The organism is Sphingomonas sp. PvP056 (assembly GCF_040549155.1).
GTDB lineage: Bacteria > Pseudomonadota > Alphaproteobacteria > Sphingomonadales > Sphingomonadaceae > Sphingomonas.
On sequence record NZ_JBEPST010000003.1, the window covers coordinates 284,469 to 336,394 of the forward strand.

General features: G+C 63.6%; 72 protein-coding genes and 1 tRNA gene (2 of these 73 cut by a window edge). 46 read left to right on the forward strand and 27 right to left on the reverse strand.

Annotated elements, in window-relative coordinates; all coding sequences use genetic code 11:
- The 6 genes from zwf to ABIC17_RS08930 form a co-directional block, all read left to right on the forward strand.
- Positions 1-1,344, forward strand: partial view of a glucose-6-phosphate dehydrogenase gene (gene zwf / locus ABIC17_RS08905; protein WP_354281065.1) — the 3' portion only. Its footprint begins 123 nt before the window's first position; 1,344 of the gene's 1,467 nt are visible here — the last part of the coding sequence; the start codon falls outside the window, past its left edge; the stop codon is at positions 1,342-1,344.
- A 96-nt stretch (positions 1,345-1,440) separates the two neighbouring features.
- Complete coding sequence (gene pgl / locus ABIC17_RS08910; protein ID WP_502958435.1) at positions 1,441-2,157, forward strand: 6-phosphogluconolactonase; 717 nt, start codon at positions 1,441-1,443, stop codon at positions 2,155-2,157.
- A gap of 115 nt (positions 2,158-2,272) precedes the next feature.
- The gene (edd, locus tag ABIC17_RS08915; protein ID WP_354281068.1) at positions 2,273-4,090 is read left to right on the forward strand and encodes a phosphogluconate dehydratase; all 1,818 of its coding nucleotides are present in this window, start codon (positions 2,273-2,275) and stop codon (positions 4,088-4,090) included.
- A 105-nt stretch (positions 4,091-4,195) separates the two neighbouring features.
- Positions 4,196-5,164 (forward strand): glucokinase, encoded by a 969-nt coding sequence (gene glk / locus ABIC17_RS08920; protein WP_354281070.1) that lies wholly within the window; start codon positions 4,196-4,198, stop codon positions 5,162-5,164.
- Entirely contained in the window at positions 5,161-5,775 is a 615-nt protein-coding gene (gene eda, locus ABIC17_RS08925; RefSeq protein WP_354281072.1) for a bifunctional 4-hydroxy-2-oxoglutarate aldolase/2-dehydro-3-deoxy-phosphogluconate aldolase, read from the forward strand. The genes glk and eda overlap by 4 nt, the downstream gene beginning before the upstream one ends.
- Before the next feature lie 182 nt (positions 5,776-5,957).
- Positions 5,958-6,191 (forward strand): hypothetical protein, encoded by a 234-nt coding sequence (locus tag ABIC17_RS08930; protein ID WP_354281076.1) that lies wholly within the window; start codon positions 5,958-5,960, stop codon positions 6,189-6,191.
- A gap of 96 nt (positions 6,192-6,287) precedes the next feature.
- Here ABIC17_RS08930 and mltG read toward each other — a convergent pair whose 3' ends face one another.
- From mltG to fabD, 5 genes are all read right to left on the reverse strand, one after another.
- Positions 6,288-7,253, reverse strand: coding sequence for an endolytic transglycosylase MltG (gene mltG, locus ABIC17_RS08935; RefSeq protein WP_354281078.1), 966 nt, complete (start codon positions 7,251-7,253; stop codon positions 6,288-6,290).
- 7 nt (positions 7,254-7,260) lie between these two features.
- A complete protein-coding gene (fabF, locus tag ABIC17_RS08940) occupies positions 7,261-8,520 on the reverse strand; it encodes a beta-ketoacyl-ACP synthase II (RefSeq protein WP_354281079.1) in 1,260 nt (419 codons plus the stop codon).
- Positions 8,521-8,643: 123 nt separating this feature from the next.
- Positions 8,644-8,880, reverse strand: a complete 237-nt coding sequence (locus ABIC17_RS08945) for an acyl carrier protein (protein WP_354281080.1) — start codon at positions 8,878-8,880, stop codon at positions 8,644-8,646.
- 126 nt (positions 8,881-9,006) lie between these two features.
- Entirely contained in the window at positions 9,007-9,747 is a 741-nt protein-coding gene (gene fabG, locus ABIC17_RS08950; protein WP_354281662.1) for a 3-oxoacyl-[acyl-carrier-protein] reductase, read from the reverse strand.
- Between the two features lie 12 nt (positions 9,748-9,759).
- Positions 9,760-10,695 carry an ACP S-malonyltransferase gene (fabD, locus tag ABIC17_RS08955; protein WP_354281082.1) on the reverse strand — a complete coding sequence of 312 codons (936 nt, stop codon included), beginning with the start codon at positions 10,693-10,695 and terminating at the stop codon, positions 9,760-9,762.
- A gap of 184 nt (positions 10,696-10,879) precedes the next feature.
- On the opposite strand from fabD, the gene ABIC17_RS08960 reads away from it, so the two are divergent.
- Positions 10,880-11,257 carry an RcnB family protein gene (locus ABIC17_RS08960; RefSeq protein WP_354281084.1) on the forward strand — a complete coding sequence of 126 codons (378 nt, stop codon included), beginning with the start codon at positions 10,880-10,882 and terminating at the stop codon, positions 11,255-11,257.
- Between the two features lie 38 nt (positions 11,258-11,295).
- On the opposite strand, the gene ABIC17_RS08965 is transcribed toward ABIC17_RS08960, so the two are convergent.
- A complete protein-coding gene (locus ABIC17_RS08965) occupies positions 11,296-11,859 on the reverse strand; it encodes a helix-turn-helix transcriptional regulator (RefSeq protein ID WP_354281086.1) in 564 nt (187 codons plus the stop codon).
- Between the two features lie 681 nt (positions 11,860-12,540).
- Here ABIC17_RS08965 and rpsF point away from each other — a divergent pair.
- Genes rpsF through rplI form a run of 3 tightly spaced genes read left to right on the forward strand, consistent with a single transcriptional unit; the run spans position 12,541 to position 13,822 of the window.
- Positions 12,541-12,966, forward strand: a complete 426-nt coding sequence (gene rpsF, locus ABIC17_RS08970) for a 30S ribosomal protein S6 (RefSeq protein ID WP_026046601.1) — start codon at positions 12,541-12,543, stop codon at positions 12,964-12,966.
- A gap of 13 nt (positions 12,967-12,979) precedes the next feature.
- The gene (gene rpsR, locus ABIC17_RS08975) at positions 12,980-13,204 is read left to right on the forward strand and encodes a 30S ribosomal protein S18 (RefSeq protein WP_010163758.1); all 225 of its coding nucleotides are present in this window, start codon (positions 12,980-12,982) and stop codon (positions 13,202-13,204) included.
- Positions 13,205-13,216: 12 nt separating this feature from the next.
- Entirely contained in the window at positions 13,217-13,822 is a 606-nt protein-coding gene (gene rplI, locus ABIC17_RS08980; RefSeq protein WP_354281088.1) for a 50S ribosomal protein L9, read from the forward strand.
- A 97-nt stretch (positions 13,823-13,919) separates the two neighbouring features.
- Here rplI and ABIC17_RS08985 read toward each other — a convergent pair whose 3' ends face one another.
- Together ABIC17_RS08985 and mutL are read right to left on the reverse strand one after the other, a co-directional pair.
- Positions 13,920-14,180, reverse strand: a complete 261-nt coding sequence (locus ABIC17_RS08985) for a hypothetical protein (RefSeq protein WP_354281090.1) — start codon at positions 14,178-14,180, stop codon at positions 13,920-13,922.
- A complete protein-coding gene (gene mutL, locus ABIC17_RS08990; protein WP_354281092.1) occupies positions 14,146-15,972 on the reverse strand; it encodes a DNA mismatch repair endonuclease MutL in 1,827 nt (608 codons plus the stop codon). The genes ABIC17_RS08985 and mutL overlap by 35 nt, the downstream gene beginning before the upstream one ends.
- Before the next feature lie 158 nt (positions 15,973-16,130).
- On the opposite strand from mutL, the gene ABIC17_RS08995 reads away from it, so the two are divergent.
- The 6 genes from ABIC17_RS08995 (at position 16,131) to ABIC17_RS09020 (ending at position 22,149) form a co-directional block, all read left to right on the forward strand.
- Complete coding sequence (locus ABIC17_RS08995) at positions 16,131-17,177, forward strand: rod shape-determining protein (protein ID WP_010163754.1); 1,047 nt, start codon at positions 16,131-16,133, stop codon at positions 17,175-17,177.
- A 139-nt stretch (positions 17,178-17,316) separates the two neighbouring features.
- Positions 17,317-18,249, forward strand: a complete 933-nt coding sequence (locus ABIC17_RS09000) for a rod shape-determining protein MreC (RefSeq protein ID WP_354281094.1) — start codon at positions 17,317-17,319, stop codon at positions 18,247-18,249.
- Positions 18,246-18,755: a rod shape-determining protein MreD gene (gene mreD / locus ABIC17_RS09005; protein WP_354281096.1), complete on the forward strand. Its 510-nt coding sequence runs from the start codon at positions 18,246-18,248 to the stop codon at positions 18,753-18,755. The genes ABIC17_RS09000 and mreD overlap by 4 nt, the downstream gene beginning before the upstream one ends.
- A 29-nt stretch (positions 18,756-18,784) precedes the next feature.
- Positions 18,785-20,851, forward strand: a complete 2,067-nt coding sequence (gene mrdA / locus ABIC17_RS09010; protein WP_354281664.1) for a penicillin-binding protein 2 — start codon at positions 18,785-18,787, stop codon at positions 20,849-20,851.
- A complete protein-coding gene (rodA, locus tag ABIC17_RS09015; protein ID WP_354281098.1) occupies positions 20,848-21,963 on the forward strand; it encodes a rod shape-determining protein RodA in 1,116 nt (371 codons plus the stop codon). Before mrdA ends, rodA begins: the two co-directional genes overlap by 4 nt.
- A 110-nt stretch (positions 21,964-22,073) precedes the next feature.
- Positions 22,074-22,149, forward strand: a tRNA-Lys gene (locus tag ABIC17_RS09020).
- A gap of 81 nt (positions 22,150-22,230) precedes the next feature.
- Here the strand turns inward: ABIC17_RS09020 and ABIC17_RS09025 are convergent.
- Genes ABIC17_RS09025 through ABIC17_RS09040 form a run of 4 tightly spaced genes read right to left on the reverse strand, consistent with a single transcriptional unit; the run spans position 22,231 to position 24,882 of the window.
- Positions 22,231-23,502, reverse strand: a complete 1,272-nt coding sequence (locus ABIC17_RS09025) for a site-specific integrase (protein ID WP_354281099.1) — start codon at positions 23,500-23,502, stop codon at positions 22,231-22,233.
- On the reverse strand, positions 23,502-23,741 hold the full coding sequence (locus tag ABIC17_RS09030) for a hypothetical protein (RefSeq protein WP_354281101.1): 240 nt from the start codon (positions 23,739-23,741) through the stop codon (positions 23,502-23,504). Before ABIC17_RS09030 ends, ABIC17_RS09025 begins: the two co-directional genes overlap by 1 nt.
- Entirely contained in the window at positions 23,738-23,998 is a 261-nt protein-coding gene (locus tag ABIC17_RS09035) for a hypothetical protein (protein WP_354281103.1), read from the reverse strand. Before ABIC17_RS09035 ends, ABIC17_RS09030 begins: the two co-directional genes overlap by 4 nt.
- A complete protein-coding gene (locus tag ABIC17_RS09040) occupies positions 23,995-24,882 on the reverse strand; it encodes a phosphoadenosine phosphosulfate reductase domain-containing protein (RefSeq protein ID WP_354281104.1) in 888 nt (295 codons plus the stop codon). The genes ABIC17_RS09035 and ABIC17_RS09040 overlap by 4 nt, the downstream gene beginning before the upstream one ends.
- 122 nt (positions 24,883-25,004) lie before the next feature.
- Here ABIC17_RS09040 and ABIC17_RS09045 point away from each other — a divergent pair, with 122 nt between their 5' ends.
- Positions 25,005-25,193, forward strand: coding sequence for a hypothetical protein (locus tag ABIC17_RS09045; protein ID WP_354281106.1), 189 nt, complete (start codon positions 25,005-25,007; stop codon positions 25,191-25,193).
- Positions 25,194-25,573: 380 nt separating this feature from the next.
- Here ABIC17_RS09045 and ABIC17_RS09050 read toward each other — a convergent pair whose 3' ends face one another.
- The 3 genes from ABIC17_RS09050 to ABIC17_RS09060 are packed head-to-tail and all read right to left on the reverse strand — an operon-like array spanning position 25,574 to position 27,044.
- Positions 25,574-26,119, reverse strand: a complete 546-nt coding sequence (locus tag ABIC17_RS09050; RefSeq protein WP_354281107.1) for a hypothetical protein — start codon at positions 26,117-26,119, stop codon at positions 25,574-25,576.
- A complete protein-coding gene (locus ABIC17_RS09055) occupies positions 26,116-26,466 on the reverse strand; it encodes a hypothetical protein (protein ID WP_354281109.1) in 351 nt (116 codons plus the stop codon). The genes ABIC17_RS09050 and ABIC17_RS09055 overlap by 4 nt, the downstream gene beginning before the upstream one ends.
- Positions 26,463-27,044, reverse strand: coding sequence for a hypothetical protein (locus ABIC17_RS09060; protein WP_354281111.1), 582 nt, complete (start codon positions 27,042-27,044; stop codon positions 26,463-26,465). Before ABIC17_RS09060 ends, ABIC17_RS09055 begins: the two co-directional genes overlap by 4 nt.
- Here ABIC17_RS09060 and ABIC17_RS09065 point away from each other — a divergent pair.
- The gene (locus tag ABIC17_RS09065) at positions 27,043-27,303 is read left to right on the forward strand and encodes a hypothetical protein (protein ID WP_354281112.1); all 261 of its coding nucleotides are present in this window, start codon (positions 27,043-27,045) and stop codon (positions 27,301-27,303) included. The genes ABIC17_RS09060 and ABIC17_RS09065 overlap by 2 nt on opposite strands.
- 175 nt (positions 27,304-27,478) lie before the next feature.
- Here ABIC17_RS09065 and ABIC17_RS09070 read toward each other — a convergent pair whose 3' ends face one another.
- The 7 genes from ABIC17_RS09070 to ABIC17_RS09100 all read right to left on the reverse strand — a co-directional run bounded on the left by ABIC17_RS09070 (position 27,479) and on the right by ABIC17_RS09100 (position 30,235).
- Positions 27,479-27,844 carry a hypothetical protein gene (locus ABIC17_RS09070; protein WP_354281114.1) on the reverse strand — a complete coding sequence of 122 codons (366 nt, stop codon included), beginning with the start codon at positions 27,842-27,844 and terminating at the stop codon, positions 27,479-27,481.
- The gene (locus tag ABIC17_RS09075) at positions 27,844-28,278 is read right to left on the reverse strand and encodes a hypothetical protein (RefSeq protein ID WP_354281115.1); all 435 of its coding nucleotides are present in this window, start codon (positions 28,276-28,278) and stop codon (positions 27,844-27,846) included. The genes ABIC17_RS09070 and ABIC17_RS09075 overlap by 1 nt, the downstream gene beginning before the upstream one ends.
- Positions 28,275-28,643, reverse strand: a complete 369-nt coding sequence (locus tag ABIC17_RS09080) for a hypothetical protein (RefSeq protein ID WP_354281117.1) — start codon at positions 28,641-28,643, stop codon at positions 28,275-28,277. Before ABIC17_RS09080 ends, ABIC17_RS09075 begins: the two co-directional genes overlap by 4 nt.
- Positions 28,643-28,816 (reverse strand): hypothetical protein, encoded by a 174-nt coding sequence (locus ABIC17_RS09085; RefSeq protein ID WP_354281118.1) that lies wholly within the window; start codon positions 28,814-28,816, stop codon positions 28,643-28,645. Before ABIC17_RS09085 ends, ABIC17_RS09080 begins: the two co-directional genes overlap by 1 nt.
- Positions 28,813-29,070, reverse strand: a complete 258-nt coding sequence (locus tag ABIC17_RS09090; protein WP_354281120.1) for a hypothetical protein — start codon at positions 29,068-29,070, stop codon at positions 28,813-28,815. Before ABIC17_RS09090 ends, ABIC17_RS09085 begins: the two co-directional genes overlap by 4 nt.
- 67 nt (positions 29,071-29,137) lie before the next feature.
- Positions 29,138-29,557, reverse strand: coding sequence for an HIRAN domain-containing protein (locus ABIC17_RS09095; RefSeq protein WP_354281122.1), 420 nt, complete (start codon positions 29,555-29,557; stop codon positions 29,138-29,140).
- A gap of 9 nt (positions 29,558-29,566) precedes the next feature.
- A complete protein-coding gene (locus ABIC17_RS09100) occupies positions 29,567-30,235 on the reverse strand; it encodes a S24 family peptidase (protein WP_354281124.1) in 669 nt (222 codons plus the stop codon).
- Between the two features lie 88 nt (positions 30,236-30,323).
- Here ABIC17_RS09100 and ABIC17_RS09105 point away from each other — a divergent pair, with 88 nt between their 5' ends.
- The 4 genes from ABIC17_RS09105 to ABIC17_RS09120 are packed head-to-tail and all read left to right on the forward strand — an operon-like array spanning position 30,324 to position 31,401.
- A complete protein-coding gene (locus ABIC17_RS09105; RefSeq protein ID WP_354281126.1) occupies positions 30,324-30,554 on the forward strand; it encodes a transcriptional regulator in 231 nt (76 codons plus the stop codon).
- Complete coding sequence (locus ABIC17_RS09110; RefSeq protein ID WP_354281127.1) at positions 30,551-30,691, forward strand: hypothetical protein; 141 nt, start codon at positions 30,551-30,553, stop codon at positions 30,689-30,691. The genes ABIC17_RS09105 and ABIC17_RS09110 overlap by 4 nt, the downstream gene beginning before the upstream one ends.
- A 3-nt stretch (positions 30,692-30,694) precedes the next feature.
- On the forward strand, positions 30,695-30,877 hold the full coding sequence (locus tag ABIC17_RS09115) for a hypothetical protein (protein WP_354281129.1): 183 nt from the start codon (positions 30,695-30,697) through the stop codon (positions 30,875-30,877).
- Positions 30,877-31,401 (forward strand): hypothetical protein, encoded by a 525-nt coding sequence (locus ABIC17_RS09120; protein WP_354281131.1) that lies wholly within the window; start codon positions 30,877-30,879, stop codon positions 31,399-31,401. The genes ABIC17_RS09115 and ABIC17_RS09120 overlap by 1 nt, the downstream gene beginning before the upstream one ends.
- On the opposite strand, the gene ABIC17_RS09125 is transcribed toward ABIC17_RS09120, so the two are convergent.
- Positions 31,352-31,687: a hypothetical protein gene (locus ABIC17_RS09125; protein ID WP_354281133.1), complete on the reverse strand. Its 336-nt coding sequence runs from the start codon at positions 31,685-31,687 to the stop codon at positions 31,352-31,354. The genes ABIC17_RS09120 and ABIC17_RS09125 overlap by 50 nt on opposite strands.
- Positions 31,688-31,818: 131 nt before the next feature.
- Here ABIC17_RS09125 and ABIC17_RS09130 point away from each other — a divergent pair, with 131 nt between their 5' ends.
- From ABIC17_RS09130 to ABIC17_RS09160, 7 genes are all read left to right on the forward strand, one after another.
- A complete protein-coding gene (locus ABIC17_RS09130; RefSeq protein WP_354281134.1) occupies positions 31,819-32,382 on the forward strand; it encodes a hypothetical protein in 564 nt (187 codons plus the stop codon).
- 91 nt (positions 32,383-32,473) lie between these two features.
- Positions 32,474-32,872: a YfdP family phage-associated protein gene (locus ABIC17_RS09135; protein ID WP_354281136.1), complete on the forward strand. Its 399-nt coding sequence runs from the start codon at positions 32,474-32,476 to the stop codon at positions 32,870-32,872.
- Positions 32,873-32,902: 30 nt separating this feature from the next.
- On the forward strand, positions 32,903-33,835 hold the full coding sequence (locus tag ABIC17_RS09140; protein ID WP_354281138.1) for a DUF2303 family protein: 933 nt from the start codon (positions 32,903-32,905) through the stop codon (positions 33,833-33,835).
- A 3-nt stretch (positions 33,836-33,838) separates the two neighbouring features.
- Positions 33,839-34,048: a hypothetical protein gene (locus ABIC17_RS09145; RefSeq protein ID WP_354281140.1), complete on the forward strand. Its 210-nt coding sequence runs from the start codon at positions 33,839-33,841 to the stop codon at positions 34,046-34,048.
- Between the two features lie 34 nt (positions 34,049-34,082).
- Positions 34,083-34,790 (forward strand): helix-turn-helix domain-containing protein, encoded by a 708-nt coding sequence (locus tag ABIC17_RS09150; protein WP_354281142.1) that lies wholly within the window; start codon positions 34,083-34,085, stop codon positions 34,788-34,790.
- Positions 34,777-35,373 (forward strand): hypothetical protein, encoded by a 597-nt coding sequence (locus tag ABIC17_RS09155; RefSeq protein ID WP_354281143.1) that lies wholly within the window; start codon positions 34,777-34,779, stop codon positions 35,371-35,373. Before ABIC17_RS09150 ends, ABIC17_RS09155 begins: the two co-directional genes overlap by 14 nt.
- 46 nt (positions 35,374-35,419) lie before the next feature.
- Complete coding sequence (locus ABIC17_RS09160; protein ID WP_354281145.1) at positions 35,420-36,088, forward strand: hypothetical protein; 669 nt, start codon at positions 35,420-35,422, stop codon at positions 36,086-36,088.
- A gap of 285 nt (positions 36,089-36,373) precedes the next feature.
- Here the strand turns inward: ABIC17_RS09160 and ABIC17_RS09165 are convergent, their stop codons facing one another.
- On the reverse strand, positions 36,374-36,508 hold the full coding sequence (locus ABIC17_RS09165) for a hypothetical protein (RefSeq protein ID WP_354281146.1): 135 nt from the start codon (positions 36,506-36,508) through the stop codon (positions 36,374-36,376).
- Between the two features lie 928 nt (positions 36,509-37,436).
- Positions 37,437-37,622 carry a hypothetical protein gene (locus tag ABIC17_RS09170; RefSeq protein WP_354281148.1) on the reverse strand — a complete coding sequence of 62 codons (186 nt, stop codon included), beginning with the start codon at positions 37,620-37,622 and terminating at the stop codon, positions 37,437-37,439.
- Between the two features lie 829 nt (positions 37,623-38,451).
- Here ABIC17_RS09170 and ABIC17_RS09175 point away from each other — a divergent pair.
- Positions 38,452-38,814: an HNH endonuclease gene (locus ABIC17_RS09175; protein WP_354281150.1), complete on the forward strand. Its 363-nt coding sequence runs from the start codon at positions 38,452-38,454 to the stop codon at positions 38,812-38,814.
- Positions 38,815-38,988: 174 nt separating this feature from the next.
- Positions 38,989-39,558: a hypothetical protein gene (locus ABIC17_RS09180; protein WP_354281152.1), complete on the forward strand. Its 570-nt coding sequence runs from the start codon at positions 38,989-38,991 to the stop codon at positions 39,556-39,558.
- 26 nt (positions 39,559-39,584) lie between these two features.
- Here the strand turns inward: ABIC17_RS09180 and ABIC17_RS09185 are convergent, their stop codons facing one another.
- Positions 39,585-39,839 (reverse strand): hypothetical protein, encoded by a 255-nt coding sequence (locus ABIC17_RS09185; protein WP_354281154.1) that lies wholly within the window; start codon positions 39,837-39,839, stop codon positions 39,585-39,587.
- Positions 39,840-39,988: 149 nt separating this feature from the next.
- On the opposite strand from ABIC17_RS09185, the gene ABIC17_RS09190 reads away from it, so the two are divergent.
- From ABIC17_RS09190 to ABIC17_RS09255, 14 genes are all read left to right on the forward strand, one after another.
- On the forward strand, positions 39,989-41,569 hold the full coding sequence (locus ABIC17_RS09190) for a terminase large subunit (protein ID WP_354281156.1): 1,581 nt from the start codon (positions 39,989-39,991) through the stop codon (positions 41,567-41,569).
- Positions 41,570-41,580: 11 nt separating this feature from the next.
- Positions 41,581-42,204, forward strand: a complete 624-nt coding sequence (locus ABIC17_RS09195; protein ID WP_354281157.1) for an HK97 family phage prohead protease — start codon at positions 41,581-41,583, stop codon at positions 42,202-42,204.
- Complete coding sequence (locus tag ABIC17_RS09200) at positions 42,201-43,595, forward strand: phage major capsid protein (RefSeq protein WP_354281159.1); 1,395 nt, start codon at positions 42,201-42,203, stop codon at positions 43,593-43,595. The genes ABIC17_RS09195 and ABIC17_RS09200 overlap by 4 nt, the downstream gene beginning before the upstream one ends.
- A gap of 63 nt (positions 43,596-43,658) precedes the next feature.
- Complete coding sequence (locus ABIC17_RS09205; protein WP_354281161.1) at positions 43,659-43,934, forward strand: hypothetical protein; 276 nt, start codon at positions 43,659-43,661, stop codon at positions 43,932-43,934.
- Positions 43,935-44,068: 134 nt separating this feature from the next.
- Positions 44,069-45,370, forward strand: a complete 1,302-nt coding sequence (locus tag ABIC17_RS09210) for a phage portal protein (protein WP_354281163.1) — start codon at positions 44,069-44,071, stop codon at positions 45,368-45,370.
- The gene (locus ABIC17_RS09215; RefSeq protein WP_354281165.1) at positions 45,363-46,781 is read left to right on the forward strand and encodes a hypothetical protein; all 1,419 of its coding nucleotides are present in this window, start codon (positions 45,363-45,365) and stop codon (positions 46,779-46,781) included. Before ABIC17_RS09210 ends, ABIC17_RS09215 begins: the two co-directional genes overlap by 8 nt.
- 6 nt (positions 46,782-46,787) lie before the next feature.
- On the forward strand, positions 46,788-47,192 hold the full coding sequence (locus ABIC17_RS09220) for a head-tail connector protein (RefSeq protein ID WP_354281167.1): 405 nt from the start codon (positions 46,788-46,790) through the stop codon (positions 47,190-47,192).
- Complete coding sequence (locus ABIC17_RS09225; protein ID WP_354281169.1) at positions 47,192-47,542, forward strand: head-tail adaptor protein; 351 nt, start codon at positions 47,192-47,194, stop codon at positions 47,540-47,542. The genes ABIC17_RS09220 and ABIC17_RS09225 overlap by 1 nt, the downstream gene beginning before the upstream one ends.
- Complete coding sequence (locus ABIC17_RS09230; RefSeq protein ID WP_354281171.1) at positions 47,542-48,033, forward strand: hypothetical protein; 492 nt, start codon at positions 47,542-47,544, stop codon at positions 48,031-48,033. The genes ABIC17_RS09225 and ABIC17_RS09230 overlap by 1 nt, the downstream gene beginning before the upstream one ends.
- Before the next feature lie 10 nt (positions 48,034-48,043).
- Positions 48,044-48,415 (forward strand): tail completion protein gp17, encoded by a 372-nt coding sequence (gene gp17, locus ABIC17_RS09235; protein ID WP_354281173.1) that lies wholly within the window; start codon positions 48,044-48,046, stop codon positions 48,413-48,415.
- A gap of 61 nt (positions 48,416-48,476) precedes the next feature.
- Positions 48,477-48,902, forward strand: a complete 426-nt coding sequence (locus tag ABIC17_RS09240; RefSeq protein WP_354281174.1) for a hypothetical protein — start codon at positions 48,477-48,479, stop codon at positions 48,900-48,902.
- A 37-nt stretch (positions 48,903-48,939) separates the two neighbouring features.
- Positions 48,940-49,230 carry a hypothetical protein gene (locus ABIC17_RS09245; protein ID WP_354281176.1) on the forward strand — a complete coding sequence of 97 codons (291 nt, stop codon included), beginning with the start codon at positions 48,940-48,942 and terminating at the stop codon, positions 49,228-49,230.
- A complete protein-coding gene (locus ABIC17_RS09250) occupies positions 49,227-49,658 on the forward strand; it encodes a gene transfer agent family protein (protein ID WP_354281177.1) in 432 nt (143 codons plus the stop codon). Before ABIC17_RS09245 ends, ABIC17_RS09250 begins: the two co-directional genes overlap by 4 nt.
- Positions 49,658-49,780, forward strand: coding sequence for a phage tail assembly chaperone (locus ABIC17_RS09255; RefSeq protein ID WP_354281179.1), 123 nt, complete (start codon positions 49,658-49,660; stop codon positions 49,778-49,780). The genes ABIC17_RS09250 and ABIC17_RS09255 overlap by 1 nt, the downstream gene beginning before the upstream one ends.
- Here ABIC17_RS09255 and ABIC17_RS09260 read toward each other — a convergent pair.
- Positions 49,737-50,156, reverse strand: coding sequence for a hypothetical protein (locus ABIC17_RS09260; RefSeq protein ID WP_354281681.1), 420 nt, complete (start codon positions 50,154-50,156; stop codon positions 49,737-49,739). The two genes, ABIC17_RS09255 and ABIC17_RS09260, sit on opposite strands and share 44 nt — an antisense overlap.
- A 140-nt stretch (positions 50,157-50,296) precedes the next feature.
- Between ABIC17_RS09260 and ABIC17_RS09265 the strand changes: the two genes are divergently transcribed.
- On the forward strand, positions 50,297-51,926 hold the 5' portion of the coding sequence (locus ABIC17_RS09265) for a D-alanyl-D-alanine carboxypeptidase family protein (protein WP_354281181.1). The gene runs 1,499 nt beyond the window's last position; only the first 1,630 of its 3,129 coding nucleotides appear in the window; its start codon is at positions 50,297-50,299; the stop codon falls past the right edge of the window.

Below are 51,926 nucleotides of genomic sequence, written 5' to 3' on the forward strand. Positions count from 1 at the left end.
ACGATCACCGGCACGGCGCGCGCCGACAACGATGACGACAGCTACCGCGCGTTTACCAAGGCCGCGCTGGACAAGTTCGTCCCCAAGGACCGGATCGACGAGAAAGCAGTATCGAGCTTTCTCGAACGGCTTGGCTATCAGTCGCTCGATGCGACCGATCTCGACCATTACAAGCAGCTGGCCGAAAAGGTCGGCGACGTGTCGGGCGGCCTGGCAATCTTCCTGTCGACCGCGCCGTCGTTGTTCGAGGCAGTGATCCGCGGGCTCGATTCGGCTGGTCTTGCGGGCGATACCGTCCGCATCGGGCTGGAAAAGCCGCTCGGCTACGATCTGGCATCCAGCCGCGAGATCAACGACACCGTCGCGACCGCTTTCTCCGAGGAACGCACGTTCCGGATCGACCATTATCTCGGCAAGGAAACCGTCCAGAACATCCTGGCGCTGCGTTTCGGCAATTCGTTCTTCGAGCCGGTGTGGAATGCGCGCGGGATCGACAACGTCCAGATCACCATCTCCGAGACGGTCGGGCTCGAAGAGCGTGCCGCCTATTACGATGGCGCGGGGGCTTTGCGCGACATGGTCGCCAACCACATGCTGCAGCTGCTCGCGCTCGTCGCGATGGAACCCCCTGCCCGCTTCGACGGCAACGCCATCCGTGACGAAAAGGCGAAGGTGTTCCGGTCGCTCCGCACGATCAAGCCCGAAGACGCGCCGCGGGACACGGTCACCGGCCAATATGCCGCAGGCGCAAGCGGCGGCGAGATCGTCAAAGGCTATGTCGACGAGCTCGAAAAGCCGTCCACGACCGAGACCTATGTCGCGATCAAGGCGCATGTCGACAATTGGCGCTGGCAGGGCGTGCCCTTCTACCTGCGCACCGGCAAGCGGATGCCGACCCGGCGCAGCGAGATCGCGATCCAGTTCAAGCCGGTTCCGCACTCGATGTTTTCGAACCGTGGCGGTCTGTTGCAGCCCAACGTCCTGATCATTCGCTTGCAGCCCGAGGAATATGTCCAGCTGCTGGTGATGGCGAAGGAACCGGGCCTCGACCGCGACGGTATCCGGCTGCGCGAGGTTCCGCTGAACCTCAGCCTCGATGCCGAGTTTGCAGGGTCGCGTCGGCGCATCGCCTACGAACGCCTGCTGCTCGATCTGATCGAGGGTGACCAGACGTTGTTCGTTCGCCGCGACGAGGTAGAGGCCCAATGGACCTGGATCGATGCGATCCGCGAGGGCTGGGTCGCCAACGACATGAAGCCCAAGAGCTACCCCTCGGGTAGCTGGGGCCCGAGCGCCGCGGTCGCGCTGACCGAGCGCGGCGGCGTGACGTGGCAGGACGATTGAACTAGATTCGTATTCCCGCGACCGTGGGGATCCAGGGGCACGCCAACGCTGCCCCCGCAATTTGGGCCCTGGATCTGCAGGAGCACCCAACGGAGAATGATGATGAGCGAAGAAATCGAATGGTGGGATTATGAAGATGCCGACGAGATGGCGGATGCCGTCGCGGGCGACATCGGCTTCATCATCGATGCCGCAATCGATGCACGCGGCGCGGCGGTAATCGCTTTGTCGGGCGGCAAGACGCCGATCCCGATCTACGAACGGCTTGCCAAGGCCAAGATCGACTGGAAGCGCGTGACGATCGTGCCGACCGACGAGCGGATCGTGCCACTGGGCGACGCGCTGTCGAACGTGACGATGATCGCCAAGACCTTCCTGCCCAAGGGTGCGCGGGTCATGCCGATCGTTCCCAACGCAACCGCCGATTACAAGGCCGCGGGCCGCTCGGCCGATGCGCTGATGCAGGATCTGCACTGGCCGCTCGACCTGTGCCTGCTCGGCGTCGGCGCGGACGGGCATACCGCCTCGATCTTCCCCGGCCCCGATTTCGACGAGGCGCTGTCCGGCCCGAACGAGCGTCGCGCGGTCGGCGTGATGCCTGATCCATTGCCCTCGGAAGCCCCCGTTGCGCGCGTCACACTCAGCCGGGCTGCGATCGTCTCGGCGCGCGCGCTGATCATCGCGGTGACGGGCGACGCCAAGAAGACGGTGATCGAACAGGCAATCAAGCAAGGGCCGTCGTCGGCCTATCCGATCGGTCGCGTGCTGGCGGACGCCGAGCTTCCCGTCGACATTCACTGGGCGACTGCATGATGCGCCGCTCCGTTCGCGCCGAGATGGTCGACACGTTTCTGCCAGGGACGCAGCGCGCTTCCCAAGCAGACGGTGCTGGGAATGGCTCGGCTCGAACGGAAGAAGGAATGATCGCATGACATTGCATCCCGAAATCGCCGCGGTCACCGATCGCGTCATCAGCCGGTCCAAGGCAACGCGAGAAGCCTATCTCGGGTTGATCGGTCGGGCGCGCGATACGCATATCGAGCGGCCGGCAATGGGCTGCGCCAATGCGGCGCACGCCTATGCCGGCACCGAGGAGGATCGTCCCGCACTAACCGGCGGGAAAGCGATGAACATCGGGATCGTCACCTCGTATAACGACATGTTGTCCGCGCACGCGCCTTACTATCGCTATCCGGAACAGATGAAGGTCTGGGCACGCGAAGCGGGTGCGACCGCGCAGGTCGCGGGCGGCGTGCCCGCGATGTGCGATGGCGTCACGCAGGGGTATCCCGGCATGGAGCTGTCGCTGTTCAGCCGCGACACGATCGCGCTGTCGACGGCGATCGCGCTGAGCCACGGCATGTTCGAAGGTGCCGCCCTGCTCGGCATTTGCGACAAGATCGTTCCGGGTCTGCTGATGGGCGCGCTGCGCTTCGGGCATCTACCGATGGTGCTGATCCCGGCGGGGCCGATGCCGTCGGGACTTCCCAACAAAGAGAAGGCCGCGGTCCGTGAGGCTTTTGCCGAGGGCAAGGTCGGGCGCGACGCGCTGCTGGAAGCGGAGATCGGCGCGTATCACTCGAAGGGCACCTGCACCTTCTACGGCACCGCCAATTCGAACCAGATGATGATGGAGGTGATGGGCCTCCACATGCCCGGCGCGGCTTTCGTTAATCCAGGCACCAAGCTTCGCCAGGAACTGACGCGTGGGGCCGTTCACCGGCTTGCCGCCAACGGATGGCATGGCGACAATTACCGTCCGCTCGGGCTTTGCGTCGACGAGAAGGCGATCGTCAACGCGGCGATCGGACTGCTCGCGACCGGTGGGTCGACCAACCATCTGCTCCACCTTCCCGCGATCGCCGCGTGCGCGGGCATCGTGCTCGACTGGGAGGATTTCGATCGGCTGTCCAAGGCCGTTCCGCTGATCACGCGCGTGTATCCCAACGGCTCGGCGGATGTGAACGGGTTCGAGGCCGCGGGCGGGATGCCATTCGTGATCCGCGAATTGATTGCCGCGGGGATGCTTCACGGCGATCTGATGACCGTCGCGGGGGACAGTCTCGAAGCCTATGGCCGCAAACCGGTTATCGAGGCCGATCATCTGAGTTGGGTCGATCCAGGTCCCAGCGGTGACGAAACGATCCTGCGGACGCCTGCCGCACCGTTCGCGCCCGAGGGCGGTTTCCGCATCCTGACCGGCAATCTCGGTCGTGCCTGCATCAAGGTGTCCGCGGTCGAGCGCGATCGCTGGACGATCGAGGCGCCTGCACGCGTGTTCCACGATCAGGCTTCGGTTCAGGCTGCGTTCCAGGCAGGCGAACTCGACCGCGACGTCGTTGTGGTCGTGCGGTTCCAGGGGCCGCGTGCCAACGGCATGCCCGAACTCCACAAGCTGACCCCGCCGCTCGGGGTGTTGCAGAACCGCGGGTTCCGCGTCGCGCTCGTCACCGACGGGCGCATGTCGGGCGCAAGCGGCAAAGTGCCCTGCGCGATCCATTGCTCGCCTGAGGCGCTGGGGGATGGTCCGCTATCCCGAGTCCGCGACGGCGACGTGATCCGGCTGGACGCTGAGACGGGTGAGTTGTTCGCACGGGTCGAGCCGGCAGAGTGGGCGGCGCGCACGCCCGTTACGATGCCCAACGAAATCGACGGCATGGGCCGCGAATTGTTCGGCCTGTTCCGCTCGAATGCCAACGAAGCCGAACGTGGCGCGTCGCCTTTGTTGACCGGGATGGGCTGGTAGCAGGTGTAACCGTGCGCTCGCGTTGCGCGGGCGTGGTTTTCAAGCGAACTCGCGGCGTCGTGCTCCTGTCGAGGAGCCCGGCGTCGATGAAGAGAGAGGAATGGAATGCAGGTCGTTGCAGTAGATATCGGCGGCACGCATGCCCGCTTCGCGCTGGCGGAGGTTGCGGAAGGCCGTGTCGTCTCGCTGGGCGAACCCACGACGCTCAAGACAGCTGAATATGGCGGGTTCCAGACCGCATGGGAGGCGTTCGGCGCTAAGCTTGGGCAACCGCTCCCGCGTGCTGCAGCGATTGCTGTCGCGTCCCCGATCAGCGGCGATGTGATCAAGCTCACCAACAACCCCTGGGTGATCCGCCCGCCGCTGATCAAGGAACGGCTCAAGGTCGACGAGTTCGTCCTGATCAACGATTTCGGCGCGGTCGGCCAGGCGGTGGCGCAAGTCGATCACAACGACTTCCTCCACCTGTGCGGGCCGGATGTACCGTTTCCGCAAACCGGCGTCCTGACGGTCTGCGGCCCCGGCACCGGCTTGGGTGTCGCGCAAGTCCTGCGGACGCACGATCGCTACCATGTCATCGAAACCGAAGGCGGGCACATCGATTTCGCGCCGCTCGATGCGTTGGAGGACGCGATGGTGAAGCGCCTGCGCAAGGCTTACACCCGTGTTTCAGCCGAGCGGATCGTTTCGGGGCCCGGCATCGTGGCGATCTACGAGACGCTTGCGGATATCGAGCATCGCTCGATCACGCGGCTCGACGACAAGGCGATCTGGACGGCGGCATTGCAGGGCGAGGACAGTCTTGCCGTCACCGCGGTCGACCGTTTCTGCATGAGCTTGGGTTCGGTCGCGAGCGACCTTGCGCTTGCGCATGGGGCGAACGGCGTCGTCATCGCAGGCGGGTTGGGGCTTCGGTTGAAGGAGCATTTCACCCGCTCCGGCTTTGCCGAGCGGTTCGCTGCCAAGGGCCGGTTCCAGAACCGCATGTCCGCGATCCCCGTCAAACTCATCACCCATCCGCAACCGGGCCTGTTCGGCGCGGCGGCTGCCTATGCGCAGGAGCACACACAATGACCGCAACGATCGTCGATATCATGCAGACCAGCGCGGTCATTCCCGTGCTCGTCATCGAAGACGCCGCGACCGCGCGGCCACTGGCGGAGGCGCTTGTTGCGGGCGGCTTGCGCGTCCTCGAAGTCACGATGCGGACGCCCGCCGCACTGGATGCGATCCGCGAAATGAAGAAGGTCTCCGGCGCGATCGTGGGGGCCGGCACGGTCGTCAACACCGACCAGTTCTCGCAAGTGATGGAGGCTGGTGCTGAATTCATCGTATCGCCTGGCCTGACCGAGCGCCTTGCGCGCCCGATCATCGATAGCGGCGTACCGTTCCTGCCGGGGATCGCCAATGCGGCGGATATCATGACCGGGCTGGACCTGGGCCTGACGCACTTCAAGTTCTTCCCCGCCGAAGCGAACGGTGGGCTCAAGGCGCTCAAGGCATTGGCCGCGCCCTTCTATCAGTGCAGCTTCTGCCCGACCGGCGGCATTACCGAACAGAGCGCACCCGAATGGCTCGCGTTCAAGCCGGTATTGTGTGTCGGCGGCAGCTGGGTGACGCCGAAGGGCGCGTCGATGGCCGAGGTCGAAGCGTTGGCGCGGGCTGCAAACGGTTTGCGGGGGTGATAGTATCGCGTCACCCCGAGTTTCCGGGGTGACGCGGTCGGATTGGGGTGGTTCCGTAACGGCAAGGCCGTTCGTCTTCGTGCAATCATGTGCTGCGTCGCAGCAATAAAAACTAACGTGCTGGTTAAACTAGGGCTTTTTTTGCGACTTATCTTGGAGGCTACCACCCCAGGAGATTGCCCATGTCCGGACCGAACGACAAAGACCGCCCAGGCCCGCACGACACGCTGCGCGGATCATTGTTGTTTCTGGTTTTCGGGATCAGCATGCTGGCGTTTCTGATCGCCATCGACCGGCCAGAGTGGTTCGTCCTCAAGCCGGCGACCGGCACGGCCGTAGCCATGTCCGCCGCCCCGAAGCTGACGCCGGGCGAAACCAATTCCCACCGCAAGGACTATTTCAGCATCAACAAATAAGGCGGCAATGATCGGCTGGGGGTTGAGCCGGTGCGTACGGCTCCCCCCACATCCGCTGTGCCATCAACGCCGCGGCTATCGCAATAGCCCTGCCGGTCAGATCCCGTGCTGGAGCCGGTAGGCCCGCCATTTCACGACATTGGCATTATGCTGTTCCAGCGTGTCGGCGAACACATGGCCCCCCGAACCATCTGCCACGAAATACAACGCTTTGGATTGCGCCGGATCGAGCACCGCATCGATGCTGGCCCGCCCTGGATTGCAGATGGGCCCCGCGGGAAGTCCGGTCATCGCATAGGTGTTGTACGCGTTCACCGCCCGCACCTCGGACAACAGGATCTTGCGACCTAGCGGCTTTCCCTTGGTGATGGGATAGATGATCGTCGGGTCCGCCTGCAGCATCATCCCCTGCCGAAGCCGGTTAACATAAACCGCCGCGACGATCCGGCGCTCCGCGGGTTTGCCGGTTTCCTTCTCGACGATCGATGCAAGGATCAGCGCCTCGCGGGGCGTCTTCACAACCAAATTGGGCTTCCGCTTGGCCCATGCTTGCGCGAGGTACTGCGTCATCGGCGCTTGCATCCGCTCGACCATCTGCGCCCGCGACTCACCGCGCTGATACGCATAACTGTCAGGCAGGATGCTGCCCTCGGACGGCGATTCGATCGTCCCGGTCAGTTCCGCTGTACGGTCCAACACCTGCTTGACCATGACGGAAGGATAGCCCTCCGGCACCACGACGAACCGCTGAACCGTCTTGGTCCCTTGCAGAACCTTGAGGATGTCGGCCTGGCTCAGCCGTGGTGGGATGCGGTACTCGCCCGCCTTGACCGGCGCGCTCGACCCGAAGACGCGCGCCAGAACTCTGAACCGATCCGCCGATGCGATCGCACCGGCCTTTTCGAGCTGGAGCGATACCGCCGCCAGGCTCGATCCCGGTGCGATTTGCACCGAGATCGATCGGTTGAGCGGGCCACGCCCGCCCCACATCTGCGCAACGCTATAGATTGCCAGCGCCGCGACCAGCAACGCGCCTAAGCCGAGGCAGCCAAGCCGACGCATTGTCTGGTCAGACCGCCGTCATGATCAACGAGGCATTCGTCCCGCCGAAGCCGAACGAGTTGTTGAGCACAGCCTTGACCGAACGCTGCTTCGCAACGTGCGGGACGAGGTCGACGCCCTCGCAACTCTCGCTCGGGTTATCGAGGTTGAGCGTCGGCGGCACGATCTGGTCGCGCAGCGCGAGAATGCAGAAGATGCTCTCCACCGCACCCGCGCCGCCGAGCAGATGCCCGATCGCCGACTTGGTCGAACTCATCGACAGCGTATCGATGTTGCTGCCGAACAGACGGCGGACCGCCCCCAGTTCGAGTTCGTCACCGAGCGGCGTCGATGTGCCGTGCGCGTTGATATAATCGATATCGGACAGTTGCAGCCCGGACCGCTTCATCGCCATTTCCATCGACCGGAAAGCACCCGAACCTTCCGGGTGCGGCGCGGTGACGTGATAGGCATCGCCGGACATGCCGTAGCCGATCACCTCGGCATAGATTTTCGCGCCGCGTGCCTTGGCGTGCTCATATTCCTCGAGGCAGACGACGCCTGCACCCTCGCCCATGACGAAGCCGTCACGCGCGACGTCATACGGACGGCTCGCCTTCTCCGGCTGGTCGTTGAACGCGGTCGAGAGCGCGCGCGCCTGCGCGAAGCCGGCGATTCCGAGCGGGCAGATCGCGCCTTCAGCGCCGCCCGCGAGCATCACGTCGGCGTCGTCGAGCGCGATCATCCGCGCGGCATCGCCGATCGAATGCGCGCCGGTCGAGCAAGCCGTGACGACTGCGTGGTTGGGGCCCATCAGCCCGTATTTGATCTGAACCTGGCCGGTGATGAGGTTGATCAGGCGACCATGGACGAAGTGCGGCGAGACGCGGCTAGGCCCCTTGTTCTCGCACACCAGTGATTCGCTAGCGATTCCCGGCAAACCACCAATCCCGGCACCGATCGAGCACCCGGCGCGATAGCGTTCGGCTTCGCTCATGTTGGTCAGGCCGGCATCTTCCAGCGCCTGCCCTGCGGCATCAATGCCATAAATAATGAAGGGGTCGACCTGCCGCTGGACCTTGTGATCGACACGCAGATTGGGGTCGAACCCATAGGCATGATCGGCGGGTTTCACCTCGCATGCGATGCGGCACTTCTGGTTCGACGCATCGAAGCGCGTGATCGGCCCAGCGCCGGATTTCGAGGCGAGCAAGTTCGCCCAAACCGTTTCGACCTCGGCGCCAAGTGGCGTCACGAGCCCCAAACCGGTTACGACAACACGGCGCATGGCCATCTCCCGTTGAATTTCTGGTCTTCCAAATGGAAAACGGCCCCCCGCCCCCGGTCATTTGCCCTGGGACGGGGAGCCGCTTCTGTCGTCAGCGTTGCTGCCGCGCCGATGGCGTGGCGCTCAGCCCTTGTTCTCGTCGATGAAAGTGATCGCGTCCTTGACGGTCGTGATCTTCTCGGCGGCATCGTCCGGAATTTCGACTTCGAATTCTTCTTCGAAAGCCATCACCAGCTCGACGATGTCGAGGCTGTCCGCGCCCAGATCATCGATGAAGCTCGCATCTTCGGTCACCTTGTCGGCTTCAACGCCGAGATGCTCGACGACGATCTTCTTAACGCGGTCTGCGGTCTCGCTCATATTCCGTCCCTCTGTAGCTGGGGGTTCTTGATTCCTGAACGCACCTAGAACGGGGTCGGGCCCCTTGCAAGGGGAACCGGCACCCGCCCGGGTACGGTAACGCCGCGAACCGTGCGGCGTCTGCGCTTAGATCATGGCCATGCCACCGTTGACGTGCAGTGTCTGCCCCGTGACATAGCCCGCCTCGCGACTGGAGAGATAGACGACTGCTGCGCCGATATCCATGCCCTCGCCCATTTTTCCCATCGGAATCCGCGCATTCAAGGCGTCTTTCTGCGCATCGGGCAGACCATCCGTCATAGGCGAGGCGATGAAGCCCGGTGCAACGCAGTTCACGGTGATGCCGCGGCTGGCAAGTTCCTGTGCCAATGCCTTGGACATGGCGGTCAGCGCGCCCTTGGACGCTGCATAATTGGCCTGGCCCGGGTTGCCCGTCGTGCCCACGACCGAGGTGATCGAGACGATCCGGCCGAACCGTGCCTTCATCATCGGTCGCGCGGCGGCGCGTGCCAGCCTGAACGCTGCCTCGAGGTTGACGCGGATAACCGCATCCCATTCCTCGTCCTTCATCCGCATCACGAGATTGTCGCGCGTGATGCCGCCATTGTTAATCAGAATGTCGAGCTTACCGCCCAGCGCCTCGACTGCCTGCGGCACGAGCGCGTCGACGGCCGCGCCGTCGGACAGATTACATGGCAAAGCGACATGATCGCCGTTCAGACTGTCGCGAAAGGCTTCAAGCTTGGCGACGTTGGATCCCGACACCGCCAGTCGCGCGCCCTGTGCCGCAAGGGACTTTGCAATGGCGGAACCGATCCCGCCCGATGCGCCCGTAACGAGCGCGGTCATTCCCGTAAGATCGAACATCATCTTTCTCCGTCAGAGCGCTTTTGCGAGCGCTTCGATATCGTCCATCGTCACCACGCTGGTGGTTTCGACATCGGGCGCGATCCGCTTGATCATGGGGGTCAGCACCTTGCCGCCAAATTCGACGAACCGCTCGACCCCGGTGTCCGCCATCGCCAGCACCGATTCCCGCCAGCGGACCATCCCGGTCACCTGCTCAACCAACAGACGCCGAATCGTGTCGGCATCGGCGACCGGGGCGGCGGTCACGTTGGCAAAGACCGGTACGAGCGGCGCTTCGATCCGCGCATCGGCAAGAGCGCGTTCCATCGCGTCCGCCGCGGGTTGCATCAGCGGGCAGTGGAACGGCGCGGAGACCGGCAACAGCACTGCGCGCTTGGCACCCATCTCCTTCGCCAGCGCGACCGCACGCTCGATCGCGCCGCGGTGCCCCGAGATGACCACCTGCGAGGGATCGTTGTCGTTCGCGACGGTGCAGACTTCGCCCTCCGCCGCGGCATCGGCAATCGCTCGCGCCTTGTCGACATCCGCGCCGAGCAAAGCGGCCATCGCTCCCATGCCGACAGGGACCGCCGCCTGCATCGCCTGCCCCCGCAACTTGAGCAGGCGCGCCGTGGTGGCGAGGTCGACCGCACCGGCCGCACACAAGGCGCTATATTCGCCAAGCGAATGGCCGGCGACATAATCCGCCTTGTCGGCCAACCGGATGCCACCGTCGGCTTCCAGCACGCGCAAGGTCGCGATCGCGTTCGCCATGATCGCGGGCTGGGCGTTCTCGGTCAGTTGCAACTGATCCTCGGGACCGTCGGTCATCAGACGGAAGAGATGCTGCCCCAGCGCATCGTCGACCTCCTGGAACACCGCACGCGCCACGGCGCTGGCCTCGGCAAGTGCACGCCCCATGCCGACGACCTGACTGCCCTGCCCCGGAAATACAAACGCTCGCATCGCACCACTCCTTTGTCCGGGCGGTTAGGCTTTCGACCGAACCCGCGTCAACCTGAACGGATACGACATCGCCGCGACATCTTGCGACCATTTGTGACGAAGATCGGGACGGATACGCGACAATGACCCTCCAGATAGAGAGCGACGCCGGGAGCAAGGCGCCGTTGAGTTACAGGAGTTTGTCATGAGAAAGATGATCATCGCGATCCTCGCCACTGCCGCGGCGGCCAGCCCGATTGCGGCGACCAGCGCAGAAGCGCAGCAGCAGCGCCAGACCACCACGGTCGTCCGCGAACGCCCGAACGGGACGGTGGTGACCAAGCGCACGACGGTCAACCGCCGCAACGTCGCGCAGCCCAATCGCCGCTGGGCAAAAGGGCAGCGGTTCGATCGTCGCTACGCGTCGAACTATCGCGAGATCAACGACTGGCGGACGTACCGTTCGCGGCGCCTCTATGCCCCACCGCGTGGCTATCGCTGGGTTCGTTCAGGCAATGACGCGGTGTTGATCGCGCTCAGCGGCGGGATCGTCGGCGCGGTCCTGTCGGGCGCGTTCAACTAATCCCTGCATTTTGGCCGAAAAAGCCGCGGGTAAGCCGATCAATGGCTTACCCGCGCATTTGGCCGGCGGATCAGGGTACGGTCCGCCTGGCTTGGGGGAACAAAGGCATGGGTAGCGGTTTCGGTCGCCCACGGGTCATGCAGTGCCGCCGTGGCGAGCAAGGTCGCGACCAGTTCAACCTGACGGCTCGTCCCCGTCTTGGCGAAGATCGCTGACAACTGCTTGCGAACGGTTGCCACCACCGATCCGCGCAGTTTGGCGTGGGTCGTCAACGACCGACCGATCACAAGGCTCTGCGCCAGCGACGTCTCGCTCGCCGTCAGAAGATACACGCGCGATGGCACGAGGATCTCGGATTCGGCCCATGCGAGCAGGTCGCGGACGACCATTCGTGTTCGGGTCGATGCGCGAAACGTGCCGATCGCGGTATCGCGCGCGACGAGAATGGCATGACGCGCACCAGTCGTGTCCATCACCGACACCAGCAAGACATCACCCCCGCGTTCGCCGAGCGCCGCGTTCATCTTCTCGCTGAGATCGGTCGAAGCCCACGAAACCGGGTGTTGCAATGCGCCGCGGAGGATATTCCCCCGGTCGAGCATATGCTGTCCCACCGCATTACAGCCCAACAATACGCCGTCAGCGTCCAGGTCAAACGTTGCCAGGTATCGGTCGGATACCGGCGCATGGATATTACAGGCTTGGTAAAGCTGTAAGTGATCCGATCGAATTGCGACTCTTGTCGTCATTGACCTGAAGTCCTTTCCCCACCCACGAATGAAAACACCGGTTCATTCGACCGTATGTGTTGTGGATCGGCTACTCGTACGCCCCCACCCAGCGCGTTGTTGCGCTCCATCCTGTCCCGAACGAAGTTTGTACTCCAAAAACAGCCAACGACAAATCCCAGAGAGAAAAGTGTGGTGCCGATGAACAGCTGGATTAGTAGGATCATTAAAGGAACCCTCCTGCCTTCATCTCTTACATTCCCCTCGATTAAACAAAAATACGGCAGATCGTGTATAGGTTGTACTAAGGATGGAGTAGTAACGCCCGATACCATGCGCACCACGCTGTAATCGTTTCAGATTACGCCGCAGGGTTTGTTACACCCAGCACGGCACCCCCAAACATGTTGCTTGTGCTCAGGCGGCAGATCGGGCAAAGGGCTCGCCCGTGCTGCGGCCAGAGATGGTCGTCGTATGTGATTCCCGAGACGACAGCCGGAGGGGCGTCCGCATGGTGCGGCGTCAGCGATCGGCCAAAAGAGAGAGACGAGACACATGGCTCTATACGAGCACGTGTTCCTTGCGCGCCAGGATCTGGCACAAGCGCAGGTGGACGCCCTGGCGGAAACCGCCACCAAGATCGTGAACGATAACGAAGGCCGGGTCGTCAAGACCGAGAGCTGGGGTCTGCGTAGCCTGGCGTACAAGATCGCCAAGAACCGTAAGGCGCATTACGTGATGCTCGAAATCGACGCCCCTGCCGGTGTCGTCGCCGAGCTCGAGCGCCAGACGCAGATCAACGAAGACATCATCCGCTACATGACCGTCAAGGTCGACGCGCTCGAAGAGGGCCCGACCGTGATGATGCGCAAGTCCGAGCGCGACCGTGAGCGTCGTGGCGACCGCGAAGGCGGCCGTGAAGGCCGTGGCGATCGTCCTGACCGTGGCGACCGCCCGCGTCGTGACTTCGATAGCGAATAAGGACGTATAGACCATGGCACGCCCATTTTTCCGCCGCCGCAAGAGCTGCCCGTTCTCCGCAAAAGACGCTCCCCGGATCGATTACAAAGACGTCCGGTTGCTCCAGGGCTTCGTGTCCGAGCGTGGCAAGATCGTCCCGTCGCGCATCACTTCGGTGAGCGCAAAGAAGCAGCGCGAACTCGCCCAGGCGATCAAGCGTTCGCGTCATCTGGGCCTTCTGCCCTACATCGTTAAGTAAGGAGCGGCTGAGATGGATGTCATCCTGCTGGAACGCGTCGACAAGCTCGGCAACATCGGCGACGTCGTCAAGGTGAAGGACGGGTTCGCCCGCAACTTCCTCCTGCCGAACAAGAAGGCGCTTCGCTCCAACGAAGCCAACCGCAAGGTCTTCGAGAAGAACCGCGAGAACATCGTTGCCGAGAACGCAGCGCGTCGTTCGGAAGCGGAAGTCGAAGCCAAGGACATCGACGGCACGACCGTGACGTTGATCCGTCAGGCATCGAACACCGGCCAGCTGTACGGCTCGGTTGCGGTTCGCGATCTGATCGAGATCCTCGAAGCCGAAGGCCACAAGGTGTCGAAGTCGGCGATCGTGCTCAACAAGCCGATCAAGGCCATTGGCCTCTATGAGGTCAAGGTTTCGCTGCACCCGGAAGTGTCGGTGACGATCAAGGTCAACATTGCACGTTCGCCCGAAGAGGCGAAGATGCAGGCCGAGGGCGTCAACGTCATGGAAGCCATGTTCGAAAAGGACGAGGCTGGCTTCGTTGAGGATTACGATCCCAACGCAGAGCCCGGCGCGACCGCCGAGGTTTCGTCGAACCAGGACGACGCTGAGGCACCTGCCGCGGCCTAAGTCACTCGGTTACGATACGAAAAGGGCCGTCCGGAGTGATCCGGGCGGCCCTTTTTCGTTTGTGTGCCGGGCGTCGCTCGGCGGACTTGGGTCAGGCTTAGCCGGTGACCGCGCACGCCCCGACAAGCGCTGCGAGCGGGATGAGGGCGAAGACGACGGGCAGAACTTTGGTCATGGGGAGGTCCGATACGGCGATGGGGGCTGTTGTCGTGTAAATGCACCGCTCGGCATTTGTGTCCGCCAGATGAACGAAACGCCGGGTTTCACCTTCCCCCGCACGGTTCGTCTCAACCACGCGCGAAACGAACAATAGCGAGACGCAGCTATTTTCGGCCGAATAGCCGTTCAATGTCGCCATGCGCCAGCTTCACCCATGTCGGGCGGCCGTGGTTGCACTGCCCCGAATGCGGGGTGACTTCCATTTCGCGGAGCAGCGCGTTCATCTCGGCGACCGACAGGATCCGCCCTGCCCGCACCGAACCGTGACACGCCATCGTCGCGGCGACGTGATCGAGTCGTTCCCGCAACGACAAGGCCTCGTCGAACGCGGCGAGTTCGTCGGCGAGATCGGTCACCAGTCCGGTGACGTCGCTCTGCCCGAGCATCGCAGGCACGCCGCGGACGAGCATCGCGCGCGGGCCGAAGCGGTCGAGGTCGAGGCCGAAGTCGCTGAGCTCGGCAGCGCGTGCCTCGAGCCGGTCGCAGGCGGTTTCCTCCAGCTCGATGACTTCGGGGAGCAGTAGCGCCTGACTGGCGACTCCGCCGGACGCCATCGCCTTGCGCATCCGTTCGAGCACGAGGCGTTCATGCGCGGCGTGCTGGTCGACGAGGATCAGCCCGTCCTGCGCCTCGGCGACGATGTAGGTCTTGGCGACCTGGCCGCGGGCTACGCCCAAGGGGAAGTCGACCGTTTCCGGGGGTGGGGCGTAGGCGGGCTCGGCGCGGGCTAGTGGGGGTGGGGTGAAGAAGGCGCGGCGGTCGGAAACGGAATAGGAGCGTTGATCGATACTTAGCCCCTCCCCTTCAGGGGAGGGGTTGGGGGTGGGGCGTGTCTCACCGAGAGCCAGTTGTGCTGGACTTCCCCACCCCAACCCCTCCCCTGAAGGGGAGGGGCTATTTTCTGTTGTCCAAGCCGCGAGCGCAGTTTCCGTGGGCCGCTGGCTGCGATGCCCCGCCTCGTCCAGCGCCCTCCGCAACCCGCTGACGATCAGCCCACGCACCAGCGCCGGATCGCGAAACCGCACTTCGGTCTTCGCCGGATGCACGTTGACGTCGACCGCATCCGGCGGAACGTCGAGGAACAGCGCCACCACCGCATGCCGGTCGCGCGGCATCATCTCGGCATAGGCACCGCGGATCGCGCCGATCAGCAGACGATCCTTTACCGGACGCCCGTTGACGAAAAGATATTGGTGATCCGCGATTCCGCGATTGAAGGTCGGCAGCCCGGCAATCCCGCCAAGCCCGATCCCCTCACGGACGAAATCGATCCCGACGCCATTCTCGACCAGCCCGCGATCGGTCAGCCCCGCGACGCGGTCGGGCAAGGTCTCGTCCGCGCTGACCGACAGCGACCGCCGTCCGTCATGCTCGACCGAGAAGCCGATGTCAGGCCGCGCCATCGCGAGACGCCGCACGACGTCCATGCACGCCGCGAACTCTGCGCGCGGCGAGCGCAGGAACTTGCGCCGCGCCGGCACGCGGGCGAACAGTGCCTCGACCCGCACCCGAGTCCCCGGCGGGATCGCGGCGGGGCCTTCGGATATCAGCACGCCATTGTCGATCACGCGCGACCAACCTTCCGCGCCGGGCATACGGCTCTCGAGCGTCATCCGCGCGACGCTCGCAATCGACGGCAAGGCCTCGCCGCGAAAACCGAGCGTGCTGACCGCTTCGATTGCCTCGTCCGGAAGCTTCGACGTCGCATGGCGTTCGAGCGCGAGCGCCATGTCGGCGGGGTTCATCCCACAGCCGTCATCGGTCACTTCGACCAAGTCGGTCCCGCCCCCCGCCAGCCGCACCGCGATCCGCGTTGCGCCCGCGTCGATTGCATTCTCGACCAGCTCCTTCAACGCGCTGGCTGGCCGTTCGACCACTTCACCGGCAGCGATGCGATTGACGAGATGTTCGGGGAGGCGGCGTATTGACATGCCTTAAGCTCTAGCCCAAGCGACGGCATCCCGCGAGCTGTATCCGTGACTTAACCAGGGCGTGAGCGTCGCTCTGAAAGCCATGGGTTTAAGCACTTCGCGGGGGCGAAATGCGACCTGCCGGAAGCCACCGCACCCGGCGTGAAACGGAACGATCCATGGGCTTTTTCTCGAATCTTTTTCGCTTTTCCTCGCACGACATGGCGATCGATTTGGGGACCGCCAATACGGTCGTCTATCTGCGTGGGCGCGGGATCGTGCTCAACGAACCCTCGGTCGTCGCGGTCGAGACGCTGAACGGCGTCAAGCGCGTCAAGGCGGTCGGCGACGACGCCAAGCTGATGATGGGCAAGACCCCCGATAGTATCCAGGCAATCCGCCCCTTACGCGACGGCGTCATCGCCGATATTGATGTCGCCGAGCAGATGATCGCCCACTTCATTCGCAAGGTCCACGGCGGGCAGCGGCGCTTCATGCGCTGGCCGCAGATCGTCATTTGCGTTCCCTCGGGCTCGACCTCGGTCGAGCGCCGCGCCATCCGCGATGCCGCGTCGAACGCTGGCGCATCCCAGGTCTGGCTGATCGAGGAGCCGATGGCCGCCGCGATCGGGGCAGACATGCCCGTGACCGAGCCGATCGGCTCGATGGTCGTCGACATCGGCGGCGGCACGACTGAAGTCGCGGTGCTGTCGCTGCGTGGTCTCGCCTACACCACCTCGGTCCGCGTCGGCGGGGACAAGATGGACGAGGCGATCGTGTCCTATGTCCGTCGCAACCACAACCTTCTGATCGGCGATGCGACCGCAGAGCGGATCAAGCAGGAAGTCGGCGTCGCCAAGCCGCCGCTCGACGGGATCGGCCTGACGATCCACGTCAAAGGGCGCGATCTCGTCAACGGCGTACCCAAGGAAATCCAGATCAACCAGGGCCAGATCGCCGAGGCGCTCAGCGAACCGGTCGGCCAGATCGTCGAGGGTGTCCGCATCGCGCTCGAAAATACCGCGCCCGAGCTGGCGGCGGATATCGTCGATCAGGGCATCGTGCTCACCGGCGGCGGCGCGCTGCTCAAGGGCATCGACGAGGTTCTGCGCGACGAGACCGGCCTGCCCGTCACGATCGCGGACGACCCCCTTACCTGCGTGGCGCTCGGCACCGGGCGTGCGCTCGAGGATCCGATCTACCGTGGTGTGTTGCACAGCGCATGAGGCGTACGGCGGCTGTGGTCGCTATTTGAAACATATGGTTCGTCTGCGAGGACGGGTTCGCGAAACCCTACGCAGCGCAGACGGCCATCGCTACAGATCGTAGCATCAGGCGGCCCTTGGGCCTTTGGATGGGGGTAACATGGCGCCGCCTCGCAATCGGCGCCCGGGTTTTTCGCGGCGGGCGCAATATGGTTTGTTTCTCGGCTATGTGATTGCCGCCGCCGGTTCGCTGGTCGCTGCGGTGCTGTTGGCGCTGTCGGCGATCGATCCGCCGGCTTTCGCGGTCCTGCGCGCGAGCGTCGCGGAAGTGACGACGCCTATATCGTCGGGCCTGTCGAGCGTCGGCCAGTGGTTCGGCGCGATCCCCGGAAGCGTCGGCAGTTACTTCGGGGTGAAAGCCGAGAACGAGCGCCTGCACAAGCAACTGCGCGACCAGCACGCGCTGTTCATGCGCGCGCGCTCGCTCGGCTATGAGAATCGCCGCCTGACCGCGCTGCTGCGACTGCGCGAGCGCATCGCCGAGCCCGTCGTAACCGCGCGCCTGGTCAGTTCGTCTGCCACCAGCACGCGCCGCTTCGGGGTGCTCAATGCCGGGTCCTGGCAGGGAGTCGCATCGAGCCAGCCGGTCGTCGGGCCGGATGGACTGGTGGGTCGCGTCCTGGAGACGGGGCCCAACAGCGCACGGGTGTTGTTGCTGACCGATCCGGAAAGCGTCGTGCCGGTCCGCCGGACCCGCGACGGCATGCCCGCGCTCGCGGCCGGGCGCGGCGACGGGCTGGTCGACATCCGCTCGGTCGCAACCGCGACCGCGCCGTTCGGCCCGGGCGACGTCTTCGTGACCTCGGGTATCGGCGGGATCTATCCCCCCGACGTTCCGGTCGCGCACGTCATCCGCCGTGGCCGCGAAGCCGGTCTCGCGCGAACTTATGCGCAGCCCGACACGCTCGATTACGCGATGGTCGAGCGCGCCTTCATGCCTGCCCCGCCCCCGCTGACGGTCCCCAAGCCCGCGCCCAAGCCGACTCCCAAGCCAAAGCCCACACCGACTGCTGCGAAGCCAGCCACACGATGAGCCAGATCCGCGGCCCCTTCGACGAGCCACCAGATACGAGCTTCTCGCGCTTCGTGCCCGCGCTGTCGGTCGTGATCGCCTCCACCTTCGCGGTGTGGCCCGTGATCGCAAGCTTCCCGGTGTTTCCCCCGCTCGGGCTGCTGATGCTGCTCGGCTGGCGGCTGTTGCGCCCGCTGAGCCTGCCCGTATGGGCGGCGTTACCGCTCGGCCTGTATGACGATCTGCTGAGCGGACAACCGCTGGGCAATGCGATGCTGTTCTGGACATTGTGCTTTTTCATGATCGACCTGATCGACCAACGCGTCGTGTTTCGCGATTTCTGGCAGGACTGGCTGATCGCGGGTGGGTCGATCTGCTTCTGCCTGATTCTGGGTCGGCTCGTCGCTTCGCCGCTTGCCGCGCACGTCGACACGCTTTTGATGCTGCAGATTGCGGTAACCACCTTGTTGTTTCCCCTCGCGACGCGCATCTGCACGATGCTCACGCGCGAGGAGGAAACGGTGTGAACGGGCCGACCTTCGGCAATTCGAACAAGATGATGACCGAAGCCGCGCAAAGTTTCAGCTTCTCGCGGCGTGCGGTGCTGCTCGGCTTCGGCCAGGGTGCGGTGGGTCTGGCGCTGGCCGGGCGCATGGCGTGGCTGTCGGTGGCCGAGAACGAGCATTACACCACCCTGTCGGAGAGCAACCGCGTCAACATGACGCTGGTGCCGCCACGGCGGGGCTGGATCGTCGATCGGCACGGCGCGCCGATCGCCAACAACCGTACCGATTTCCGCGTCGACATCATTCCCGACCGGCTCGAGGACAAGGACCGTGTGCTCGCGTTGCTGCGTGATATCCTGCGGTTGCCGCCCGAGGAGATGGAGCGACTCAATGCGGACCTCGCCCATGCGGCGGGCTTCCAGCCCGTGCAGGTAGCCGAGAACCTCGACTGGGAGCGGTTCGCCGCGGTCAGCGTGCGGCTGCCCGAACTCCCGGGCGTAGCCCCGACGCGGGGCTTTTCGCGCAGCTATCCGGCTGCGGCGGCGGTCGCGCATCTGACGGGCTATGTCGGTGCGGCTTCGGCCGATCAGTACAAGCAGACGCACGATCAATTGATGGTCACACCGGGATTCAAGCTCGGCAAGGATGGCCTCGAAAAAACGCTGGAAAAGACCTTGCGCGGCGTCGCGGGACAAAAGCGCGTCGAGGTAACCGCGCGGGGCAAGCTGGTCGCCGAGCTAGCGACCCGCCCCGACCAGCCCGGTCAGAATACGCGACTGACGATCGACGCAGGGTTGCAAGAATATGCGGCAAGGCGGCTGGGAACCAACTCAGGGTCGGTTGTCGTGATCGATTGCCTGACCGGCGAGATGCTCGCGATGGTCTCGATGCCGGCCTATGACCCCAACGCCTTCTCCGACGGGATCAGTCATCTCGAATGGAAGATGCTGTCGGATAACGACCACGTTCCGTTGATGAACAAGGTCCTGCAGGGGCTGTATCCGCCGGGCTCGACGGTCAAGCCGATGAACGCGCTGGCGTTGCTCGAGGCGGGCGTGGATCCGCGTCAGCGGATCAATTGCACCGGCGCGATGCGGCTTGGGACCGGGGTGTTCCATTGCCACAAGAAGCGTGGGCATGGTCCGCTCGACATGAAGAACGCGGTGATGCAGAGCTGCGACATCTATTTCTACGAGATGGTCCGCCGGCTCGGCTACGACCGGATCGCGCCGATCGCGCGGACGGTCGGGCTGGGACAGAAGTTCGACTTGCCGTTCGGTTCGCAACGGTACGGCACGATGCCAGATCCCGCGTGGAAGTTACGGAAATACAAGGCAGACTGGACAGTTGCGGATTCGCTCAACGCGTCGATCGGCCAAGGCTATGTGCTGTCCAATCCGCTGCAACTCGCGGTGATGGCCGCGCGACTGGCATCGGGCAAACACCTCGAACCAAGCATTCTGGCCAGCCAGATTCATCATAACGCGGCACCCCTGCCCTATGACGCCGCGCATCTCGCGCTGGTCCGCGACGCGATGTACGGCGTCGTCAACCAGGGCGGCACCGGCGGGGCGGCGCGCATGCTGATCCCGGGCGTGTCGATCGCAGCAAAGACCGGCACCGCGCAGGTCCGCCGCATTTCGATGGCAGAGCGCGGATCGGGCGTGCTCAAGAACGCGTCGCTACCGTTCAAGCTACGCGATCACGCGCTGTTCGTGTGTTTCGCACCCGCCGACAACCCGCGTTACGCCGCCAGCGTCGTGCTGGAGCATGGCGGCCATACCGTGCGCAATCTTGATTCGCCGTTGATCGGCCGCGACATCATGACGTGGCTGTTCGACCGCGACCGCGCGATCGCATCGCTGGCGGAGGCCGAGCCGACCTGGGGCGGCGATATTCGCACCCGCATGGCCGCCGAGAGCGCGGCTTACCGTGCGGCCAATGCACCAAAGCCCGCGGCGGTCCAGACCGAGCTCGGTGCCCCCGCGCCGACAGACGCCCCTGCCGTCCGTGCCGCGGCGGCGGCCGACGCAGCGGCGGCAGAGGCGCTCGCCAACTCCGCGGCGGCGGGCAATACCGTCGCGGAGTCGGGCAGCACGGAGCACGACCTCGAATGAGCAGCCGCAGCATCGTCCCCGCCCCGCTGATCCAGCTCCCGTGGAAGATCATTCTGCTGGTGCTGGCGATCGGGTGTTTCGACCTCCTGATCCTCTATTCCGCCGCGGGCGGCAGCATCAAGCCGTGGGCGATGTCGCAGGGGATCCGTTTCTTCATGCTGCTGGGCGGCGCACTCGCGCTGGCGCGCGTCCCGGAACGCTGGTGGCAGACCGGCGCGCTGCCGGCCTATGTCTTGCTGTGCATCATGCTGGTGCTGGTCGAACTGGTCGGGGCGGTGCGCGGCGGCGGCCAGCGCTGGCTCGACGTCGGGTTCATGCGCCTGCAACCATCCGAGCTGATGAAGCCGTGCATCGTGCTGGCTTGCGCCAAATTCTACGACATGCTGCCGCCCAATGAAACCAGGCGGTTCAGCGCGATCTGGCCCGCGGCAATCCTGATCCTGCTGCCCGCCGCGCTGGTGATGAAACAGCCCGACCTCGGCACCGCACTGATGATCACGATCGGCGGGATCACGGTGATGTTCCTCGCCGGCGTCCCGCTGCGCTTGTTTATCGGGGGAGCGCTCGCACTGGGCGCGGCGGTGCCGATCGCGTTCAATTTCGTGCTGCACGAATATCAGCGCAACCGCATCCTCGTCTTCCTCGATCCGGAGAGCGACCCGCTCGGGATCGGCTACCACATCAGCCAGTCCAAGATCGCGATCGGATCGGGCGGGATCTTCGGCAAGGGGTTCCTCAACGGCACCCAGAGCCATCTGGACTATCTGCCAGAGGGCCATACCGACTTCGCGCTGGCGACGATGATGGAGGAATGGGGGCTGATCGGAGGAGTGCTGCTGATCGTCGCGTTCGTGCTGATCGTGCAATGGGGCGTCTCGACCGCGCTTCAGGCACAATCCCGCTTCGCCAAGCTGACCGCCGCGGGACTGGCTGCGACGATCTTCTATTATGTCGCGATCAACATGGCGATGGTGATGGGCATGGCGCCGGTCGTCGGCGTGCCGCTGCCGCTGATCAGCAACGGCGGGTCGAGCCAGATGACGTTCATGCTGTGCCTGGGGATCCTGATGTCGATCGACCGATCGAACCGCAGAAAAGAGACGCGCTGGTAGTTTTTTTTGCGGTGCAGTGTAAAAAAGGGTTTGCAACATCCGCCCACACTGCTAACCGACCGCCTCCCGGCAACGACAGCGCTTCGGCATTGTCCCTACCAAGCGGGAATGGACGCATAGCTCAGTTGGTAGAGCAGCTGACTCTTAATCAGCGGGTCCTTGGTTCGAGCCCAAGTGCGTCCACCATTCTTCACATTGAGATCGTTGGATTTTCTGTCGAGGCGCGCGAGCGTTCCGACATGTTCTCCAACACGCTTTCCGACAAACTCATTTCGTTCTCGCTTCGTCCAGAGCCCCGACTGCGGCGATATGCCGGCGTCGTGCACCAGCGATTCGACGCGCTTTTTCCGCGTTCGCCTTGTTGTAAATCCGGGTGACAGCGAGCGTCTTGTGACCGGAAACCGGCCGCACGTCGTCTTCGCCCGCGTCGCCAATCTCGGTGATGCCCCCATGCCGGAAGCCGGTGAAGGTCATGTCCTTGGGCAACCCGGCTGCGTCGCAGATCTTGCGATGGACGTTCGACATGCGCCGCTCGACGTAGCGCTTGCCGCTGCGCTCCTCGACAACGATCGGGCCGGTCGCGGACCTCGTCGCTGCGCGGGACCGCGCGAGCTCTTCCTCGAGTTCGGGATACAGCGGCACGCGCTCGACGCCGCCCCCCTCGCCCGGAACCTCTTCGAATAGCGGCAGCGTTACGGGGTTGCCGGTCTTGGACTGGACGAGCGTGATCTCGACCCCGGGCTGGTAGCCTTCCCAAACGATCGCGGCGCGGTCCGGCGCGTCCGGATCGACATAGCCAAAGGCATCGGACACCCGCTGGCATCCCTCGAAGCACAGCGCGGCGGCGGTTGCCATCGACTGGAAGCCCATCTCGACGGCCTTCGCGCGGTAGGCGGTGTATTCGGCGCGCGACGTCGCCCGGTTGCCCTTGGCCGCGGTGCTTGTGAGCCCCATTCCCATGAACGGGTTCTCCTTGACCCCCGTTACCTTGTAATGTCGCGTCGCCCACGACCAAACCAGGCGACAGACCTGCATGGCGTAGCTCGCTTGGCGCGGCCCGGTATCCGCGCGCAGCATTTCGTACAGCCGGTCGGAAGCGGCGGCATCAACGTCGGCGGCCCGGCGCTTGCCGAACGGCGGCGCGCCCTTCTTGGTCTCCCGCGCTGCGAGCATATCCATCAGCTTCCCGTAATCGGCCCGGGTCTTCGCCTTTTTCGAGGTGAAACGCGCCTGCTTGCGGTACCATTGGAACAGCCACTCAACGCTGCCCGGGACCATCGAAGCCCCTTCCGCGCCCTTGCGCCAGTCGGTCAGCGCTGCGTTCAGCAACTGCGCTTTGCGATGCACCTCGGCCATATCCGAGCCGAGTTTTTCCGAGGCAAGGAGCATCGGCTTGCCGTTGCGCATTGCGGGCACCATCGCCCCGGTCTTCTCGTCCTTCACCGGGCGCGCCCATGCAGGCAGTTCCCAATAATAGACGGGCTCACCGGCCGCATTACGGAGCTTGCGGACGTAGGCTGGAAGACGATCGAGTGCCATCAGTCGAACCATCCGTCCGTGCCGGTGGCCGAGCCGTTCTCAAACATAGCAGCCACTGCCGCATCCAGATCCGAACGCCGCGCGATCGCGGCGCCGTTGCGGCCGCGCGGCACGAAGCGCACAGTGCCTCGGTCGCGCCACTCCTTGATCTGCGCCACGCTGACGCGGGTGTATTCGAGCGCTTCGGCTTCCGTGAGCGCGGCGGGCCAGTCGGGCAGCGTCGCTAGAGCGCGGGTCATTGAGTGGGCTCCTCGTCCCAATGCCTGTTCAGGATCTCGACCACGCGGCGGGCGACCGCTTCCGGCTCGTTCGCGTATGCCGAGACGATCGGGACCGGGAAGTTCAGGCTATGGCTGGTGCTGCCGCTCTCGGTTCGGACCGGCGCGCTTTGGTAGAGCACCGCCCAGGCGATACGGTCTTCCGGGTCGAGGTTGCGCAGGTAGGCGGTCTGGTCGGCTGACCAACACTGATGTGCCTCACTTGCTGGGGTGGTCATGCGAATTGCTCCCGACGGGTGCAGCCTGTGCACATCGGTTGGAAAAGATCGAACTGGCGGGGATCAACCGGTTGAGGGAATGCCTCACCCCAGCCGAAGCCGTGCAGACGGCGCCCCTCGGCGTCCAGTTCACTCAGCCACTTGCCCCACGACGGGTACAGGACCGAGGCTTCCATACGCTCCTGCTCGGTCTGCATCGTGCCGCACATGCATTCGCCCGACCGGCAAAGCTGGGTCGCGACCGGATTGATCGTGACGTTTCGGCTTTCGAGATATGCGTCGCGAGTGCTTTGGTCCCAATCGTGGATGAGATTGACCCAGATGTTGCCGGGGCTGGCCGGGTCGCGCCGGAACGGCTCGAGGTTCGCCTTGCGGTTCTCGCTCTCGTCTTTCCGCGCGCCATTGAGGAACAGCACGCGCACATCGCGCTTGCCCTTCCGGATCTCTCTGGACACGGCCTTCCGGAACGGAGTGGCCTTAAGGACGCGGTATGAGAAGCCAGGCGCTCCTAGGCCCTTGCCGAAGAACCCTTTGCGCAGGACGTAATCCTCATAGGCGGTACCTGCGTCAGCCTCGACGTAATCGCCCAGCGCGCCGTAATTGGCCCGCACGAAATCGGTGGTCTCGGGAATGCCGCAGCGGGTGTTTCCGTGCATGACGAACCTGATCTGCGCGCCAAGCTCACGTGCGACCTGATCCGAGGCCGCGCTGTCTTTGCCGCCCGACACCATAGAAATGATGTCGGTGGGATTGAACTGGTCGACTGCCTGCCGAAGGATAGCCGCAGAACGCTCGATAGTTCGCGCAATGTTGACGGCCTTAGCGGCGGCCATGCGCTCGTTTTGTGCGATCGCCCATCGGTCGGCAGCGTAAAGGTCGCTCATGCTGCCATCCTCTCGAGCCTTTGCGCGTATGCGGTTCGACCGCGCCAAGGGTCTCCGAAGAGCTCGTCCATAGGACTGTCGTAACGGTGGCCATTTTGTGCGAGCGACGTACTGTCAGCGGAGTGGAACGGATAATCGCCTCCAACCGCAACGCCGCGAAGCATGTGCAGGGGATGCCAGCTATTGCCGAACAGCGACGCGACCTCATCCATGCGCCGACGATAGGCACCACAGCCAACGGCACGTTCGGCAGGCCCATCGCCGACCCAGCCGAGGCACACGCGATCGAAGCGTTCGCACAGTCGGCCTAAGCGGCGGATAGGTCCGTCCATGTGCCAGACAGGTGCGCCCTTTGACCTTCCGTGAGGCCATTCGTCCAAGAGAGTGTCGTTCAACTGGGACGCTTGCCCGGGCACGTCCGGAATTACCGCCCAGCGCCCAGGCTCCCAAAGGCGGGCATCGAGCCAATCGAAATAGGCGGACCAGTCCCCAGGACCTCGAACGTCCATCCCCAAACGCAATGCCCGCTGCCAGAGACTGAACGCGCCGTTGTCGTACATAACGTGCGAACCGATCACCTCGACATCAGCGGCATCACGTGGACAGAAATAGCTGACGCAAAATGCTCTACCCGCTTGTGCGAGGAGTGCTGAACGTGGGGTCATCGGTGTCCCGTGATAGACGAGCGCCATCATTGCATCCAACTCAGGGTCAGGCGTCCTGCACGATCACGACGCAGCATCGCACCAATAAGCAGCACCCCTGCGAGCATGAAGAACCAGGTCTTAGGCTCGGGCAGAGCGGACACTGGCGCATCGTTGGTCGGTTTGGCGACTGGGGTGCCGGCGGCGGGCGGCGCGGTCCCGACCCCGCCTGCCCCGCCCGGCCGGACGAATCCGATCGGTGATGCCTGGACAGCACCACCCCACGGCGACCGCGCGGCGCTCTGCATCGTCGAACCGGAAAGGACCGCGTCCTCGAAGTCGCTATCCATCGCCACCAGTGGGCGCGACAGGTCCGGAAGCGTTCCGATCGTGGCGATGCCGGACGGCGGGCACACAGGGGCAGCGGCGGCGGGCTTGCTATGGCCCTGCGGCTTTCCGGTGGACCGACGATGTTCGGCGGCCTTGGCGAACTGCGTTTTGACCGCGTGGTATACCGGCGGCGCGACTTTGACGGCTGTGCAGGTCAGGCCCACGGCAGCCGCATGGCTCAAGATCAAAGCTTTGGTGATCACTTCGCATCTCCACGATGAGGGGCGGCGCTGCGCGGGGCATGCCGAAAATAGACGGGGGTCTCGGGAGCGCCGACGATGCGGCGGACGTCCTCGGGGTGGTGAAGCTTGCCGTCGGCACCCATCCAGGTCAGGCAGCCGTAATGGATCCAGTCCTCCGGCAGTTCGGACGCGCCGAACCTCAGCAGCGGCTCGATGTCCTCCGGATGCTCGGCGAGGTAGGAGACGAAGCTGCCGGCCGTCTGCACGGCACTGACGCCTGCGGCGTGACCCAGCGCTTCCACGACCTCGGAAAGCCGCTGGATGATCGGCGCGGCGGCGGCGAAATCAATTCCCGACCGGTCGATCATGACCGCACCCGCTGATCACAGAGGGTCCGCATCAGGTCCATGTTTCCAAAGCCAGTGGCCGGACGTGCGGTGACGACGATTGACGCTGCGCACAGCATCGCCTCTGGATCCCGGTTCAAATCGGAATTAACTAAGTTAATCTGGACCTTGCGTCTCGGGACCGACGTGATCACTTGCTGAATACGACGTTTCGGAGAGGCACCACTATGATTGGCTACATGGTCGATACGAGCCAACCGAAAGCGCGAGACGCGGGTGTGGAGTTTGATGTCTTCAGCTCGACCCGACGGCTGCGGGCGCAGGTTAGCTATGAAACTCTTGGAGCTGGACGCGACAGCCGAAGCCCAGGCGAATGGGAATCGCTCGTTCGTGGAATGTCTTTCCAACTGCAAAAACTGGTTGATGACGGGCACCGAAGCGGTAGCTGCGGCCCTGTTAGCTGTTTGATGTAACGTCATTCCGCTTGCACTCTGCCCGTACTGATCGGCGCCCAGGGAGAGCTGCGCGTTAAGCAACTGGCGTGCGGCAGATTCCATGGGCACCGTAGCCGCAGGAATGGTGTTGGAACGATCAGTCATGACCGAAGCTTTCGTGAGGTTTGAGTACGCCCCGTCGGTCAATCGAATTTCGATGCAGGCGTGGCGCTGGGGTAAGCCCCTGACCTTCCAAGTTTCGCTCGACACTTTGGAGCAAATGTTCGGGCTGATTGGCGACCGAACGCCCAGTCAGGTTGTGGAAGCTAATCGGGGTAGCCTGAACGAAGCGGCGACGCGCAAAGTTCAGGGCGCTCTTGAGCGTCCGTCCGAACCAGTGATCCTCGATCCGGGTGACTTCTGATCCATGGTGCCGGACCTCCCCTGATCCATCGGGCCAATGGAGCGTCGCCAGCACGTCTCCTTCGCGTACCGGGCGAGCGCCCAAGTCGCGCTTAAGCGGCCACACAGGCTTGTTGTCGCGGTCGCGCTGCTGGCGCCGCCACTTGCTGTCTTCGGTGTCGAGGTAGGACCTCATATCAGTAATCCCTCCGCGGCTTGCCAGGCGCGCCGACCCATCCGTCACTGCGGACGAACTGGGGCGAACCCGATGGCGAAATGACCTTGATCTTCCCGTCGGCGCGGCGGCCGATGACGGGGCACTGGAAAGCGAAGTAAGGAGGCGGCGAGTTGAGCGGCCAGTAGTATTCCCGGTCCGTCGCGTTGCGCTTGACCTCGATGGCCTCACAGCCAACCGGCGTGATCCCGGCCGATATCATGGCCGCAACCTGCTGCTCAGTGAACGGCTTGCCCTCTTCGAACGCCCCGTACCAAGGGTTCGGCTTGGACGGCGTGATGATCTTGACCTCGGGCTGACGCCCGACGAATTGCGCCTGTCGTTCCATCAGTTCGAATATCCCGTGTAGGCGCGGCACGCTTCGCGCGCGGCGGCATCAAGGCGCACGGCCTCGCGATGATCGGCGTCGGCGCGCGCTAGGGCGGCCAGGGTCACTCGGACGTGCTCAGCGCAGTCCTTGCGCTGAGCCTCGAGAGCCGCTGTCATTTGCCGAGCGGAGGGCTTGCGGTTGATCCGCGACCGCTTGATCTCGGCAGCGTCGGTAGCGAGGATCGCGATAAATGCATCGTAACCGAGCCTGATCCGGTCCGCCCGCAGCCCGATCTCTGACGCAAGCTCGCGAACATACGAAGAAACCGCAGCCTGCGTGTTCAGGTCGTTGCGGACCTTCTCGTGCCGCAGTTTGGCGCGCTCAGCCCGCATCTTGGCGAAGACCGGGCGCAGTTCCACGATCGCAAGGTCAAGATCGGGGTCGCGCATCACCGCGGCGCGCCCTCGACGTGCGCCCAGCGCGCGCGGTGCGGCGATGCTTTGCCGTACGCCCTGCCCGCCTCAAGATGATCGACGCTATACTTGGCCTGCCAGGTGCGCAGACCGATGCTGTCCTTCTCCCGATGCGCGCCCGAGCACAGCGGCACAGCGTGATAGTCGGGCGACTTGAGCGAAAGGCCTTTCATGCCGTCGGCGTCGGAGTGCGAGGCCTCCATCACGCCTTCGCAGATGTGCCCCGCGCGCCCGGCGAGCAGGCACGGACGCTTGCGCAACCAGGCGAGGTGGGTTGGGAAGCGGCGGTCGGCATCAGCCTTGTGACTGTTGCGCTGGCGCGGGCGGATATCGACGCGGATCATCAGATCACGACCAGCACGACGATGACCAAAACGACCACAAGGGGCAGCGTGACCGAAAGCCACAGGGGCTCCGGGCGCTCAGCGGCGGCGCGGGCGTCCTCAACCGTCTGTTCAAGCTCGGCGACGGTGGGCAATGGGAGAGCGAACTGCGCGGAATGCTGCGGGGCGTTCATGCCGCCTGCCCCACATCGCCATCAACGATCACGTAGTGCGTGATGCCGCACTCATCGCCGTAATCGCGGTTCCAACGGCGTGCCCAAGCCGCCGCTTTGCGCGCCGGCTGGGTGTGATCGAACTCGCGCTCGAAGACGCACCGGACCTGCACCATCGTCTGCGGCGGGACTGGGCAATCGCCCCCTGCCCACGCGATCGGCTCCGCAGTTTCTTCGGTATTTTCGGGTGGTAGCGATGCCACGTCGATCTCCATCGCCCGTCATGGGCTGATGAAGCGGTCTAACAAGGGTTTTGTAGATAGTCAACAATACTCTTGTGATTTAGTCGTGCGGGGGGATGTAGTCCGGATAAAAGTCGTCATCGGCAGCAGGCGTCATTTGTTGGCGGTATGAGCTTGGCAAGACGGCTTCGACGTCCGGCAGATGTGGTTCAGCGCCGTCGAAGGCGACGCGGACGATCGCTCCAAACTCCGATGCCGACTGGAAAATTGCCCGGATTTCCCTTCCCTGTGACAGCATGCCAGCGATCCAAGGCGCCCGCTCTGCGGTCAGGTAACCGATTTGCACATTGCGCGCGGAAAGGACCGCAATTGCGTTTGAGTCGTGCTCGTTCTTCGGCTCCGGGCGCAACTCTACCAGTTCGCCCGGTGGGCAAATCATGATCTCAAAACGTCGGTTGCTCTTGTCTTTGTTCGGGAAGCGGACGCCAACGACTGCCAAACTGAACTCGCTAATGGGCATCGCGCGAACCTAAATCCGGCGCCCTACCCAGACAACCCGCCCCATGACCTTGATTTCGCTGACCAAACGGGGCTGGCTGGCGTACCTAGCATTCTCGCTGATCACTTTTACCATTGGCGGCTCTGTACCGGCGATGCGTTCAATGAACTTCACCACGTATCCATCGCCGTCCCACAGGCAGAATGCGCCAGGTTGGGCGGTGTTGGTCTTCCGTCGATCGACGAGCAGCTGATCTCCAGGGCGGAACGTTGGCTCCATAGAATCGCCTTCGACCTCGATCGAGAGCAGCTCACTTGGCGAGATGCGCAGGCTTTCGACTAAGCCACGCGAGAACGCGATCGACCGCAGATCCCCCTCACCAGTGCCACCGCCGCCCGCACCAACGAACGTGGGCAACTGTTCGATCATCACGGCGTCGACGATCTCCGCCTCGTTAGAGATGCGAGCATCGTCCTCTTCTGCTGATCCGCCGGCTTTCAGCGCTTCGACAGCGTATCGGAACCAACCGGGCATCTTCTTGCCGGTGTTCTCGAAGTTCCAGATCAGCTGCTGATTGAACTTGACCTCATAGCCAGCCTGGTCGGCAAACGGCTGAGAGCGCTTCGCCAGATCCGATTGGTTCCAGCCCAGCTTTTCGCGCTCGCTTATCAGCCACGCCCGTTTCACGTCGATGTCCATCGACAGCAGACCTACAAGAGTTTTGGGGAGGTTGCTTTCACAAGTTTCTTGTTGATTGACGCACAAGAGCCTTGTATGCCCTTCACTCATGAGCCACGAAGCCCTTAAACGAGCCCTGTCCGCCTGCGGCGACAATCAGTCTGAGTTCGCTAGGCGGATCGGAACGTCGCAGCAGCGAGTGTCGTATCTTATGATGCGTGAAAACCCGCTGCCGGCGGAGTTGGTTCTGGCATGCGAGCGCGAGACTGGGATCTCCCGTCACGACCTGCGCCCCGACGTATATCCCGCACCTGCGGTGCCCCAGCAGGAGGCAGCATGATTATCGTCGACACGATTGCGTTCTGGTCGGTCGTCTCCGTCGGGCTTGGCCTGCTGATCGGCCCCGCTTTGCGCAAGGTCACAGCCGAACCGTCCTCGCGACCGGCGGGCCACAATCGTCGCATCGGAGACCAGTAAGCCATGACGCACGCTCATGACGAAGCCGAAGCGGCCAAGTGGATCGATCCGCTGATCGGTAAGCTCGACGCCATCCGCGGCACCCGCTGCGCAGTCTGCCGCCAAGGCGTCTGCAGCCATTCCGACGCCGAATATGCGGGCATCGTCAGCGATGCTCAGCGCGCTCACGAGACAGGGACCAAGTGATGAGTGATCGTTTCCATGATGCGGAAGTATCGCCGCAGTGCAGCAGCGTCGTTCCTGAAAATCGTGACGTTAACGAAGCGGAGTTCCGGGCAGCGATGTTGAGCGGCCTCGCGCGCTGCTCGAACACCGCGGCAAAGAAACGTTCGCTCGCCGGGGCGATGGACCTGTCGAGCAAGGGCTTGGAGAACATCCAGCTGCGCGGCGCGATGCCTGGACCCAAGCGGTTGTGGGACGCGACGACGGCTTGCCCGCACGCGCTCGACGACGTCGCTCGGCTCTACGGCTTCGAGCTGGTGCGGTCGGTGGGATTTGAAGTCGCAGCTGAGCACGGCACGCTGCCTATTGCGACGCTGCTCGCGCAGATCGCCGAGGCGGAAGCGCCTTCCAGTGATGGCGGCACGGTCAAGACGCACAAGGAACTGATCGCGATGGAGCAACACATCCTCCGCGTTCACGCACTCACCGGCCAGTGGCTCAAGGAGATCGCCGATCACCGCGCACCCACAGGCCTTCGATCGATCTGAAACTGAGGTTTAGCGCCGGCGCGACCGGCAGGGAGTAAATGACAATGCCGAACACTATCAGGGTGGTGGCGACGACGGTCGCTTCCGCCGGAGAAAATCTGCGTCCTGCGGCGGTGCTGCCAATGTCACATGTTGTGATCACTGGCGGCGAACGCTTGGGCTTCTTGCCCATCAGTAGTGCGTGCACGGTGCCAGTTTCGCGCCTGCTGCGAATGAACCGCCTCATCCAGGGAACGGCATGATGGCCGATCAAATGGATATGGCCGCCGAAATCAGCGACCTTCACTTGCGCCTAAGTCTTGAGGCTGCGCGCCAGCCAGTGCCAGTAGGCGCGCCCGGCGAATGCGAGGAGTGCGGCGACGACAGCCCTCGTCTGGTCAGCGGACGTTGCGCGCCTTGTCGCGACGGACGTCGCCGGTGAGCGCCCTGACCCCTGCCCCGCGAATCTGCATCGAGGATGGCTGCACCACCGCGATCAGCAAGACCTCCAAGGGTCGTTGCAAACCCTGCGCGCTCAACCGCTTGAGGAACGATCCAGCCATCAAGGCTCGGCGAGCCGCCGGTATCGCCGCCCACCACGCTCGCCCCGACGTCAAAGAGGCGAACCGTGCCCGCATGGCCGACTTCATGGTCAACATGCCGGAAGCCGAGCGGGAGCGCCGTCGCGAGCATGGTCGCAGAATGGTCGCGACCAAGCTTCACACGCCGGAATCGCAGGCCAAGGCTCTCGCGGCGCGCAGCGTGCCGGAGGTTAAGGCTCGACGCTCGCTGTCGATGGCCCGAACCCTGATGCCTTGGCTGCCGAGCCACCTAGTTCAAGCGTACCGGGACCTGACGCGCAGCGGCCTGTCGCCAACCGAAGCGCGCGTGGCCCTTGAACCAGAGATCCCCGGCACCGCGGCGCATACGGCGCGCGTTCTCGCCAATGTTCGCGACGCTCAGCGGATTCGCCGCGAGCGCGACCAGGCGCAGGCATACTGATGCCTGCCGGGATCATCTGGAGCCGCCCGCACGAGCGCGAAACGCGCGTCCGGTGACTGCCAACCAAGTTCAACACCAAGGGAGAATGAATGTGCTGATCGATCAAGACGACCCCCCGCGCGCGGCGGAAGGCAACCGTGTCCAGCCAGCGGTGAACAGCTTCGGCGAGTTCGTCCGGTTCCTCGAGGACGGCCAACTCGACGCCGAACTCTCCGAGGTGCTGCGCAAGCTGTCGAGCGACATGGCGAATAACGCCATCGAAGGCGGCGGCAAAGCGCGCGGCAAGCTGACCCTTACCTTGGACTTTGGCCTCGATGGCCGCGTGTTCACGATCAAGGCGAAGCACAAGGTCGATGTGCCGGAAGCCAAGCGTCAGAACAGCGTGATGTGGTCGACCGAGGATGGTCGCTTCACCCCCAGCAATCCGCACCAGGGCAACCTGTTCGGCGTCCGCGAAGTCCGCAGCCAGGGCTTCCGGGACGTCAGCTGATCCACACCATCACCACTGAAGGGAGAAGTCATGAACACCACTACCGTAGAGGGTGACGGGATCGTCACCGAAGTTCGCGACCTGGTCGAGACATACGTCAAGGCCGAGGTCGTCGAGATCACCGAACCGTCGACCGGCGTCGTCGCGCTGGCCGTCCGGTCCGGCAACAGCGTCACGCCCCTGACGCCGACGATCTTCGACCAGTACCGCGACGCGCCGCGGTATCGGCAGGGCGCGGCGACGCTGCTTTCGATCGACAGCCTGATCGACCACATCAATCGATTCAAGGACACGGACAGCATCGTGTTCGCGGACGACAACCGCGAGAAGCCGTCGATCACCGCGGTGCTCGACTATCACCGCGTCGGCGCTGGCGGCGATCCTCGGTTCGGCAAGCACCGCAGCCTGTTCGGCTTCCCCCTGTCGGACGAATGGAAGGCCTGGAACGACAGCAACGCCACGCCGATGTCGATGGCTGATTTCGCTGCGTTCCTCGAGAACCGCATCATCGACGTGCTCTACGTCATCCCCGGCGAGGACAGCCTGCCGGAGGACGTGCAGCGGCTGATCGACACCCTCGGTGGCGGCGACACCGTGGCCACCCCGAACAAGCTGATGGAACTAGCGCGCGGCCTGCAGGTCAACGAGAGCGCGGTCGTTCAGGAGGCGGTGAACCTGTCCTCTGGTGAAGGCGTGGTGCGTTTCCAGTCTGAACACACCGACGCCGCCGGCGCGCCGCTCAAGGTGCCGTCGCTGTTCCTGATCGGGATCCCGGTCTTCAACAACGGGCCGCTCTACCGGATCGCCGCGCGCCTCCGGTACCGCAAGGCCGGTGGACGTCTGACGTTCTGGTATGAGCTCTGGCGCACCGACCGGACATTCGACCACGCCTTCTCCGAAGCGGTCGAGCGCGTGAAGATCGAGACCGAGCTTCCGGTCCTCATTGGCAAGCCGGAAGCCTAAGCGGTGCTGCGGCTGGCATCCCTGTTTCTTTCTCAGCAGGAACGTTTCGCCCGGGCACGGCGGCGGGCGCTGGAGGCCGAGCTCGATGCTCGTCTTCAGCGCCGGAAGGCCAGCCGCGCCATTCTCAACGAACGCGCGCGCATCGGCGCGGCGACCAAGGTGCATGAGCAGGTCGCCCGCGATCCGCTGCTGCGCGAACAGGTGCCATTCTGATGAACCGCGAAGACCGCGTCTTGGCGGGCAGACCATGAGCATCCGCGTCATGTCAGCCGTTTGGGACCTCGACCTACCCGACAGCGAGAAGCTGATTGCGCTTGCGCTCGCGGACTGGTGTTCCGACGAGGGTATTTGCTGGCCTTCGATTGCCCAGATCGCGAAGAAGTCCAGCAAGAGCGAACGGACCGTTCAAGGCGCGCTGATCAGCCTTGAAAAGCGCGGGTATCTGACTCGGGATCAGAAGCCAGGGAAAGGGTGTCTCTACACGCTAACCCCCGCAGGCGCTGCACCCCGCAGCGATAACACCCCCGCAGATGCTGCGCCCCCGCAGCCTTTGCGCAAAACCCCCGCAGCCGTTGCACCCAATACGTCAGGAACCACCAATACCCCAAAGAGAGCTTCGCCCTCTTTGGGGGCGCGCCCGCCGAAGCGCGCCACCAGCATTCCCGATAGCTTCATTCCGACGATGAGCGGGAAGACGGCGGATTGCGTCAACGTCTGGCCACCTGGTCGCCTCGACGAGGAGCTGGAGCATTTCGCCGATTACCATCGAGCGAACGGCACCACGAGCCACGACTGGCAAGCGTCGTGGAGGACCTGGGTCAAGAACTCGAAAAAGTGGGAACCGAAGAATGGCAAACGACCTCACCACGACCGACCAAGCGGACCAATCGAGAGCCGTCGGCGCTTTCGCGAACAGCACGATGTGGAACCTGACCTCGGCTATGGCGCAGGCTGACGGCGTTGATATCGGCAGGGTGATTGCGGCTTACGAACGTGGCTTGGTGCCGCTTGCCGAGGCTGAACCGAAGGGCAAGTCGCGCCGCAATCCGGAAGCCGCTGGTGCGCTGACGACGCTGCTCGGCGACGATCTGGCGATGATCGCAACGAAGATCGCGCCCACGCTGTCGCCCGAACAGTCAGACGCGTGGATCAAGGTGATGTGCATCGCGCTGGCAGACCTGCCCGGTCGCGTTACGCGCGAAGCCGCCACATCTGCGCTGCATCGACCGATGAAGTTCCTGAACGAGGTCGAGACGGTCATCCGGGACGAGGCTGCGGCCATCACGATCCGGCATTCGGTAGCGCTTCGTCGTCTGCGCCAGCTGGCAGATGCGATCGCGTGGGCGGCCAAACCATCCACCATGCTGCCCGACGACGATGTCAGTTCCGAGCCTATCTCGCCCGCCAATATCCGCGCACTCAGCCGTCTGGACGGTTGGCCTGAGTTCAAGAAAATGGGGCTCGCGACGGGAAGCTTTACGCAAGAACAGATCGACGCAGTGCTGTCCGAGCCGGTCGAGCAAGCGCGGACCACATGAAGCACCGCGGACATTCAATTCAGTATCAAGGTTCAAGGGGTGGGATATGAGTAGGAAGGCAGCACGTCGCAGGGACGATACGGATTGGTGCATCCTACGCACCTCGGGCGGCCGGACGCTCAACCTAGCCCGCTCGCTCGCCGAGGCGGGCTTTGACGTTTGGACGCCTACCCGCACGATCAAGCGACCGCATGGAAAGCCCGATGCGAAGGGCCGGAGAGCCACGATCGAGATTGACCTGCCAATCTTGCCGACGTTCGTGTTCGCTCGGGTCGGCGGCCTGTCTAACTTGGCCCATATCGCTGGCGACCCTGCACACCAGCATCCACCATTTTCGATCTTCTCTCAAGCCGGGCGGATTCCCCTGATTGGAGATACCTCTGTGTCCGGCCTGCAGGAAGAAGAGCGGCTCGCTGCCAAGCATATCGGAGCTCTCCGTGATGCGGAGACGCGAGAGGAACAGCGTCGCATTCGTGTCGCTGCGTTGCGTACCAAACGCGAGCGGGAGAGAGCCTTGCGCGCAGAACGGCACGAATTCGCGGTTGGCGCGCAGGTGTCCGTCACCGATCAGCCGTCGCTCGCTGGAATAACTGGCGTGATCGCAAAAAGCGATGGGCGCAGTGCGGTTGTCGCTTTCGGCGGTTCACTCACCATGACGATTGAGGCTTGGCGTTTGTCACCGCATGATGTAAGCGAAGCTTCTATAGCCGCTTGATCGGCATCTGGCGCAGATGATCTTGAGCTTGTTCTCATGCGCACGCCCACCCCGCGAGAGCTAATGCTCGGACGGTTGTCCTACGGCATGGCGATAACCTAATTCACAGTTCGGTTGGCTGACTGTTCCGCTCTCTGGCGGTCAGCACACCCCCTCACCGACGCGCGCGACGCGAGACATAGGCGGTCGGGAATGCCCATGATCGGCCGTCTGATGGTGGGGAGAAATTGTTATATCGTGAATGCTGGATAGCGACCCGATTGCATTCGTGATTGACGACAGCCTTTAGCCGCGCGTCATTAAATCCAGTTCGCTGACATGAACCCAGGCTGTTGTGAGTTCGCCCTGGTCGAAGAACTCGCATTCCACTTGGTTGGGGCTTCCATCCTCGTCGTGAAAGACTGCCTTCACCAGCATCATACGACCTTCACCTCTATGACGAACGATGCTATCAACAGCTATCACGTTGCTCATCCTTTCCCGCGACGCAGAGATCCGAAAAATGGCCCGCAACGACTCATCATTGCGGGCCAGGGAGCGTTTCCGATTTGGAGGGAGGAAACACGGTCGGTGAGAACTCCGACATCCCCAAAATAACAAAACAATTTTGGTTTAATAGCCCCTAATCGTTGTTCTCCAACGATAATTTAAGACCGGATTGGCCTGGTTGCGTAGGTCCTCATCCTCGAAACCCGCCACCTTACCCAGGCACACGGCGCAAGACATAAGTCCTCGCTGCGCAACTGCGCTCGGCTGCCTTGTGATGAGGGCAGATCAAAACCGCACCGAGGCAAGCGAAAAATAGCCCGCAGCGAAAAATCGCCGCGGGCTAGGTACTGTCTACTTGTAAGCAAACACGCCGGACTGCCGACCGGCAAGCCTTCAGTACCATGTCGTGCGATTGTTAGATATCTTTCGTACGTACCAAAATATTTATCGATTTGGGTGAGGGAAAGACAATTCTTTCAGCACAATGGTCGAACGGAAACCCAATTCGGTGTCTACTGTGACAGTAGGCCAGATGCGAATGCGACAGTAGCGACGCGGGAGCGCTGAACTTTCTTGCGCAACATCAGCTTGGTAAGCGCGCGTTTAGGCGTAAGCCCATATGGCTGTCCCATGGGTGAGATTGAACGGCAGGTTCCCGCGGGACTGATAGAGCAATGGGCGGTGCATCTGCGCCGCCAACGTTCACGCGCCGCCGATACGATATGGCTGTTGGATAACGGTTTCACGGTCCACGACGGTCGCGATGGAACCCCTACCGCGGACGCGTCAGCTCGAGTTCGGCGAGAGCAGGTAGATATTGTTACCGACGTTACCGCTCTGCTGGAGCAGTACGAAGCCATCAACCTGCGCGGGTCTCAGTTCGCCTAAACTTTCCGTTCTGCGATTTCCCGACGCCGGCAATTTCAACAATTGCCCGACGAACCTGATCCATCGCAAGTGCACCATCGATGTCATTCGCAGCAATCTTTGACGTGACCTCAAACGTGGCCTCGTCAGCGGCACGGTCGGCAAAGCGATTGATCATTTCAAAGGCTTTCGCTCGGACGGCAATGTCGTGTTTTATTTGCACGAGCGCCTAACCAAAGTTGGTCAATGACGTTCCTGCGTTTGCAGGCCACTGAGCTGAGTGGAGCAATCTACGTGCTCAACTGGCCCCGCCTCGGTCATCGGCACAATTAAGTTCACCCGCGCTTCGATGACAACCGGCGGCGCGGGTGAACCTCTCCCCCGAGATTGCCTCGCTCGCTGGAGTAAACGAGCGTGACCGGGCTAGGTATCGGCGCATATTGACTTAAAGCAACCTAAGATTGGTTGGCAGCATGCGACGCACTGGAGCACGCGGCTAAAGACGCTAGCAATCGACCGTGCTCCTATTGGCCGGACCGATGGTGGGAAAGGTACGTGTGCGGTCAGCGCTATAAAAATTGCCCGCAACGACGGATCGTTGCGGGCAAGTGAGTGTACTGAGAGCTGCCTTGGAGGGGCAGTGCGGCCCCAATACCATGCATATGTCTGAGTAAAAGAGCTAACTGCCTAGAAAGCCTGCCTTTTTGATGAATTGTTTGTCATGAACGGTTTCATCGTGGATTACCGCCTTCCCCTTATCGGTCAGAACGGCCCGTCGCCGACGCAGCGACGACACGAGGCATAGGCATCCGATAGGTAGATCGACAGTATAGGCCGTTCGCAGCCGGCGTATCACATAAAGTTATAGAAACACACAAAGTCAAAATACCACCCGCAAATACTCTACGCGCTGCGGGTGGTGAGTTTTGATGTTACCGCCGTTCTTTTGGCGGCCTTCTCGTCTTAATAGCGAGAGGTGAACAACACGTTAATTAAACCGGATTGTCATGGCCAAGCTAAAGACGCTGCCTAGCCGCCTCGGTTCATTGAGCCCGATGCGCGGCCACCTGCCAGCGCCTGAGCGAAAGCCCGAGGCCGAGCGCAAAATGTTCTCGCCTTGGCGGGCATGGTACAACACCACGCGCTGGCGTCGCCTACGCTGGGCGCAGCTGGTCAAGGACCATTTCACCTGCACCCGGTGCGGCAAGCTCGAAGGCGACACCGCCAAGCTGGTCTGCGACCACGTCACCCCGCACCGCGGCAGCGCCGAGCTGTTCTGGGACGAAGGCAACCTGACGACCCTCTGCAAACCCTGCCACGACAGCGCAAAGCAGCGCGAGGAGCAGGCGGAGGGTATGCGCGGAGCCTGACGCGCCCTGCGGTGCGCTGGCGGTCCTCCTGCGCGGCCTGACGCGGCCCCAGACCGGGGGGGGTGGGTCGGACTTCGGGGTGGGTCGACGCCTTAGACCGGTATGGCTCTCACGCAGAGAAAAAATTCCTCTGGAGCGATCCGGGGTGCGAACTAGGCCGCGGGAACCGATGCGATGAAGACTTCCCGCCCAACTGTCGACTGGCCAAGAATTGAACTCGAATACTGCGCCAACGAAGATTCCATTAGAGAAATAGCCGATCGGCATGCAATTTCCGACACGGCTATTCGCAAGCGCGCAAAGGCCGAAAAGTGGGTTCGATTGGTTCGCACCCCGCCAAGTGCGAACCAGTGCGAACCTCAGCTATCCCCACCCCCTCCGCCGGCTGTCGACCCTTCCAAACCGGTCGACCCCGTCGTCCTCGCCGATGACGGACGCGGCTTGGTCTGGCGCATGCTCGACGAGCTCAACACCATCACGACGCGGCGCGGCGAGCTTGAGGATATGATCGTCGCGGCGACGGAAGGCGACGACGAGGAAGCGCGGCGGGAAGCGATGATGCGCTCGGTCAGCCTGAGCAGCCGGGCCAACAATCTTAAGACCCTCGCACTGGCGTTCAAGACTCTGAACGAGGCCTCCGCACCGCAGGGCAAAAAGGCAGCGCAGCAAGAACGCGCTACGCAGTTGGGTGGCACGTCGCGCTTTGCGTCGATCGGGCCGCCCCAGCTGAAAGCAGTCAATTAGGGGAGCTGCCGATGTCTGATCGCAGATTAGGGCGGACGACGAGACAACTCGCCGCGCTGCCCAATGGCAGCTATTACCTCGTTGCAAATATCGCTCATCATGGCGCTCACTGTCTTGAGATCCTTCGCGAGCTTGGCAGGCCGCGAAGCGCAATTCGATTTGTCTCTGCCGCCACCAATCTCGACGGGCTCACGGGCATTCGCCCAGCCGTTTGGGACGTCGACCACGCATATTTCGAGGCGGGTGGCCATCGCGCCCGAGCCACGTACGACTTCATTCACATGGCCGCTGGCAAGCCTCCGCTGTCCCAAGCCTAGACCGAGAAGTGGTAACTTGGTCGACTGCGAACCTTGATTGGAAGCGCAGTATTCGAGAGCGGCGATCGCTGATCCCGTTCGCTCCGCTGTTCCCGGCCTCGGCCGACGCCAAGATGGCGGTGTTCACCTCGCTCAAGATCGTCGACGTTCCCGGTCGACCGACATTCGGCGAGGCATCCGACCAGTGGCTGCTCGACTTTGTGGCGGCGATCTTCGGTGCCTACGACCCCGAGACCGGGCAGCAGATGATCCGGGAGTTCCTGCTCCTGATCTCGAAGAAAAATACCAAGTCGACGCTCGCTGCCGGAATCATGCTCACCGAGCTCATTTGCGGTTGGCGCGAGGAAGACGAGAACCTGATCCTGGCGCCGACGATCGAGGTCGCCGGCAACAGTTCGAAGCCAGCGTTTGCGATGATCCGCGCGGACGATGAGCTTGCCGAGCTTCTGCATATCCAGGAGCACATCCGGCTCATCACGCACCGGGTCACGAAGGCAACCCTGAAGGTCGTCGCCGCCGACAGCGCCACGGTGTCCGGCAAGAAGGCCAGCCGGGTCCTAGTCGATGAGCTTTGGCTGTTCGGCAAGAAGTCGACGGCGGATTCGATGCTGCGCGAGGCGACCGGCGGGCAGGTATCGCGGCCCGAGGGATACACTCTCTACTTGACGACGCAGTCGGACGAGCCGCCCGCAGGGGTGTTCAAGCAGAAGCTGGCCTATTTTCGCGACGTCCGCGACGGCGTCATCAACGACCCGGAGAGCCTGCCGGTCCTCTACGAGTTTCCCGACGAGATGGTCAAAGCGGGCGAGCACCTCGACCCCGCCAACTTCTACGTTACTAACCCGAACCTCGGCCTGTCGGTCAGCCAGAAGTGGCTCGAGAGCGAGTTCCGCAAGGTCGAGAACGCCGAGGACGGCACAAAACAGGTCTTTTACGCCAAGCACTTGAATGTGGAGATCGGCGTTGGTCTTCGCCACGATGCCTGGGTCGGGGCTCTCTACTGGCAGGCGGCGCAGGCAGCGGCGGATGTCTGGGACGGCTCGCTCGACCAGTTCCTTGAGATCGTCGAGGTTGTGGTCGCCGGCGGCGACGGCGGTGGCCTAGACGATCTGATGGGGCTGGCGCTCCTCGGGCGGCACAAAGTCACCAAACAATGGCTGCTCTGGTGCCGGGCATGGGCGCAGCAGGACGTTTTCGATCGCCGCAAGGACATAGCCTCCAACCTCAACGACTTCGCGGCCGAGGGGTCGCTGGTGAAATGCATCTCGCCGACCCAGGACCTGATCGAGGTCGCGGATCTGCTCGAGCGGGTGAAGGACCTAGGGCTCTTCCCGGACCAGGCGGCAATCGGGCTCGATCCGCAAGGGATCACGTCGCTGGTCGACGAACTGACCGGTCGCGGTTTCACGATCGAACAGATCCCGGCGATCAGCCAGGGCTTCCGGCTTTCTGGCGCTGTATGGGGCACCGAGCGCAAGCTGAAGGACGGCACACTGATCCACGCCGGTCAGCGCATGATGGCCTGGTGCGCCGGTAACGCGAAGGCCGAGCAGCGCGGAAACGCAGTGCTGATCACAAAGCAGGTCGCCGGCAAGGCGAAGATCGACCCCCTCATCGCCGCCTTCAACGCGGTGGTGCTCATGTCCCGCAACCCGGAAGCCGCCGGTTCGGGGCCGCAATTCATGTTCATCTGAAAGGCACCCCTATGGACAACAGGGCATACAGCGTCCTTGCGATCAAGGCGGTCAACGAAGACGCGCGCACCATCGAAGGTATCGCGACGACCCCCAGCGTCGATCGCGTCGGCGACATCATCGAACCGCTGGGGGTGAAGTTCACCAATCCCATGCCGTTCCTGTGGCAGCACAACCATGCTCAGCCGGTCGGCACCTGCGAATTCGGCCAGCCGACGGCGAACGGCATCCCGTTCAAGGCCAAGATCGCCAAGACGGACGAGCCCGGGCTCCTCAAGGACATGCTCGACCTGGCCTGGCAGTCGATCAAGCTGGGCCTCGTTCGTGCGACCAGCATAGGCTTCCGACCGATCGAATACGCCTACATGGAAGCGGGCGGCATCCGGTTTACCGAAGTGGAAGTCTTCGAGCTTTCCGCGGTGACGATCCCGGCCAACGCCGACGCCATCATCACCGCCATCAAGTCGATCGATACCGGCCTGCGCCACGCGGCCGGCATCCCCGACCCCGAAATCCCTGCCAACCCTGAGCCTGCCGCGTCCGGCAAATCGGTTCGAGTGGTGAAGCTGGATGACCCCGCCCGCGACCGGGCGAAGCCATTCGTCATCAAGACCATTCGAAGGAACACGAAGTGACCAAATTCGCGGAACAGATCACGGCTTACGAGGCGAAGCGCGCATCCAGCGTCGGCGCCATGGAAGCCATCATGACCAAGGCAGCAGCCGACGGCGCAACCCTCGATGCCGCGCAGTCGGAAGAATATGACGGCCATGCAGCCGACATCGAGTCGATCGACAAGCACCTCGACCGGCTGCGCGTCGCCGAGCGCACCATGGCGAAGTCGGCGCGGCCGATCGAGGACGTGCGAGATCCGAACACCGCATCCGAGCAGCGTGGCGGATCGATCATCGTCAAGGCGCAGCCGAAGCTCGCCCCCGGCATTGCCTTTGCGCGCTATGCCAAGGCTCGTGCCGTCTCGCGTCTCGATTCCGAGCCGGTGATGGCAGTCGCCGAGCGCATGTATGGCGCAGACAGTGACGTGGTCGGCACGGTCAAGGCCGCGGTCGCGGCGGGCTCGAACCAGCCCGGCAGTTGGGCCGCTGCCCTGCATAGCCCGGAAGGTGCGGCGTTCGTCGATTTCGCCGAGTTCCTCCGCCCGGCAACGATCCTCGGGAAGTTCGGCGCGAACGGTATCCCGGCGCTGCGCAAGATCGGCTTCGACGAGCCCGTCATTCTTCAGACCGGCGGCGGCCAGGGCTACTGGGTCGGCGAAGGGAAGCCCAAGCCACTGACGTCGTTCGACTTCAAGCGCGATGTGCTCGGCCGGCTCAAGGTCGCGAATATCGCCGTTCTCACCGAGGAGAACGTGCGCAGTTCGAACCCGAGCTCGGAAGCGATCGTCCGCGACGCCCTCAAGGCCGCACTGGTCGAGACGCAGGATCTCGCGTTCATCGATCCGACCAATGCTGGCGTGGACACCGTCCGACCGGCCTCGGTGACGCACGGTGCATCCGCGCGGGCGTCGGTCGGCCGCGACGCCGATGCGGTTCGTGCTGATGCACGCGCTGTGATGGCAGCGTTCATTGCCGCGAACAACTCGCTCACCACCGGCGTCTGGATCATGTCGGCGACCAACGCGCTCGGCCTGTCGATGATGAGCAACGCGCTGGGCCAGAAGGAATTCTCGGGCATGACCATGCTCGGCGGGACCTTCGAAGGCCTTCCGGTCATCGTCTCGGAATATGCCGGGTCGACGGTCGCGCTGGTCAACGCCCTGGACATCTACGAGGCCGACGAGGGCGACATCGCCGTCGATATGAGCCGCGAAGCGTCGCTGGAAATGAAGAACAGCGACCTCGCTCAGGATGGCCTTACCGGTACCGGCACGCAGCTGGTTTCGCTGTGGCAGAACAACCTGGTCGGCCTGCGCGCCGAGCGCACCATCAACTGGCGGCGTCGCCGCGCGACCGCGGTCGCGTACCTGACGGCCGTTCGCTGGGGCGAGCCTGCGGATCCCGAAGCCTAAGCGGACCGCAAACTGAATCGGCGGGCGGGTTTCCGCCCGCCGGTTTACCCGAAGGAGAGCATCATGCCCGATCTCATCGCCACCCGAAACTTGCGGTACGCCACGCGCGCACTGACCGCGGGTGACCCCTTTCAGGCGAGCAATCAGGACGCCCGCATCCTCGTTGCCATCAAGAAGGCGCGGCCTGCACCGGTCGAACAAACGGGGCAGCAAAGTGCGTCGGACGATGCCGGGCATCAGGCATTGCGCGACGAAGCAACGAACCTCGGCATCGCGGTCGGTCCTCGCTGGGGTGAGAAACGCCTCAAGGACGAGATCGCCAAGGCATCGCGCGCGTAATGCGGCTGTTCGGGCTCAACATTGGCAGGTCAAACCCTTCCGCCGAGCCCGCATTGCCTGCGCTGGTAGAGGGTGGCTTGCCGATCCTTACCGAGCGGTCCGCGCGTACCGTCACATCGCCATCGGGGCCATGGATGCCGATCGTTCGCGAAAGCTACGGCGGTGCCTGGCAGCAGAACGTCGAGGTCAATCAGACCGCAGTTCTAGCATTCCATGCCGTGTTCGCGTGCATGACGCTCATCGCGTCCGACATTTCGAAGCTGCGCGTGAAGCTCGTCGCGCAGGACGAACACGGCATCTGGTCAGAAACGACAAAGACCGCCTATTCGCCCGTGCTGCGCAAGCCAAACCCCTTCCAAACCCGGATCCAATTCTGGGAGGCGTACTTTCTCTCCAAGCTGTCGCGCGGCAATACCTACGTGTTGAAGCGGCGCGACGGACGCGGCCTTGTGACCGGGCTATACGTCCTCGATCCCGGCCGCGTGCAACCGCTGATCGCGGACGATGGGAGCATCTTCTACGATCTTCAGTGCGACAACATTTCTGGAATCACAGGGGGCGTCGTCGTCCCCGCGCGCGAAATCATCCATGACCGCTGGAACTGCCTGTTCCACCCGCTGGTGGGGATATCACCGCTGTATGCAAATGGCTTGGCCGCAACGCAGGGTCTGAACATCCAGGGCAACTCGGCGAACCTGTTCGGCAATCAGTCGCGCCCCGGCGGTATCCTCGTCGCACCGGGGGCGATCGATGCGGGCTCAGCGCAGGAGCTCAAGGACAACTGGCACCAGAATTACGGCGGGAAGAACGCGGGCAAGGTGGCAGTGCTCGGGAGCGGCATGAAGTACGAGACGGTGGCCATCACTCCGGACGACGCGCAGCTGATCGAGCAGCTGAAGTGGACGGCCGAGGTCGTGTGCTCGACCTTCCACGTCCCGCCCTACAAGCTCGGCATCGGCAATCTGCCGACCAGCAGCAATGTCGAGAGCCTGAACCTCGAATATTACACTCAGGCGCTGCAGTCACTGATTGAAGCCGCTGAGCTTTGCCTCGATGAAGGCCTCGGCATTGGCGAGGGGTTCGCGCTCGGCACCGAGTTCGACCTGGACGGGCTTTTGCGGATGGACACCAAGGCCCTGATCGAGGCCGAGGCAATCGGAACCAAGGCTGGCATCAAGAAGATCAACGAGGCGCGGCGCCGTCTGGATCTAGGGCCGGTGGAAGGTGGCGACACGCCGTACCTCCAACAGCAGAATTACAGCCTCGAAGCGTTGGCAAAACGTGACGCCAGCGATGATCCGTTCGCAAACAGCGGCTCCGCCAACGGCTCGGCTGCGCCGACCGCGCCCGCCAACGACAATCCGGCCGCGGAGCAACAGGCGCGCGCGACGATCGCGTTATTCGAAAAAGAGTTCCGGGAGGCGCTGAATGCTTGACGTGAAGGCGCTCGCCCAAGCCACCGCCGCGGTTGTCCGTGAGCTCGTTCCAGCCATGCTGGAGCACGCGACCGGCCCCCTGCTCGAGCGCATCGCGCAGCTTGAAGCTCGCGAGCCGATGCCGGGCAAGGACGTCGACATCGACGAACTGGCTGGCATGATCAATCGGGCGGTAGCCGCGATTGAGATCCCAACCGCGCAGGCTGGCCGCGACGGCAAAGATGTCGACATGACCGAGGTGCGTTCGCTCGTGCTTGCGGCCGTCGCAAACCTGCCGCCTCCCCAGCCCGGCAAAGATGCTGATCCTGAACTGGTTCGGTCACTCGTCGCCGAGGCCGTGGCCGCCATCGATGTGCCGGAAGCGCAGCCCGGCAAGGACGTTGATATGAACGAGGTTCGGGCGCTGATCCTCGCTTCTGTGGCGGACCTGCCCCCTGCGCAGCCGGGTAAAGACGCAGATCCCGAGCTCGTTCGTGCGTTGGTTGCCGAGGCCGTTGCATCAGTGGAAATCCCTCAAGGGAAGCCCGGCAAGGACGTCGATATGAACGAGGTTCGGGCGCTGATCCTCGCTTCTGTGGCGGACCTGCCCCCTGCGCAGCCGGGTAAGGACGCAGATCCCGAGCTCGTTCGCGCGTTAGTTGCCGAGGCCGTTGCATCAGTGAAAATCCCTGAAGGGAAGCCCGGCAAGGACGTCGATCTCGAACAGGTTCGCGCGCTTGTACAGTCCGCCGTCGACGCGCTACCGGCCGCGCAGCCTGGGCGAGACGCCGATCCTGAACTCGTGCGGTCGCTGGTAATCGATGCGGTTGCGGCGATCGAACTGCCGCAGCCGCGCGACGGCAAAGACGCGGACCCGGCTGCCGTCAAAATGCTAGTCGACGAAGCCGTCGCGGCATTACCGCCCCCTGCCCCAGTCGAGTCCCTCACCGGTCCAGTCGCCGCGCTGATCCGTGATGAAGTCGTTCGGTCCGTCGCAGACGCGGTTGCCGCGATCCCCCCTGCCAAGGATGGCGTAGGCGCAGCTGGGGCAGTGATCGACCGCAACGGATCGCTCGTCCTAACGCTGAGCGACGGCAAAATGATCGACCTTGGCCGCGTGGACGGCAAGGATGGCCTCGACGGCACCAGCCCGGAAGACATGGCGGTCGAACTTCTTCCAGATGGTCGCACAGTGCGGTTCGTCTTCGCCAAGGGCGAGAAGGAATATGCCTTCAAGGTCCCGTTCCCCGTCGTGCTCGATCGCGGGGTCTTCAAGGAAGGCACCGCCTACGAGCACGGCGATGCGGTGACGTTTGGCGGCTCGCTGTGGATCGCGCAGCGCGCGACCGGTGAGAAGCCGGAAGGGAACAACACCGGCTGGCGTCTGGCGGTCAAGAAGGGTCGCGACGGCCGCGACCTGCACAAGGAATAGTCGGGGATGACCGTTGATGAGATGCGCGCCATCATCGGTGCAGGCCCCGACGTCCCTGATGCCGAGGTCATCGTCCGTTATGGGGCCCTCGAGGCGCCGAAAGCTGACCGCGGTCTCCCGATCGAGGAGGTCCGTGGGCAGGTCCGGCTCGAACGAACCGACTCGTCGGAGGATAGCTACCTCAGCTTGCTCATTCCCGCCGCTATTCGCGCCGTTCGTAACGAGGTGGGCCGACCCATCGATCTGAGCTCGGATGATCCTGACAACGACGTGTTCAGGGTCGCCGTCCTGCTGCTCATTGGTCATTGGTTTGACACGCGCGCGCCGGTCGCCGTGGGTTCGCAAAGCTACGAGCTTCCTTTCACCGTCTCGTTCCTGCTCAACCCCGTTCCCCGCAAGTGGGTGTGCTGATGGCTGCGCTCGGGTTGGCCAGCCGCCTCAAGCACAAGGTGACGATCCAGGAACCCAACGTGGTCGACAACGGCAAAGGTGGTCGCAAACCACCGGCAGGTGAAGCCGCCTGGCGCGACGTCGCGGTCAACGTGCCCGCCGAGGTATACCCGCTGCGGGGCGGCGAAGCGCTCAGCCTTGGCGTCGAGCGCGCGACGCAGATCTACCGCGTCACGATCCGCAAGCGGCTGGGGCTGACGCCCAAGCACCGGTTGGTGTGGCAGGGCATTGCGCTGAATATCAAGACCGCCCCGCCTTGTACCGACGGTCAGTCGAACGTGATGACCTGCGAGAGCGGAGCGCTGGGCTGATGGCGCGCTCGAAACTTCGCGGCATCGGTCGCTTCAAGCGGCTGCTGCGGCGAACGCCGGATGCGGTTCGCGGCGAAATCATCGTCGAACTGAACGTGACCGGACGCCAGATCAAACAGGCGATTCAGGCAAAGGCACCTAGCAAGACCGGCGCGCTGCGCGCGGGGATCGATAGCAAGGTGCTGCCGAAATCGTTGCGGCTTCAGGTCGGATTACTCGGCGGCCGGCGCGGCAGGCAGAACCTGTTCTACGGCCGCATTCAGGATCTGGGGCGGCGCGCGCAGACGGTGCAGGTACAGCGGCGCCGGTCGAACCCGACCGGCAAGGCGGGCAGCAGCCTGACCAAGCGCTACCCGATGAAGGTCAGATACATGCAGGGCAAACGCTTCATAACGGGGCGCTTCCCGGAGCTTCGCAAGACGCTGAATGCAAATCTGCGCGGAATCCTGACCCGGTCACTTGGTCGTATCGCGGGAGGTTCCGATAAGTAGCGCAAAGGCGATGGTCGAAGCCGCAGCGTTCCTGGCGCTGAGCAGCGCGATCACGGACGCCGGGGTCTATCAGGACGCGCCCGAGAACGCGCCGACCCCGCTCGTCATCATCGGCGATATGAAGAGCTCGCGCCTGCCGACCAAGGACGCCGACGCTGATCGCCGCGTGACGATCTCGATCGTCACGATCGTCGAAGCCGAGGAACGCGCTCCCCTGCTTGCGCTGCAGGAACAGATCGAAGCCGCGCTCGATGGCCAGAACCTGCAACAGGACGGCTGGCTCCTCGCCTTCGAGTTCGAGGACGACGACGCCGTCCTGAGCGAAGACGGCTCGACCTACAGCGGCATCACCAGTTTCACAGTGCTCGCGATCGCGCCGTAGCACTCCCCCACCACCCATAACCTACCCGCCGCGCACCCCGCGCAATCACAGGAGCACCACCATGGCTAAGAAACTCGGGAGTGATTACCGCCTGTTCGTCCAGTCCGCGACGGCTGGCACGTTCAACCAGCCTGCCGGTCAGGGCAATCTCAGCATCGATCGCGGAAAGGCGTTCTCGTCGAACGCGACGAAGGATCAGGAAGGCGTCGACACCCAGTCGCCAGGCCTGCGCACGATTACGATCAAGCAGGACCTGACGCCCGATCTGCCGGACGCTAACGGCTACACGCGGATGGAAACGCTCGACAAGACAAACGCGGCCGAGGTTTACCAGATCCGGAAGAAACCTCTCGGCGCGACCGACGTCGTATTCGAGTGCCTGATGTACACGTCGATCGACAGCACCGGGTTCGACCAGGGCGCGAGCGTCAAGTCGCCGCTTACGTTGCAGCCGGCAGCGCAGCCAACCGTCGACGCGCTCCAGTAAGCGCGCCTTTCCCGCCCCTCCCATAAGGAACATCCGTATGATCATGATCAACGGTAAGAGCTTCCGGACCAGCAAGCCGCAGGATCTGGACCAGAAGCTCGTCGCATTGACAGGCCATGGTCAGCATGAGGTGCAGGCGCTGCTCAGCGCTGGCCCTTCGCTCGCCGCGCGCGTGCTGATGCCGTACCTCGGCAAGCACGAGGGCGAGCCCGCGCCCGACCTCAACGAGCTCGCGAATGACATCGCCGCGGATCCGGACGCCATCGGCGCGATTGCCAAGCTGTATGCGCTACCGGCGGATACGGTCGAAGAGCTCGTCGCACAATGAGCGGCCTCGTCACCGCAGGCTTCGCCAACGAGGATCGGGGCGAACTGGCCGTGATCCTTGACGGCACGACGATGGGCCTCCGCCCTACCTTCGAAGCCCTGTCCGAGATCGAGCAGACGCTCGACCGTGGGTTGGTCGACCTCGCCCGAGACGCGCTGGGGGCGAAGCTCAAGCTGGCGGACACTGCGCAGATCGTCACGATCTGTGTCCGCGCGTGGGGCAAGGAAACCGAGAACAAGGGCGCAGCGGGTGCAAACGCTCAACGCATCGCGCGCCTGATCGTCGACAGTGAAGGCGGCCTCTACACCGTGCTGCAGACCGTCGCGAAGGTGCTCTCCGTCGCGGTCACCGGCGGGTACAACTCCGCGGGGGAACTGAAGCCGTCGACGACGACGACGACGACGGAGAAAGCCCCCGTCGACGGCTGATGGGCGTCGCCGCGTCAGTGCTCGGGTGGCGGCCTCGGGAATTCTGGCTCAGCACGCCGTCCGAGTTTTGGGCCTCCGTTAGGGCGTGGGAGAGGATGAACTGTTCCCCTGGGGAGGGGTGACCGCTGGCATATCTGGCGGCAGATCGTGTGCACCAGCCGCTGCCAGCACGTTGCCAAGTTCCTCCCGCTGCTTGCGGTCGTTCAGTTCGGTGCGACGGACTTGGCCACTTGCCATCTGGACCTCAATCCATTGGCTTGCCTGTACCCTCGAGGCGCTCCGGTCTTTCAGGATAGCGAACCGGATCATCAATTGCGGGGATGTGGAGTAGCTGTTTCCGAGGACGGCTTGGGCAAGAATGCCCTTCCCGCCTGTCACCGGTCGCTGGCACAGAAGGTGCCGCTCATCCTGCTCGACAACCGATGCTGACCGGTCGGAACACAGCAAGGCCAGTTTGTCCGACACCGTGGCCGGGGTTTCGTAAAACCACATGGTCACCGGCCCGCTCTGGGCTGACGCGCTACCAGCGGCACAAAGCGCCACCGCGCAACCGATTGAAAACCGCATCTTATCCTCCGCTGTTGGCCTCGGTATCGGTGGCCCATCCGTGTCGAGTCAAGCTTTCGAAGGAGGCGTCTATGGCTGATCAGACCGAACGTCTGCTGCTGCAAGTCGACGCGGCGACCGAGTTGCTGCGCCGGAACCTTGCCGAGGGCGAGAAGCCGCTCGACCGGTTCGAGAAGCGTGCCGCCAAAATGGCGGAGAACGTCGAAGGCTCGATCGGCAGCATGGGCAAGCGCTTCGGCGCGTTCGCCGATCTCGCGCAGGATGCCGCGACCAAGGCCGAGCGTTCATTCGAAGCGAGCTTCAGCAACGTCCAAAAGCTGGCGGCGAAGGCGATCGTCGCACCTACCGTCACAGGCGGCCTCAACATCGGCGCGGCGGACGCGCGCGCGGCGGCCGCAGCGGCGCAGCAACAGGCGATTGCCACGCGCCTGATCGCAGACGCGTCGGAACGCGCCGCGCAGGGCGAAGGTGTCCTGACTGAGCAGACGCGCCTCTACATCCAGGCGGCGCGCGCGGCGGCACTAGAAGCCGAGAACCACGCGAACGAACTGACGCGCGAAGCCGGCGCGCTCGAGCGGGTCGAGATTGAGCTTCAGCAGGCAGGCGCGGCGTCGCGCTTGTTCGGCGACGGTCAGAAGAAGGTGACGGCGCAGTCCGGCGCGCAGCGCGCGGCGATGCAGGGTCTGTCCTATCAGGTGCAGGACACCTTTACCCAGCTGAGCATGGGGGCGAACGCGTTTCAGGTCATCGCGATCCAGGGCGGCCAGGTCGCCGGGCAGTTCTCGAACCTCGAAGGCAAAGCCGGATCCTTCGCGCGGTTCATGATCGGACCGTGGGGTTTGGCCATCACCGCTGCCCTACTGGTGCTCGGTCCGCTGACCAAGGGCATGTTCGAGTTCAGCAACGCCGAAGACGAAGCACTCGACAAGCTCAAGAAGGACGCGATCGAGAGCGAAGTGACCGCGCGCGCAAAAGTGCGGTTCGCTGGGTCGGTCGAGGGCCTTACTATCGCTCTTCGGGACCAAGACAAGGCGCTGCGGCAGACTGCGGACAGCGAGAGGTCGGCTGCCGACCGCGCCAACATCGCCGCCAAGGGGAAGCGCGACGAGGCGTTGGCGATCCGGCAGACCACAGTCGCGCGCCTCGCCGACGCCGAGGCCATGTTCAACACCTTGGCCACCACCAGCGATGCGCGCGGTGGTGGTGCTGTCATCAATGCCGCACTGGCGCGCGTCACCGAACTGCGGAAGCAGCGCGCGGCGGCCGAGAAAGCGGTGACGGATTCCGAGCGGCAGCTCAACGTCACCCGGGTCGACATCGCCGCGGAGCGCGCCGCGATCTCGCTCGATCCGGTGCGCTCGGCAACCAAGGCAGTCGACGACAAGATCAACGCGCTGAAGAACGAGCTCCGCACGCAAGCCCGGCTAGGACAGGTCATTGGCGCGGAATCGGTTAAGCGCCTGCGCGAACTGGAAGCGCAGAAGAAGGCGGCGACCGAGTTGGCGACGGAAAAGTTGCGCGCCGCCAACGTGAAGCCGAACAACAACCAGATCGGCCGGGACGTGAACGTTGCCGAGGCGACCAGCATTATCGCCGGTATCGGCGGGCGAGTCACAAGCGGCTTGCGCTCGACCGAGCGCCAGGCGCAGTTGTATGCCAACAAGCTCGCCGGGCGGCACGCCGGACCGGTTGCCAAGCCCG

Coding starts and splice junctions, on each gene's coding strand:
- pgl (WP_502958435.1), top strand. CDS start 1,441: ATGATGATGAGCGAAGAAATCGAATGGTGGGATTATGAAGATGCCGAC.
- edd (WP_354281068.1), top strand. CDS start 2,273: ATGACATTGCATCCCGAAATCGCCGCGGTCACCGATCGCGTCATCAGC.
- glk (WP_354281070.1), top strand. CDS start 4,196: ATGCAGGTCGTTGCAGTAGATATCGGCGGCACGCATGCCCGCTTCGCG.
- eda (WP_354281072.1), top strand. CDS start 5,161: ATGACCGCAACGATCGTCGATATCATGCAGACCAGCGCGGTCATTCCC.
- ABIC17_RS08930 (WP_354281076.1), top strand. CDS start 5,958: ATGTCCGGACCGAACGACAAAGACCGCCCAGGCCCGCACGACACGCTG.
- mltG (WP_354281078.1), bottom strand. CDS start 7,253: ATGCGTCGGCTTGGCTGCCTCGGCTTAGGCGCGTTGCTGGTCGCGGCG.
- fabF (WP_354281079.1), bottom strand. CDS start 8,520: ATGCGCCGTGTTGTCGTAACCGGTTTGGGGCTCGTGACGCCACTTGGC.
- ABIC17_RS08945 (WP_354281080.1), bottom strand. CDS start 8,880: ATGAGCGAGACCGCAGACCGCGTTAAGAAGATCGTCGTCGAGCATCTC.
- fabG (WP_354281662.1), bottom strand. CDS start 9,747: ATGTTCGATCTTACGGGAATGACCGCGCTCGTTACGGGCGCATCGGGC.
- fabD (WP_354281082.1), bottom strand. CDS start 10,695: ATGCGAGCGTTTGTATTTCCGGGGCAGGGCAGTCAGGTCGTCGGCATG.
- ABIC17_RS08960 (WP_354281084.1), top strand. CDS start 10,880: ATGAGAAAGATGATCATCGCGATCCTCGCCACTGCCGCGGCGGCCAGC.
- ABIC17_RS08965 (WP_354281086.1), bottom strand. CDS start 11,859: ATGCTCGACCGGGGGAATATCCTCCGCGGCGCATTGCAACACCCGGTT.
- rpsF (WP_026046601.1), top strand. CDS start 12,541: ATGGCTCTATACGAGCACGTGTTCCTTGCGCGCCAGGATCTGGCACAA.
- rpsR (WP_010163758.1), top strand. CDS start 12,980: ATGGCACGCCCATTTTTCCGCCGCCGCAAGAGCTGCCCGTTCTCCGCA.
- rplI (WP_354281088.1), top strand. CDS start 13,217: ATGGATGTCATCCTGCTGGAACGCGTCGACAAGCTCGGCAACATCGGC.
- ABIC17_RS08985 (WP_354281090.1), bottom strand. CDS start 14,180: ATGGCGACATTGAACGGCTATTCGGCCGAAAATAGCTGCGTCTCGCTA.
- mutL (WP_354281092.1), bottom strand. CDS start 15,972: ATGTCAATACGCCGCCTCCCCGAACATCTCGTCAATCGCATCGCTGCC.
- ABIC17_RS08995 (WP_010163754.1), top strand. CDS start 16,131: ATGGGCTTTTTCTCGAATCTTTTTCGCTTTTCCTCGCACGACATGGCG.
- ABIC17_RS09000 (WP_354281094.1), top strand. CDS start 17,317: ATGGCGCCGCCTCGCAATCGGCGCCCGGGTTTTTCGCGGCGGGCGCAA.
- mreD (WP_354281096.1), top strand. CDS start 18,246: ATGAGCCAGATCCGCGGCCCCTTCGACGAGCCACCAGATACGAGCTTC.
- mrdA (WP_354281664.1), top strand. CDS start 18,785: ATGATGACCGAAGCCGCGCAAAGTTTCAGCTTCTCGCGGCGTGCGGTG.
- rodA (WP_354281098.1), top strand. CDS start 20,848: ATGAGCAGCCGCAGCATCGTCCCCGCCCCGCTGATCCAGCTCCCGTGG.
- ABIC17_RS09025 (WP_354281099.1), bottom strand. CDS start 23,502: ATGGCACTCGATCGTCTTCCAGCCTACGTCCGCAAGCTCCGTAATGCG.
- ABIC17_RS09030 (WP_354281101.1), bottom strand. CDS start 23,741: ATGACCCGCGCTCTAGCGACGCTGCCCGACTGGCCCGCCGCGCTCACG.
- ABIC17_RS09035 (WP_354281103.1), bottom strand. CDS start 23,998: ATGACCACCCCAGCAAGTGAGGCACATCAGTGTTGGTCAGCCGACCAG.
- ABIC17_RS09040 (WP_354281104.1), bottom strand. CDS start 24,882: ATGAGCGACCTTTACGCTGCCGACCGATGGGCGATCGCACAAAACGAG.
- ABIC17_RS09055 (WP_354281109.1), bottom strand. CDS start 26,466: ATGATCGACCGGTCGGGAATTGATTTCGCCGCCGCCGCGCCGATCATC.
- ABIC17_RS09065 (WP_354281112.1), top strand. CDS start 27,043: ATGACCGAAGCTTTCGTGAGGTTTGAGTACGCCCCGTCGGTCAATCGA.
- ABIC17_RS09060 (WP_354281111.1), bottom strand. CDS start 27,044: ATGACTGATCGTTCCAACACCATTCCTGCGGCTACGGTGCCCATGGAA.
- ABIC17_RS09070 (WP_354281114.1), bottom strand. CDS start 27,844: ATGGAACGACAGGCGCAATTCGTCGGGCGTCAGCCCGAGGTCAAGATC.
- ABIC17_RS09080 (WP_354281117.1), bottom strand. CDS start 28,643: ATGATCCGCGTCGATATCCGCCCGCGCCAGCGCAACAGTCACAAGGCT.
- ABIC17_RS09085 (WP_354281118.1), bottom strand. CDS start 28,816: ATGAACGCCCCGCAGCATTCCGCGCAGTTCGCTCTCCCATTGCCCACC.
- ABIC17_RS09090 (WP_354281120.1), bottom strand. CDS start 29,070: ATGGAGATCGACGTGGCATCGCTACCACCCGAAAATACCGAAGAAACT.
- ABIC17_RS09095 (WP_354281122.1), bottom strand. CDS start 29,557: ATGCCCATTAGCGAGTTCAGTTTGGCAGTCGTTGGCGTCCGCTTCCCG.
- ABIC17_RS09100 (WP_354281124.1), bottom strand. CDS start 30,235: ATGGACATCGACGTGAAACGGGCGTGGCTGATAAGCGAGCGCGAAAAG.
- ABIC17_RS09105 (WP_354281126.1), top strand. CDS start 30,324: ATGAGCCACGAAGCCCTTAAACGAGCCCTGTCCGCCTGCGGCGACAAT.
- ABIC17_RS09110 (WP_354281127.1), top strand. CDS start 30,551: ATGATTATCGTCGACACGATTGCGTTCTGGTCGGTCGTCTCCGTCGGG.
- ABIC17_RS09115 (WP_354281129.1), top strand. CDS start 30,695: ATGACGCACGCTCATGACGAAGCCGAAGCGGCCAAGTGGATCGATCCG.
- ABIC17_RS09120 (WP_354281131.1), top strand. CDS start 30,877: ATGAGTGATCGTTTCCATGATGCGGAAGTATCGCCGCAGTGCAGCAGC.
- ABIC17_RS09140 (WP_354281138.1), top strand. CDS start 32,903: ATGAACACCACTACCGTAGAGGGTGACGGGATCGTCACCGAAGTTCGC.
- ABIC17_RS09150 (WP_354281142.1), top strand. CDS start 34,083: ATGAGCATCCGCGTCATGTCAGCCGTTTGGGACCTCGACCTACCCGAC.
- ABIC17_RS09155 (WP_354281143.1), top strand. CDS start 34,777: ATGGCGCAGGCTGACGGCGTTGATATCGGCAGGGTGATTGCGGCTTAC.
- ABIC17_RS09160 (WP_354281145.1), top strand. CDS start 35,420: ATGAGTAGGAAGGCAGCACGTCGCAGGGACGATACGGATTGGTGCATC.
- ABIC17_RS09165 (WP_354281146.1), bottom strand. CDS start 36,508: ATGATGCTGGTGAAGGCAGTCTTTCACGACGAGGATGGAAGCCCCAAC.
- ABIC17_RS09170 (WP_354281148.1), bottom strand. CDS start 37,622: ATGATCAATCGCTTTGCCGACCGTGCCGCTGACGAGGCCACGTTTGAG.
- ABIC17_RS09175 (WP_354281150.1), top strand. CDS start 38,452: ATGGCCAAGCTAAAGACGCTGCCTAGCCGCCTCGGTTCATTGAGCCCG.
- ABIC17_RS09180 (WP_354281152.1), top strand. CDS start 38,989: ATGAAGACTTCCCGCCCAACTGTCGACTGGCCAAGAATTGAACTCGAA.
- ABIC17_RS09190 (WP_354281156.1), top strand. CDS start 39,989: ATGGCGGTGTTCACCTCGCTCAAGATCGTCGACGTTCCCGGTCGACCG.
- ABIC17_RS09195 (WP_354281157.1), top strand. CDS start 41,581: ATGGACAACAGGGCATACAGCGTCCTTGCGATCAAGGCGGTCAACGAA.
- ABIC17_RS09205 (WP_354281161.1), top strand. CDS start 43,659: ATGCCCGATCTCATCGCCACCCGAAACTTGCGGTACGCCACGCGCGCA.
- ABIC17_RS09210 (WP_354281163.1), top strand. CDS start 44,069: ATGCCGATCGTTCGCGAAAGCTACGGCGGTGCCTGGCAGCAGAACGTC.
- ABIC17_RS09215 (WP_354281165.1), top strand. CDS start 45,363: ATGCTTGACGTGAAGGCGCTCGCCCAAGCCACCGCCGCGGTTGTCCGT.
- ABIC17_RS09220 (WP_354281167.1), top strand. CDS start 46,788: ATGACCGTTGATGAGATGCGCGCCATCATCGGTGCAGGCCCCGACGTC.
- ABIC17_RS09225 (WP_354281169.1), top strand. CDS start 47,192: ATGGCTGCGCTCGGGTTGGCCAGCCGCCTCAAGCACAAGGTGACGATC.
- ABIC17_RS09230 (WP_354281171.1), top strand. CDS start 47,542: ATGGCGCGCTCGAAACTTCGCGGCATCGGTCGCTTCAAGCGGCTGCTG.
- gp17 (WP_354281173.1), top strand. CDS start 48,044: ATGGTCGAAGCCGCAGCGTTCCTGGCGCTGAGCAGCGCGATCACGGAC.
- ABIC17_RS09240 (WP_354281174.1), top strand. CDS start 48,477: ATGGCTAAGAAACTCGGGAGTGATTACCGCCTGTTCGTCCAGTCCGCG.
- ABIC17_RS09245 (WP_354281176.1), top strand. CDS start 48,940: ATGATCATGATCAACGGTAAGAGCTTCCGGACCAGCAAGCCGCAGGAT.
- ABIC17_RS09250 (WP_354281177.1), top strand. CDS start 49,227: ATGAGCGGCCTCGTCACCGCAGGCTTCGCCAACGAGGATCGGGGCGAA.
- ABIC17_RS09255 (WP_354281179.1), top strand. CDS start 49,658: ATGGGCGTCGCCGCGTCAGTGCTCGGGTGGCGGCCTCGGGAATTCTGG.